General features: G+C 55.0%; 52 protein-coding genes, 1 tRNA gene and 1 other RNA gene (2 of these 54 cut by a window edge). 22 read left to right on the forward strand and 32 right to left on the reverse strand.

Annotated elements, in window-relative coordinates; genetic code table 11:
• The 7 genes in view from ACE1BR_RS15135 to ACE1BR_RS15165 are tightly spaced (at most 18 nt apart) and all read right to left on the reverse strand, a layout consistent with a single transcriptional unit that may run on beyond the window.
• On the reverse strand, positions 1-31 hold the beginning of the coding sequence (locus ACE1BR_RS15135) for a glycoside hydrolase family 88 protein (RefSeq protein WP_374871629.1). It extends 1,127 nt beyond the left edge of the window; the window shows 31 of its 1,158 coding nt (coding positions 1-31); the start codon lies at positions 29-31; its stop codon lies beyond the left edge, outside the window.
• Between the two features lie 11 nt (positions 32-42).
• Entirely contained in the window at positions 43-759 is a 717-nt protein-coding gene (locus ACE1BR_RS15140) for a sugar isomerase domain-containing protein (protein WP_005345238.1), read from the reverse strand.
• Positions 756-1,253 (reverse strand): PTS sugar transporter subunit IIB, encoded by a 498-nt coding sequence (locus tag ACE1BR_RS15145; protein WP_374871632.1) that lies wholly within the window; start codon positions 1,251-1,253, stop codon positions 756-758. Before ACE1BR_RS15145 ends, ACE1BR_RS15140 begins: the two co-directional genes overlap by 4 nt.
• Before the next feature lie 18 nt (positions 1,254-1,271).
• Positions 1,272-2,048: a PTS system mannose/fructose/sorbose family transporter subunit IID gene (locus ACE1BR_RS15150; RefSeq protein ID WP_005345236.1), complete on the reverse strand. Its 777-nt coding sequence runs from the start codon at positions 2,046-2,048 to the stop codon at positions 1,272-1,274.
• On the reverse strand, positions 2,041-2,826 hold the full coding sequence (locus ACE1BR_RS15155; protein ID WP_005345235.1) for a PTS sugar transporter subunit IIC: 786 nt from the start codon (positions 2,824-2,826) through the stop codon (positions 2,041-2,043). Before ACE1BR_RS15155 ends, ACE1BR_RS15150 begins: the two co-directional genes overlap by 8 nt.
• A gap of 1 nt (position 2,827) precedes the next feature.
• On the reverse strand, positions 2,828-3,262 hold the full coding sequence (locus ACE1BR_RS15160; RefSeq protein ID WP_374871635.1) for a PTS sugar transporter subunit IIA: 435 nt from the start codon (positions 3,260-3,262) through the stop codon (positions 2,828-2,830).
• Positions 3,237-3,983: a GntR family transcriptional regulator gene (locus tag ACE1BR_RS15165; RefSeq protein WP_374871637.1), complete on the reverse strand. Its 747-nt coding sequence runs from the start codon at positions 3,981-3,983 to the stop codon at positions 3,237-3,239. The genes ACE1BR_RS15160 and ACE1BR_RS15165 overlap by 26 nt, the downstream gene beginning before the upstream one ends.
• Positions 3,984-4,562: 579 nt before the next feature.
• Here ACE1BR_RS15165 and ACE1BR_RS15170 point away from each other — a divergent pair.
• The 16 genes from ACE1BR_RS15170 to hypA all read left to right on the forward strand — a co-directional run bounded on the left by ACE1BR_RS15170 (position 4,563) and on the right by hypA (position 21,322).
• Positions 4,563-5,228, forward strand: coding sequence for a 4Fe-4S dicluster domain-containing protein (locus tag ACE1BR_RS15170; RefSeq protein WP_374871639.1), 666 nt, complete (start codon positions 4,563-4,565; stop codon positions 5,226-5,228).
• Positions 5,228-7,099: a hydrogenase 4 subunit B gene (hyfB, locus tag ACE1BR_RS15175; protein WP_374871641.1), complete on the forward strand. Its 1,872-nt coding sequence runs from the start codon at positions 5,228-5,230 to the stop codon at positions 7,097-7,099. The genes ACE1BR_RS15170 and hyfB overlap by 1 nt, the downstream gene beginning before the upstream one ends.
• Position 7,100: 1 nt before the next feature.
• Complete coding sequence (locus ACE1BR_RS15180; protein ID WP_374871643.1) at positions 7,101-8,054, forward strand: respiratory chain complex I subunit 1 family protein; 954 nt, start codon at positions 7,101-7,103, stop codon at positions 8,052-8,054.
• A 79-nt stretch (positions 8,055-8,133) separates the two neighbouring features.
• Positions 8,134-9,852, forward strand: a complete 1,719-nt coding sequence (locus ACE1BR_RS15185; RefSeq protein WP_374871645.1) for an NADH-quinone oxidoreductase subunit C — start codon at positions 8,134-8,136, stop codon at positions 9,850-9,852.
• Between the two features lie 9 nt (positions 9,853-9,861).
• Positions 9,862-10,407, forward strand: coding sequence for a formate hydrogenlyase complex iron-sulfur subunit (locus ACE1BR_RS15190; protein WP_374871647.1), 546 nt, complete (start codon positions 9,862-9,864; stop codon positions 10,405-10,407).
• Complete coding sequence (locus ACE1BR_RS15195; RefSeq protein ID WP_005301886.1) at positions 10,407-11,222, forward strand: NADH-quinone oxidoreductase subunit B family protein; 816 nt, start codon at positions 10,407-10,409, stop codon at positions 11,220-11,222. Before ACE1BR_RS15190 ends, ACE1BR_RS15195 begins: the two co-directional genes overlap by 1 nt.
• On the forward strand, positions 11,215-11,628 hold the full coding sequence (locus ACE1BR_RS15200) for a formate hydrogenlyase maturation HycH family protein (RefSeq protein WP_374871649.1): 414 nt from the start codon (positions 11,215-11,217) through the stop codon (positions 11,626-11,628). The genes ACE1BR_RS15195 and ACE1BR_RS15200 overlap by 8 nt, the downstream gene beginning before the upstream one ends.
• On the forward strand, positions 11,628-12,119 hold the full coding sequence (hycI, locus tag ACE1BR_RS15205; protein WP_058051883.1) for a hydrogenase maturation peptidase HycI: 492 nt from the start codon (positions 11,628-11,630) through the stop codon (positions 12,117-12,119). The genes ACE1BR_RS15200 and hycI overlap by 1 nt, the downstream gene beginning before the upstream one ends.
• 213 nt (positions 12,120-12,332) lie before the next feature.
• Positions 12,333-12,424 (forward strand) — tRNA-Sec (locus ACE1BR_RS15210).
• A 315-nt stretch (positions 12,425-12,739) separates the two neighbouring features.
• Complete coding sequence (gene selA, locus ACE1BR_RS15215) at positions 12,740-14,209, forward strand: L-seryl-tRNA(Sec) selenium transferase (protein ID WP_374871651.1); 1,470 nt, start codon at positions 12,740-12,742, stop codon at positions 14,207-14,209.
• A gap of 4 nt (positions 14,210-14,213) precedes the next feature.
• Positions 14,214-16,097 (forward strand): selenocysteine-specific translation elongation factor, encoded by a 1,884-nt coding sequence (gene selB / locus ACE1BR_RS15220; RefSeq protein ID WP_374871653.1) that lies wholly within the window; start codon positions 14,214-14,216, stop codon positions 16,095-16,097.
• Positions 16,094-18,532 (forward strand): carbamoyltransferase HypF, encoded by a 2,439-nt coding sequence (hypF, locus tag ACE1BR_RS15225; RefSeq protein WP_374871655.1) that lies wholly within the window; start codon positions 16,094-16,096, stop codon positions 18,530-18,532. Before selB ends, hypF begins: the two co-directional genes overlap by 4 nt.
• Positions 18,533-18,537: 5 nt before the next feature.
• On the forward strand, positions 18,538-18,789 hold the full coding sequence (locus ACE1BR_RS15230; protein ID WP_040065728.1) for a HypC/HybG/HupF family hydrogenase formation chaperone: 252 nt from the start codon (positions 18,538-18,540) through the stop codon (positions 18,787-18,789).
• A complete protein-coding gene (gene hypD / locus ACE1BR_RS15235) occupies positions 18,783-19,895 on the forward strand; it encodes a hydrogenase formation protein HypD (RefSeq protein WP_374871657.1) in 1,113 nt (370 codons plus the stop codon). Before ACE1BR_RS15230 ends, hypD begins: the two co-directional genes overlap by 7 nt.
• Positions 19,892-20,896 carry a hydrogenase expression/formation protein HypE gene (hypE, locus tag ACE1BR_RS15240; RefSeq protein WP_374871659.1) on the forward strand — a complete coding sequence of 335 codons (1,005 nt, stop codon included), beginning with the start codon at positions 19,892-19,894 and terminating at the stop codon, positions 20,894-20,896. The genes hypD and hypE overlap by 4 nt, the downstream gene beginning before the upstream one ends.
• Before the next feature lie 84 nt (positions 20,897-20,980).
• On the forward strand, positions 20,981-21,322 hold the full coding sequence (gene hypA / locus ACE1BR_RS15245; RefSeq protein WP_042658210.1) for a hydrogenase maturation nickel metallochaperone HypA: 342 nt from the start codon (positions 20,981-20,983) through the stop codon (positions 21,320-21,322).
• Here the strand turns inward: hypA and ACE1BR_RS15250 are convergent.
• Positions 21,300-21,644 carry a hypothetical protein gene (locus ACE1BR_RS15250; protein ID WP_374871662.1) on the reverse strand — a complete coding sequence of 115 codons (345 nt, stop codon included), beginning with the start codon at positions 21,642-21,644 and terminating at the stop codon, positions 21,300-21,302. The two genes, hypA and ACE1BR_RS15250, sit on opposite strands and share 23 nt — an antisense overlap.
• Here ACE1BR_RS15250 and hypB point away from each other — a divergent pair.
• Entirely contained in the window at positions 21,531-22,379 is an 849-nt protein-coding gene (gene hypB / locus ACE1BR_RS15255) for a hydrogenase nickel incorporation protein HypB (RefSeq protein WP_374871752.1), read from the forward strand. The two genes, ACE1BR_RS15250 and hypB, sit on opposite strands and share 114 nt — an antisense overlap.
• A 126-nt stretch (positions 22,380-22,505) precedes the next feature.
• On the opposite strand, the gene ACE1BR_RS15260 is transcribed toward hypB, so the two are convergent.
• The 14 genes from ACE1BR_RS15260 to ACE1BR_RS15325 all read right to left on the reverse strand — a co-directional run bounded on the left by ACE1BR_RS15260 (position 22,506) and on the right by ACE1BR_RS15325 (position 40,161).
• Positions 22,506-22,982: a GNAT family N-acetyltransferase gene (locus ACE1BR_RS15260; protein WP_374871664.1), complete on the reverse strand. Its 477-nt coding sequence runs from the start codon at positions 22,980-22,982 to the stop codon at positions 22,506-22,508.
• A 171-nt stretch (positions 22,983-23,153) separates the two neighbouring features.
• Complete coding sequence (locus ACE1BR_RS15265) at positions 23,154-23,795, reverse strand: ATP-binding cassette domain-containing protein (protein ID WP_374871666.1); 642 nt, start codon at positions 23,793-23,795, stop codon at positions 23,154-23,156.
• Positions 23,788-24,582: an ATP-binding cassette domain-containing protein gene (locus ACE1BR_RS15270; RefSeq protein ID WP_374871668.1), complete on the reverse strand. Its 795-nt coding sequence runs from the start codon at positions 24,580-24,582 to the stop codon at positions 23,788-23,790. The genes ACE1BR_RS15265 and ACE1BR_RS15270 overlap by 8 nt, the downstream gene beginning before the upstream one ends.
• A complete protein-coding gene (locus ACE1BR_RS15275; RefSeq protein WP_374871670.1) occupies positions 24,576-25,388 on the reverse strand; it encodes an ABC transporter permease in 813 nt (270 codons plus the stop codon). Before ACE1BR_RS15275 ends, ACE1BR_RS15270 begins: the two co-directional genes overlap by 7 nt.
• Complete coding sequence (locus tag ACE1BR_RS15280) at positions 25,378-26,382, reverse strand: ABC transporter permease (RefSeq protein ID WP_374871672.1); 1,005 nt, start codon at positions 26,380-26,382, stop codon at positions 25,378-25,380. Before ACE1BR_RS15280 ends, ACE1BR_RS15275 begins: the two co-directional genes overlap by 11 nt.
• Positions 26,367-27,965 (reverse strand): ABC transporter substrate-binding protein, encoded by a 1,599-nt coding sequence (locus tag ACE1BR_RS15285; protein WP_374871674.1) that lies wholly within the window; start codon positions 27,963-27,965, stop codon positions 26,367-26,369. Before ACE1BR_RS15285 ends, ACE1BR_RS15280 begins: the two co-directional genes overlap by 16 nt.
• A 129-nt stretch (positions 27,966-28,094) precedes the next feature.
• Entirely contained in the window at positions 28,095-28,646 is a 552-nt protein-coding gene (gene hybE / locus ACE1BR_RS15290; RefSeq protein WP_374871676.1) for a hydrogenase-2 assembly chaperone, read from the reverse strand.
• The gene (locus tag ACE1BR_RS15295) at positions 28,628-29,158 is read right to left on the reverse strand and encodes a HyaD/HybD family hydrogenase maturation endopeptidase (protein WP_374871678.1); all 531 of its coding nucleotides are present in this window, start codon (positions 29,156-29,158) and stop codon (positions 28,628-28,630) included. Before ACE1BR_RS15295 ends, hybE begins: the two co-directional genes overlap by 19 nt.
• Positions 29,158-30,861 carry a hydrogenase 2 large subunit gene (gene hybC, locus ACE1BR_RS15300; protein ID WP_374871680.1) on the reverse strand — a complete coding sequence of 568 codons (1,704 nt, stop codon included), beginning with the start codon at positions 30,859-30,861 and terminating at the stop codon, positions 29,158-29,160. Before hybC ends, ACE1BR_RS15295 begins: the two co-directional genes overlap by 1 nt.
• Entirely contained in the window at positions 30,858-32,045 is a 1,188-nt protein-coding gene (gene hybB, locus ACE1BR_RS15305) for a Ni/Fe-hydrogenase cytochrome b subunit (RefSeq protein ID WP_374871682.1), read from the reverse strand. Before hybB ends, hybC begins: the two co-directional genes overlap by 4 nt.
• Positions 32,038-33,072, reverse strand: coding sequence for a hydrogenase 2 operon protein HybA (gene hybA, locus ACE1BR_RS15310; RefSeq protein ID WP_374871684.1), 1,035 nt, complete (start codon positions 33,070-33,072; stop codon positions 32,038-32,040). Before hybA ends, hybB begins: the two co-directional genes overlap by 8 nt.
• Positions 33,073-33,074: 2 nt before the next feature.
• On the reverse strand, positions 33,075-34,208 hold the full coding sequence (gene hybO / locus ACE1BR_RS15315) for a hydrogenase 2 small subunit (protein WP_216978671.1): 1,134 nt from the start codon (positions 34,206-34,208) through the stop codon (positions 33,075-33,077).
• A gap of 836 nt (positions 34,209-35,044) precedes the next feature.
• Entirely contained in the window at positions 35,045-39,016 is a 3,972-nt protein-coding gene (locus ACE1BR_RS15320; protein ID WP_374871686.1) for a response regulator, read from the reverse strand.
• A 35-nt stretch (positions 39,017-39,051) separates the two neighbouring features.
• The gene (locus ACE1BR_RS15325; protein WP_374871688.1) at positions 39,052-40,161 is read right to left on the reverse strand and encodes a two-component system response regulator; all 1,110 of its coding nucleotides are present in this window, start codon (positions 40,159-40,161) and stop codon (positions 39,052-39,054) included.
• A gap of 340 nt (positions 40,162-40,501) precedes the next feature.
• Here ACE1BR_RS15325 and ACE1BR_RS15330 point away from each other — a divergent pair, with 340 nt between their 5' ends.
• Together ACE1BR_RS15330 and ACE1BR_RS15335 are read left to right on the forward strand one after the other, a co-directional pair.
• The gene (locus ACE1BR_RS15330) at positions 40,502-42,121 is read left to right on the forward strand and encodes a response regulator (protein ID WP_374871690.1); all 1,620 of its coding nucleotides are present in this window, start codon (positions 40,502-40,504) and stop codon (positions 42,119-42,121) included.
• 189 nt (positions 42,122-42,310) lie between these two features.
• Positions 42,311-45,241, forward strand: a complete 2,931-nt coding sequence (locus tag ACE1BR_RS15335; protein WP_374871692.1) for an HD domain-containing phosphohydrolase — start codon at positions 42,311-42,313, stop codon at positions 45,239-45,241.
• A 274-nt stretch (positions 45,242-45,515) separates the two neighbouring features.
• Here the strand turns inward: ACE1BR_RS15335 and ACE1BR_RS15340 are convergent, their stop codons facing one another.
• Positions 45,516-45,701, reverse strand: coding sequence for a hypothetical protein (locus tag ACE1BR_RS15340; protein WP_374871694.1), 186 nt, complete (start codon positions 45,699-45,701; stop codon positions 45,516-45,518).
• A 281-nt stretch (positions 45,702-45,982) separates the two neighbouring features.
• On the opposite strand from ACE1BR_RS15340, the gene ACE1BR_RS15345 reads away from it, so the two are divergent.
• On the forward strand, positions 45,983-48,364 hold the full coding sequence (locus tag ACE1BR_RS15345) for a PilZ domain-containing protein (protein WP_374871696.1): 2,382 nt from the start codon (positions 45,983-45,985) through the stop codon (positions 48,362-48,364).
• 229 nt (positions 48,365-48,593) lie between these two features.
• Here ACE1BR_RS15345 and ffs read toward each other — a convergent pair.
• Positions 48,594-48,687, reverse strand: an RNA gene (ffs, locus tag ACE1BR_RS15350) — signal recognition particle sRNA small type.
• Between the two features lie 226 nt (positions 48,688-48,913).
• Here ffs and ACE1BR_RS15355 point away from each other — a divergent pair.
• On the forward strand, positions 48,914-49,096 hold the full coding sequence (locus ACE1BR_RS15355) for a hypothetical protein (protein ID WP_021230269.1): 183 nt from the start codon (positions 48,914-48,916) through the stop codon (positions 49,094-49,096).
• A gap of 96 nt (positions 49,097-49,192) precedes the next feature.
• On the opposite strand, the gene ACE1BR_RS15360 is transcribed toward ACE1BR_RS15355, so the two are convergent.
• From ACE1BR_RS15360 to radC, 7 genes are all read right to left on the reverse strand, one after another.
• Positions 49,193-51,838: an alpha-amylase family glycosyl hydrolase gene (locus tag ACE1BR_RS15360; protein ID WP_374871698.1), complete on the reverse strand. Its 2,646-nt coding sequence runs from the start codon at positions 51,836-51,838 to the stop codon at positions 49,193-49,195.
• A gap of 434 nt (positions 51,839-52,272) precedes the next feature.
• Entirely contained in the window at positions 52,273-53,757 is a 1,485-nt protein-coding gene (locus ACE1BR_RS15365) for a helix-turn-helix transcriptional regulator (RefSeq protein WP_374871700.1), read from the reverse strand.
• Between the two features lie 136 nt (positions 53,758-53,893).
• Positions 53,894-54,637, reverse strand: a complete 744-nt coding sequence (locus ACE1BR_RS15370) for a hypothetical protein (RefSeq protein WP_374871702.1) — start codon at positions 54,635-54,637, stop codon at positions 53,894-53,896.
• A 26-nt stretch (positions 54,638-54,663) separates the two neighbouring features.
• Positions 54,664-55,215 carry a recombinase family protein gene (locus tag ACE1BR_RS15375; protein ID WP_016350879.1) on the reverse strand — a complete coding sequence of 184 codons (552 nt, stop codon included), beginning with the start codon at positions 55,213-55,215 and terminating at the stop codon, positions 54,664-54,666.
• Positions 55,216-55,795: 580 nt separating this feature from the next.
• Positions 55,796-55,933 (reverse strand): hypothetical protein, encoded by a 138-nt coding sequence (locus ACE1BR_RS15380; RefSeq protein ID WP_324040465.1) that lies wholly within the window; start codon positions 55,931-55,933, stop codon positions 55,796-55,798.
• 5 nt (positions 55,934-55,938) lie between these two features.
• Positions 55,939-56,307 (reverse strand): DUF2787 family protein, encoded by a 369-nt coding sequence (locus tag ACE1BR_RS15385; protein ID WP_374871705.1) that lies wholly within the window; start codon positions 56,305-56,307, stop codon positions 55,939-55,941.
• Positions 56,304-56,771, reverse strand: coding sequence for a DNA repair protein RadC (gene radC / locus ACE1BR_RS15390; protein WP_374871707.1), 468 nt, complete (start codon positions 56,769-56,771; stop codon positions 56,304-56,306). Before radC ends, ACE1BR_RS15385 begins: the two co-directional genes overlap by 4 nt.
• Positions 56,772-57,043: 272 nt before the next feature.
• On the opposite strand from radC, the gene ACE1BR_RS15395 reads away from it, so the two are divergent.
• On the forward strand, positions 57,044-57,379 hold the full coding sequence (locus ACE1BR_RS15395) for a hypothetical protein (protein WP_374871709.1): 336 nt from the start codon (positions 57,044-57,046) through the stop codon (positions 57,377-57,379).
• Positions 57,380-57,641: 262 nt separating this feature from the next.
• Here the strand turns inward: ACE1BR_RS15395 and ACE1BR_RS15400 are convergent, their stop codons facing one another.
• Positions 57,642-57,671, reverse strand: the 3' portion of a protein-coding gene (locus ACE1BR_RS15400; RefSeq protein WP_374871711.1) for a type I restriction endonuclease subunit R. 3,144 nt of this gene lie beyond the right edge of the window; the window shows 30 of its 3,174 coding nt (coding positions 3,145-3,174); the start codon falls outside the window, past its right edge — the gene reads right to left on this strand; its stop codon occupies positions 57,642-57,644.

Here is a 57,671-nt window from a genome sequence, read left to right on the forward strand (position 1 = left end):
CATCAAACTGAGCACTATTTAGCTTTTTCATTTTGAAAGTCTCTAGATAGTAAACACTCGACTTCTGTATTCACTCAATAGTTCTAAATTATACTCATTGCCACCAGGTTGATTAATAGACCGTAAAATTGGAACAGAAATACCAGCTGCACAAACCAATTCTGTAGCTCGAATTGATATACAGTTTGCTATATATGCGACAGCGAGCGATGAAGTAGGCCCAATTTTTAATTCAGATTCCGGAATTTCAATTGAGCAATCACCTTTAAAACAGCAGTTGTCGATAACTACATCTGCAAGATCAGCAAGCTTCAGACCACTTGAGTGCTTTGCAATGGACTTATCAGCATCTTTCCTGTTAACAATGGCAATTATCTTGATGCCTGCGCTTTTTAGTTTTTGTGCCAATTCAACCTGCAATGCTTTATTGCCAGAGTTAGAAATTATGACAAAGGCATCGTGTTGTTGAAGATCAAGGAGAGAGGCAAAAACATCTCCCACCCCCTCAACATTTTCAAACCAGCCACTATGGCCATAAAAGTTATCCAATGCCCTGGTATTTACAAATCCCCCAGCTCGACCAGCAAACTCTATAGCACCTGCAAATGAGTGGCCGCTACCGATAGCATAAATAATACCTTTATTCTTGACCGTGTTTTTGAAAATTTCAGCAGCACATTCAATTTGCTCAGTTTGGGTCTCACTAATCTTGTCAATGATGCTAAAAATATTATTCTTAAACTCAACAAGATGGCTCATGATGCAGTCCAGAAATTACTAGTAAATGATGTAATAAGTTCTTCACCATCATCAGGAACCATTCTGGCAGTGATCTTGATGCCTCGATTAATCAACTCCAGTATGTCGAGTTTTTCAGCATGGGTGACACTAATGGAACGCTTCACTTGCGTGGTATCGGGACGGTTGGACATGTTCCCAATATTAAACTCTTTAATGTCAAGGCCAGCATCTACTAGCTTTTTTATTACGCCTGGATGCTTAACCAATACCAGCACTTGCTGACCAGCATATTTACCTGCGGAAATATTCTCTATGGCTGTCTGGGTAGAAATGATGGATGTATTAACCCCAGCAGGTGCGGCCATTCTTAATATGTTTTTTTCAACATCATTGCTTGCTACCTGATCATCGATCACCATGATTCTGTTGGCAGAATAATAGCTGACCCAGCGTGTAGCAACTTGACCATGAATCAATCTGTCATCAATGCGGATATGTGCGATGCCTTTCATATTATTACCTGTTTGAGATTAAAAAATGCCAAGATTATAAGTAACGATACCAAAGAACATCAGAATGAAAATCACTTTGGTTGAGTTCATGCCTTTCAGGCCTAATAGCCAATAGGTCAGCAGTACAACAAACAAGGGCATCAAGCCGGGCATCAGTTGATCAGCAATATTTTGCAGTTTCAGTGAAACATCGCCATAACTAAACTCAAAGCTCAACTTGGCTTTCACCACCGTCGGAATAAGAGCACCAACGACAGTTAATCCCAATATATTTGCTGATTTTGTGATTTTATTTAGTTTGGTGCTAAGTTGCCCTACCAGTTTAACCCCTTCGTTATAACCGACTTTGAGGCTATAGCGCATGAACATTAAACGAATCAAACCAAAGGCTGGCCACAGCAACAATCCCAGAGGATTACCTTGTAGTGCCAGATATGATGCAATGGAACCACAAATTGTCGTCGGGATAACAAAAAAGAGGGTATCTCCAATCCCGGCCAGCGGTCCCATCAAACCCATCTTGGTCGATGTAATTGCATCTTTTCCTTCAGTGCCAATATCATTTTCCAGCGCGATATTAACACCCAAAATTGATGCTGCCATCGTGTTATTACAATTAAAAAACTGGACATGATTATCAGCAGCAGAAACCAGTTCTTTTTCGGATTTATACTTATGTTTTAGAAATGGGATAATGCTATAGAGGTACCCCAAGCCTTGCATTGTTTTATAGTTCCAACCAGCCTGACCAAAAAAGAACCAACGCCAAAACACTTTATTTATTATTTTATTCATCACCCATAACCTCATTTTGTACATTAGTGGTTGCTTGAACAACATCATCATTGCTGTTGAAATATGCTATGGCGATAGCCACACCAACTAATGCAACCCCTAATACAGGCACAGACAAATAAGCAGACAAAAAGAAACCAATGATCAAAAAAGACATGTTCTTTTTAATTGGCAAATATCTTAACAGAATGGCAATACCTAACGCAGGCAACATTCCACCGGCTACTTTCAGGCCATTCATAATCGCCTCAGGGATGTAGGAGACGATATCATTAACAAACACCGATCCTAACGACAAAGCCAAGAAAACAGGAATCATACGGGACAGCGATGTGGGAATGATCCCTAGTAAATTCATTTTCGCCGCTTTACATGGCTCGCCATTTGCAATAAGCCGCTCGGCTTTATTCTGAATAAAGGTATTGGTAAAGCGAGCCAAGACATCTAATTGCACCATTAGCAGGCCGATCGGGATTGCAATGGTGGCACCAAACTCAGCGCCTTTACCGCTCATCACAGCAAATGCGGTGCCAAGCAGTGCGCCAGTCATATAATCAGGTATTGATGCTCCACCAAAGTTACCGACACCCAGTACCAGCAGGTTCAATGTACCACCTACCATCAAACCTGTTTGAATATCGCCCATAATGACGCCGGCAAAAAATCCAGCCATGGTCGGTTTAACAAGACCAAAGGTTGTGTTATTTCCATCATAAATAGCCAGGGCAGAATATGCAGTCAATAGCAATATTTGCCACATTTCTATATGTTCAAGCATGTTATTCATCACCTGTAGAGATTGCTGTATTATAATCGCTTGGTTGCATCATAGAAATTCCATCTATGGCCGTACCAATAACGCTATTCAGTTCAATACCAGTCACGCTATTACCATCCAGCATAATGGTTTCCAATACCATATTTAGATTCATGCCTGTGAGCAATGAGACTTTATCAGCCAGATCATTATTAATGATATATGATACAGCAGTATTGTATGGCGACCCATTTTTCAAATCTGAAATGATAATTACGTTCTGACTTTCTGTTGTTTTGCTAGAGAGGTATTGAATTAGTTCAGTAGCAAATCCACCAACACCACCAACTGCGGTTAACTCAATAACATGTAGATTTTCTTGCGGACCTAGAATGAGTTCAGCTGACTTTTTTGCTCCACTCGCGATACCATCATGAGATATCAACAGTATTTCCACTTCCTGCTCCTCTTACCGATTCAAATTTTAAATAGAATGACTCAACTCTTTTAAATGTCTCGATATACTCGATAATTTCACCAGATGTTTTATAGGTAGTTCTTAATATTTTAACTACGGCACTTCCCTCTGGAATGGACAGAGCTTTAGCTATATGAACATCAACGTTACTAACTACCGTCACCTCTTCAGTGAATGGCATCGAGTACATGTCAATTTTATTAAACTCTGCCAGATGCTCGTACAATGATAAATACCCACTTTTTTCAGCCAGTTTCTTTGGGTCTAAATAGTTTTCTGGTATGTACGATGTCTGTACTGCATAGGGAACATCATTATCTGACTTCAATCTTACAATCTTATAAAAATAAGAATCGAATACTCTATTCAATATTTTGTTAATCGACTCAGAAGCCTCTTTCGCAACATCAATCAATGTTACTTGTGATTTGTTCAACTTGACACTCAGATCACTCTCTGAAACCAACACATGCTTGTTTCTTTTAGACTTGGAAATAAAAGTACCTTTTCCTTGCTGTCTAAATAAAAAACCCTCATTGACCAGTTCATGGATGGCTTTTATCACTGTTGCTGAACTGACACCATATTTTAATTTTAATTCTGCTTCGCTATAAAATTTTTGTCCGGGAGTATATTTCCCTTCATTAATTTCTTGTATCAAGTCATTCTTGATAGTCAAATACTTTAAACTGCTAGACATTTACTGACCTCATACAAAGTGACTTCTCATATTTAATAATTTTAAACTATCTGGTTAGGCAAAGAAAAGTCTCGATACCCGACGTGCTGTGCTCAAAACATCCGCTGGATACGAAAAACACCATAAGTGCTAATGAGCTCACAATCTCAGCGTTGAACCGGGTAAAACTATCGGTGCCATATCGTCATGCTGTCAGTCTGTCTCTTCACTATGAACATAGCTTAACAGGTTAACCGGTTAAGTTAATATCTGATCGACTCAGTTTGTGATGAAGCTCTGCATTTTTCTAAAAATTCCTTATAAAACATCAAGTTAATATAAAAATCACTAATAGTCTGAGAATGCTGCCAATCCCGCCTCTCATTCCACATCACTATTCGTGGCATCAGTGTCATGGTTCGTCACAAGTGACGAACGTCACACTTCGACACCGCACAGTCTCGGCGCCACCTCGCGACAAAGAATTTAAAATCATTTAAAAACAGTAAGTTAAAATCAATTTCACACTAACGAACAATCTGGCCCGTATTTTGCCAACCAGCTCCTACTTTCTCCGTTCGCGACACGACAAGGTAGGCTATGAACCGCTTCGTTATCGCTGACCCCAAGCTTTGTATCGGCTGTGGCACCTGTATGGCTGCCTGCAGCGAGGTACACAAGGCGCAAGGTTTGCAACAAGCCCCCCGTTTAACCGTTATGCGACACGAGCAGGCGACCATGCCAGTTCAGTGCCGTCACTGTGACGATGCCCCCTGCAGCAAGGTGTGCCCGGTCGAGGCAATTCGCCAGACCGGCGATTGCGTGCAACTCAACGAGTCGCTCTGCATCGGCTGCAACCTCTGCGCCGTGGCCTGCCCGTTCGGCGCCATCCAGAGCGGCGGCAGCCGTCCGGTGGCCGTGGCCACCAGTTACGACACCTATATCCCCTGCTCCATCCGCTCCAGCAACCCCTCCACCTCTGCCGGCCTGCGCTGCTTTGGCGAGGATCTGCTGAGCTGGGAGCCGGGCGTGCGCAGCATCGCGGTCAAGTGCGACCTGTGCGAATTTCGCGCCGACGGCCCGGCCTGTGTCGATGCCTGTCCCTCCCAGGCGCTGAAGCTGGTCAATGACGGCGACACCGAACGCGCCGCCCGTATCCGTCGCCAGCAAGCGGCCGACACCAACCCGCAAGGGGCCTCCGCCTTCTCGGCGCCCGCCACGGCGATCCCTGCATCCGATTTATCTACCACAGAGGGAGCCCGCTGATGTTGTCCCCCCTTGTAATGGCTACGCTCTTGCTCTTTTTGCTGGGCGCTGCCGCCGGTCTGTTGCTGCAAAAGCAGCCGGCTCTGGCCAACCGCCTCAACAGTGGCTTTGCCCTGCTGGGCTCGCTCGCGGGTCTGGTCGCCGCCATCCAGATCTTTGCCCAAGGCGCGCCCGTCGATGGCCAGCTCTGGCTGCTCGGCTCGGTGCACCTCGATATGCTGGCCGCGCTGATGCTGCTGGTGATTAGCACGGTCGGCGTCGCCGTCGCCCTCTACTCCTTTGCCTATATCCGCGAATATCAGGGCAAGGGCGATGTGGCCATCGGCGCACTTATGAACCTCTTCCTGTTCGCCATGGTGGGCATGGTGCTGGCCGACAACGCACTCGGTTTCTTGCTCTGCTACGAGCTGGTGACCCTCACCACCTACTGGCTGGTCAAGACCAACCCGGATGCCGCCAAACAGAGCCGTCTCTACTTGGTGATGAACCATATCGGCATGGCGCTGGTATTGGTCGCCTTCTGGCTGCTCTGCCGCGAAAGCGGCTCGCTGGAGTTCGCCGCGCTGCGCGAGCACCATCTGGCGGGCGCCCTGGCCTCCCTGGTGTTCCTGCTCAGCTTCTGCGGCTTTGGCCTGCGCGCCGGTTTCGTGCCGCTGCACGGCTGGCTGCCGGTGGCCGAGCCTGTTGCTCCGTCCCATATCTCGGCGCTGATGTCCGGCGTGATGGTGAAGCTGGGTCTCTTTGGCATCTTGCGGGTCAGCATCGATTTTCTCGGCGCCAGCCAGCTCTGGTGGGGCTATGTGGTGCTGATCTTCGGTGCCTGCTCGGCAGTGCTCGGGGTGCTGTTTGCGCTGGCCGAGCACGATCTCAAGCGACTGCTCGCCTACCACACGGTGGAGAACATCGGCATCATCCTGATGGGGATGGGGATCGGCATGATCGGCATCGCCAACCAGCAACCGGCGCTGGTGGTGCTGGGGCTGCTCGGTGCCCTCTATCACCTGCTCAACCACGCCATCTTCAAGAGCCTGCTCTTTATGGGCACCGGCTCGGTGATGTTCCGCCTGCACACCCGTGACATGGACGAGATGGGTGGCCTCGCCAAGCTGATGCCCTGGACCGCGCTGGCGTTCCTCATCGGTGCCATGGCCATCTCGGCGCTGCCGCCGCTCAACGGCTTTGTCAGCGAGTGGTTTATCTATCAATCCCTGCTCTCCATGACCAAACTCGGCACCTCCGTCGTCGCGCCGCTCGCGGTGGTGATGCTGGCGGTGACCGGCGCCATGGCGGTGATGTGTTTCGTCAAGGTGTACGGCATCTGCTTCTGCGGCGCACCGCGCAGCGAGAAGGCGAGCCACGCCCGAGAAGTGCCGGGCGCCATGGTAGCAGGCACCCTGCTGCTGGCCGCCGTCTGTCTGGTGCTGGGTCTGGGCGCCCCCTGGATTGCCCCCCATATCGCCAGCTATGGCCAAGCCTTGGTAAGCGGCCAAATGAACGTGGCCACCGGCGCGACCCTGCTGCCGCTCGATAGCAGCCAGGCGATCCTCTCCCCGCCCGTTATTGCCATCACCTTGCTGGGTCTGTTCCTCATTCCGCTGCTGATCTTGGCCATCTTCAAGGGGCCCAAGCTGGGTCGTCGTCACGCTGGCACCCCGTGGGCCTGTGGTTACGCCTATGAGGAGCGCATGAGCCTCACCTCCGGTGGTGTCACCCACACCTTGCGCCAACTCTGCGCGCCGCTTTATCGCAAGCAGCCGCAGCTCGATCTGGCCACCGCCCTGCACGGGGTGAGCGATACCAGCGGGACAACCGGCTGGCTACTGCACGGCGTGGTGCTGGCGCTCTTTATCCTGATGGCTGTAGGAGTCTGATATGCCTGTTCTTGAAATGCCAAGCTGGGGCATGGTTGCCCTCGCCCTGACCCAGGCCATCGCCATGCTGGCGCTGGCGCCGCTCGCCACCGGATTCAACAGGGTGCTGCGGGCCAAGATGCACTCCCGTCAGGGGCCGGGCCTGCTGCAGGATTACCGGGATATCGCCAAGCTCCTGCGCCGTCAGGAGGTGACCCCCGAGCCTGCCGGCATCATCTTCAACCTGATGCCTGCGCTGCTGATCGCCGCCCTGCTGCTGGTAGCGATGGCGCTGCCAACCCTGACTCGGGAATCCCCCTTCCCCATCGCCGGGGATCTCATCACCGACATCTATCTGTTCGCCATCTTCCGCTTCTTCTTCTCTTTGGCGGGTCTGGATAGCGGCAGCATGTTTGCAGGGATCGGGGCCCGCCGCGAGCTGACCCTCGGCATTCTGGTGGAGCCCATTCTGGTGCTCGCCTGCTTCATCATGGCGATGATGGTGGGCAGCTCGGATCTGGGCAACATCAGCAGCTATGTCGCGACCCAGCCGCTGGCCGCGCCGGTCGCTACCCTGCTGGCTGGCGCCGCCTGTGCCTTTGCGGTGTTTGTCGAGATGGGCAAGCTGCCCTTTGACTGCGCCGAAGCCGAGCAAGAGCTGCAGGAAGGGCCGCTCACCGAGTATTCCGGTGCGGGTCTTGCCCTGCTCAAGCTATCCATCGGCCTCAAGCAACTGGTGGTGGTGCAGCTCTTTCTGGTGATTTTCCTCCCCTTCGGCAAGGCGGCCAACTGGAGTCTGCCCGCGCTGATCGGCGCGGCGCTGATCCTCGCCTGCAAGCTGCTGGTGGCCTTTTTACTGGCTGGCATCATCGAAAACGCCATGGCCCGTACCCAGTTCGTGCGCACCCACAAGCTCACTCGCTATGGCTTGGGGCTGGCCCTGCTGGCGCTGCTCGCCTATCTGGTCGGGATCTGAGCCATGCCCGCCAGCACAGCAACTTTTTCCGATTTCACCTTTTGTGAATGCTCAATCCCGAACATAAAGTGAGAACTGCATGACCATCGCCATTTCGGATCGCATCGGCTGCGACTACATCCAGCAGGTGCGAGCCCAACTGCCCCACGCCATCATCGACGAAGAGTGGCAAACTGCCGATCAGGCCACCATCACCGTCAAACCCACCAGTCTGGTTGAGACGGCCAGTCTGCTCTTCCACCAGCTGGGGGGCTGGCTTCCGCTCTCCTTTGCCAATGACGAGCGCAGCCTCAACGGCCACTTCGCGGTCTACCACGTCTTCTCCATGGAGGGCGACACCAAGTGCTGGATCACCGTCAAAGTGCTGGTGGATGCCGATACCCAGGAGTACCCCTCCATCACCCCGACCATTCCGGCGGCGGTGTGGGGCGAGCGGGAGATCCGCGACATGTACGGCCTGCGCGCCATCGGTCTGCCGGACGAACGTCGTCTGGTGCTGCCTGACGACTGGCCGGAGGATATCCACCCGCTGCGCAAGGACGCCATGGATTATCGCCAGCGCCCGATGCCCACCACAGATACCGAGACCTACCCCTTCGTCAACGAACTGGGTAGTGATGCCAACCGCATCGTGCCGGTCGGCCCGCTGCACATCACCTCGGACGAGCCGGGACACTTCCGCCTGTTCGTCGATGGCGAAGACATCATCGATGCCGACTATCGCCTCTTCTATGTCCATCGCGGCATGGAAAAACTGGCGGAAACCCGCATGGGCTACAACGAAGTGGCGTTTCTGACCGACCGGGTCTGCGGCATCTGCGGTTTTACTCACAGCGTCGCCTACACCACCTCGGTGGAGAACGCCATGGGTATTCCGGTGCCGGAGCGGGCCAAGATGATCCGCGCCGTGCTGCTGGAGGTGGAGCGCCTGCACAGCCATATCCTCAACATCGGCCTGTCGAGCCACTTCACCGGTTTCGACACCGGCTTTATGCAGTTCTTCCGGGTGCGGGAAAAATCCATGACCCTGGCCGAGTTGCTGACCGGTGCCCGCAAGACCTACGGCCTCAACCTGATTGGCGGGGTACGCCGCGACATCTTCAAGGAAGATCGCATCAAGGGTGCCCAGCTGGTACGCGAGCTGCGTGATGAGTTGAAACCGCTGGTGGCCATGCTGCTGGATACCGCCAACATCTCCTCCCGCCTCATCGGGATCGGCAAGCTCGACCCGCAAATTGCCCGCGATTTCAGCTGCGTCGGCCCCATGGTGCGGGCGAGCGGCTTCAAGCGCGACGTGCGCCGGGTCCACGACTTTGCCGGCTACCGCGAGCTGCCGATGGAGATCCAGACCAAGGCGGGTTGCGACGTGCAATCCCGGGTGCTGGTACGCATCCACGAGCTCTACGACTCCCTCGACATGATTGAGTTCGGCCTTGAACACCTGCCGGAGGGGCCGCTGCTGACCGAAGGCTTTACCTACCAGCCGGGCAAGTTTGCACTGGGCTTTACCGAAGCGCCGCGCGGCGAGAACGTCCACTGGAGCATGACCGGGGACAACCAGAAGCTGTTCCGCTGGCGCTGCCGCGCCGCCACCTACGCCAACTGGCCTGCTCTGCGTTACATGCTGCGTGGCAATACCGTCGCTGATGCGCCGCTGATTATCGGCAGTCTGGATCCCTGCTACTCCTGTACCGACCGGGTCACCCTGGTCGACCCCAAGAAGGGCAAATCCACCGTGGTCTCCTACAAGGAGATCGAGCGCTACGGCATCGATCGCAAAAACTCTCCGCTGAAATAAGGGGTCATCATGATCAAGCTGTTCAAGACCATCCTCAAGGCTGGCACCCCGACCGCCAAATACCCCTTCGCCCCTTACGAGGTGAACCGGGATTTTCGCGGCAAACCGAAATATCAGGCGGATCAGTGCATCGCCTGCGCGGCCTGCACCAAAGCCTGCCCGGCCAACGCGCTGGTGATGGAAGTGGACATGGAGACCGGCGAACGGCGCTGGGAGATCTCCATGGCGCGCTGCATCTTCTGCGGCCGCTGCGAAGAGGTCTGCCCGACCCGCGCCATCGCCCTCTCCCCCGAGTTCGAGCTGGCGGTGACCAACAAGGCGGATCTCTATGAGGAGGCCCGCTTCGCGCTGGCCCCCTGCACCCTGTGCGGCACCTACTTTGCCCCGAGCAAGCTGGTGGCACTGGTGGAGGACACCCTCAAACAAGCAGGCACGCTGCTCACTACCCCGGAGCGACTGCACCACTGCCCCGACTGCAAACGAAAACAGAGCATGCTGAGCCAGCCTGACTCGGCCCTGATCACACCGATAGCCACACAACAGGAGTGGATGTGATGAGCAAGATCAAAGGCATAGAACCGGTTGTCGGCCATGCCCATACCCGCGCCGTGCCGCTGGCACAGGATCCCGAGATCACCAAACTCAAGAAGACCCTGCTCAAGGACATTCGCCGCTCGGCCTATGTCTACCGGGTCGATTGCGGCGGCTGCAACGCCTGCGAAATCGAGATCTTCGCCACCATCACCCCGCTGTTCGATGCCGAGCGTTTCGGCATCAAGGTGGTCGCCTCCCCCCGTCACGCCGACATCCTGCTCTTTACCGGCGCGGTGACTCGGGCGATGCGGGTGCCGGCCCTGCGCGCCTACGAGGCGGCGCCCGATCCCAAGATCTGCATCGCCTACGGCGCCTGCGGCTGTGACGGTGGCATCTTCCACGACCTCTACTGCGTCTGGGGCGGCACCGACAAAATCGTGCCGGTAGATGTCTATATCCCGGGTTGCCCCCCCACTCCGGCAGCCACCATCTACGGCTTTGCCGTGGCGCTCGGTCTGCTGGAACAGAAACTCAAAGCCACCAGCCACGAGGTGCAACCGGGTGAGCGGGTCGAACTGCGCCACACCGGCATCCCCAATGAAATCCGGGTGATGATCGAACGCGAAGCGCGCCGCATGGCCGGTTACCGGCAGGGGCGGATCATCGCCGACGAATTCATGGCCCTGCTCGAAGGGGCGACCCAGCAGGATGTGGATCTGCGTATCCAGAGCTACCTCGATCAGCACGACGATCCGCGCCTGGCGGAGATCGTCAACAACCTGGCCAACGCCTGCCTCAACCGAGCGGCAGGCAAGGGAGAGGCGGTACATGGCTGACGAGGTTTTCTTCTATCGCCTGTCGCGCAAGTTCGTCGACGAGCAGTTCGACGTGCCGGAAGAGGCCAAAGAGGTGATGTACTACAGCCTCGCCATCGGCCACCACCTCGGCATCGTCGATTGCCTGCGGGCAGATCTGGTCTGCTCGCTGACGGGTTATCGCGACTGGGTAGCAAAGCTGCCAGAGGGGAGTGAAGCGCGCCGCAAGATGGAGGGGTTTCTCACTTTTGGCGAGATCACCATCTATCGCGAGCACTGCCATATGCTGGCCTGTGCCTTCGACCGGCTGCGCAAAGCCGACAATGTGCTCGATGAGCAGGAGCTGGGCTGGACCAACATTTTTATGGATCAGCTCACCGCCCTCTATAACGACCCCCATATGTACCTGATGGTAAGGAGCCGCTGATGGGCTGCAATCTCGTGTTGACCGTGGGCAATGCCATGATGGGGGACGACGGTGCCGGCCCCTATCTGGCGGAAAAACTGCAAGCCGCCCCCCTGCCCGGCTGGATCCATATCGACGGCGGCATCGCGCCGGAAAATGTGGTCTACAAGGTGCGGGAGCTGCAACCGGAGCGGGTGGTGCTGGTGGATGCCGCCGAGATCGGCGAAAAGGCGGGGACCCTGCAGGTGATCCCCCCCGAGACCATCGCCGAGATGTTTATCTTCTCGACCCACAATATGCCGCTCAATTTCCTGATCGATGAGCTCAAGACCTTTGTTCCCGAGGTGATCTTTGTCGGGGTGCAACCGGCCATCGTCGCCTTCTCCTTCCCGATGACCGAGATGGTGAGCGGGGCCATGGATTATCTCTATGGCCATCTGGAGGATGCCAAAGATAGCAATTTGTTAATAAAACATCTGGCGCAGTGGAATATTGCCAATGCCGAGCGATAATTATTTATCGAGTTGTTAACGACCGTTATTGAACGACGATTTTGACAATGTGTGCAAAGCCCGATGTTAAATTAAAAACATCGGGCTAATCGTTCTGAATTTGATATAAAACAAGGTTCTGCCGATTTTTCAAAAAATCGCTAACTCTCACTTTTTTATGACAAAAAAAGCGTTGCCAGTCACAGAAATTTGCCACAAAATGGCGGCCGTTGCGGAAGTTGATGGGGTCTGGTGGCCTCCTCGGTCTTCAAAACCGATGTGAGCCGAGAAGGCTTTGGCAGGTTCGATTCCTGCCTCTTCCGCCAAATTTATCTATTGAACAAATACTCTCCCGCTGAGTTTATCAGCCTGAATGTTATTTTCATCTCTTGTTCAATATGTTTGAAACAATACCTTAAAAAAAGGCGCTTGCCGCTTGCCAATATAATCCGAAGTCAGGTTATCTCGCTGGCCAAAAATTAATTTATCAGCATCGATGCAGCATTAATTTATACCCGCTCATTTATGCACCCAATTTGCAGTCATACGCAAATCGCCAGCAGTGCCATAACCCGTCAGCTCGGCCTCTCTATCGGCAAACCGGTGCGCATCCCGAACCCACGCACTGCACTGGTAATCCCATGCCGAACTCGTCTCACGCGCCAGCCATCCCCCACCGCCAGCCCACATCAGGTCCGGCTGCCGACGATTCACGGCCAGATTCACAGCAACAGTCCAGCCAGCAACACACGCGTCGCTTGCCACAAGTGGAACAGCTGCTGCAGCAACCCTTTCTCGCTGGGTTTATCGATGCGCTAAGCCGCCCGCTGGTGACCCAGGCGGTGCGCGAGACCCTGAGTGAACTGCGCCAGAGCGAGGCATTTCGCCAGCATGGAGTTGCCCCCGAGCAGATCGAGGTGCTGATTGCCAAGCGTTGCCAACAGCAGTTGCGCCAGCGTCAGACCCGGGTGATCAACGCTACCGGCACCCTAGTGCATACCAATCTGGGGCGCTCGCCATTAAGTCATGAGCTGTGGGACGAGGTGCGAGACCTCAACACCGGCTACAACAATCTGGAGCTGGATCTCGCCACCGGCAAGCGCGGCGGGCGCAAGGGGCTGATCGCCCCCCTGCTCGGCTGCCTCACCCAGGCCGAAGATTCGCTGGTGGTCAACAACAACGCCGCTTCGCTCTTTTTGCTGCTGCAGGAGGTGGCCAAGGGGCGCGAGGTGATCGTCTCGCGCGGCGAGCAGATCCAGATTGGCGGCGGTTTTCGCATTCCCGACATTCTGGCGCTCTCCGGCGCCAAACTGGTAGAGGTGGGCACTACCAATATCACTACCGCCAAAGATTACCTCGATGCCATTACAGAGCAGACCGCGCTGGTGCTGATGGTACACAGATCCAATTTTGCCATTCGCGGCTTTACCGAATCCCCCGATATTGGCGAGGTGGCCCGCGCCCTGCCCGAGCACGTGGTGCTGGCGGTGGATCAGGGGTCGGGCTTGACCACCGAAGAGTTTGCGCCAGACGAAACCTCGGTACGCCAGTACATCAAGGCGGGGGCGGATCTGGTCTGCTACTCCGGCGACAAGCTCTTGGGGGGCCCGCAAGCGGGCATCATCAGCGGCCGCAGCGATCTCATCAAGCGGCTGGAAAAGCACCCCATGATGCGCACCTTCCGCCCGAGCCGCATCGTCTACTCCCTGCTGGAACGCCTGCTCATCCACAAGCTCAACAAATCTCCCGTCGGCGAGGGTATCGCCCAGCGCACCCTGAGCAATCCGGCCGCCATGCAGGCTAGAGCCTCCCAGCTGATGGCAGCCCTGCCCGGCTGCTTTGTGCCGGTCCCCTCCCAGCTGGTGGTGGGCGGCGGCACATTGCCGGACGAGTTCTATCCGGCACCTGCGCTGGAGTGCACCGACCCGCGCCCCGCCCAGCAGCTGCTCGATGATTTGCGCGAACTGCCGGTGCCGGTGATTGCCACCGTGCGCCAGCAGAAGGTGCTGCTCAATATGGCCACCCTGCTACCGACCGAGATGGAGCTGTTGATCGCCCAACTCAAGGCGTTGCTGCTACCCACCCCGATCACTGCGAGCGAGGAGCCCTGATCCCATGACCCCCTATCGCGCCGTTATCGGTCTTGCCGGCCACGTGGATCACGGCAAGACCTTGCTTATCAAGGCCCTCACCGGCATCACCACCGCCCGCGCCCACGAGCAGGCCATCGGCATGACCCAGGATCTCGGCTTTGCCCACTTCGACGACGGTCAGGGCAACACCATAGGCGTCATCGATGTGCCCGGTCACGAGCGCTATATCCGCAACATGGTGGCGGGGCTTTGGAGTCTGGATCTGGTGCTGCTGGTGATTGCCGCCGACGAGGGGTGGATGCCGATGACCGGCGATCACCTGCGCCTGCTCAACGCGATGGGAGTGCCGCGCCTCTTGGTCTGCATCAACAAGTGCGATCTGGTAACGCCCGATGAGCTGGCACTCCTTGAGGAGAGCCTGCTGGAGCGGGTGATGGACGAGAGCGGCATGGTGCCCGACATCGTCAGCGTCAGCGCCAAAACCGGTGCCAATATGGCCGCCCTGCACACCGCCATCGTGCGCCAGCTTGCCGATCTGCCAGCATCGCACGCTGCCCGCGAGCAGAGCGCCCCGCGACTGTATGTAGACAGAGTCTTTACCGCCAACGGCACCGGTACCGTGCTCACCGGCACCTTGCAGCAGGGCAGCCTCAGGGTGGGGGACAAGCTGCGCCTCTACCCCGCCGACCGGGAAGTGCAGGTGCGCTCCCTGCAGGCCTATCACCAGAGCGTCGATGAAATTGGCGCCGTCTGTCGAGTGGCGGTGGGCCTGAAAAAAGTGCCCCACAAGGAGGTGGCCCGCGGTCACTGCTTCACCAGCGCCGCTGGCCAGTGCGAGGCAGCGACTCATCTGATCGTGCGGCTAAATGAGATCGGCGGCAGCATCCGGGAGCAGCGCAACCGCGAAGTAGAGGTGGCCCTCGGCAGCTGGCATGGCCGGGCCCGTTTTGTCCCCATCAAGGACACCCGGCTGGCACGGCTGATCTTTACCAGACCCATCCCCTGCTTCTTCGGCCAGCCACTCGCCATCATTCGCCACGGCAGCAGCGAACTGCTGCACGGCGCTCGCATCGTCTGGTGCGGCGACATCCACCCCGCCAGACGCAAGACCCTGCACGCCCTGCTGGGCGAGCTGCCAGATGAGCTCGAGCACTACAACCCGGCCACCCTGCAGCTGGGGCTCAATGGCTATGTGCTGGCCAGCCGCTTTGACCAGCAGCCCGAGCAGGTCACCCCCCTCGGTGAGTGGCTGCTGAACAACCACTGGCTGGCCCAAAGTCGCGATCAACTGCTCACCACCCTGGCCAGCGAACCGCTCAGCGCTGCGGAACTGGCGACCCGCTTTGGCATCGCCCTGCCGGTCACTCACGCCCTGCTCCAGCAGCTCAAGAGCGAGCAGCTCATTCGCCTGCACCATGACAAGTGGCAACCGGGCAACGGCGAGTCGGAAGATGATTTGGGGGAAGAGGCGCAGCTGGTGCTCAAGGTGGTGCGAGATCAAGGCAAGGAGGGGTACGAGCCCGGTAAACTGGGCCCCGGCGGTGTGGCGCTGGATCCCTTTATCACCCGCAAGCTGCCCGCGGCCCTGCAGCAGGGCTTGCAACAAAAAGGCGCGTTGCAAAAGCAGCTGCGCAATCTGGCGCGACTCAAGTATCTGGTGCAGCTCGATGGCCCCATCTACTACGACGCCGAGCTTTACAACCAGATGGTCGCCGCCGTGCTGGCGGGCCAGCAGGTGGGAGATCTGATCGACATGGCATCCTTCAAGGAGATCACCGGTTTGTCGCGCAAATACGCCATTCCGTTCTGCCTGCGCATGGAGATGGATGGCTGGGTGCGGCGCGAGGAGAACGAGCGTCGGGTGCTGCGTTTGCCAGCCACTCAAGATGAAATGGAGCCGGCATGAGCGCTGCCACCGCCCCCTCTGGCTCTTCCAATCCTGTGGCCAACCGGCTGCGCCGCGAATTTCATATCGACGGTATCGTCCAGGGGGTCGGCTTTCGCCCCTTCGTCTATGGGCTGGCACTGCGCTACGGCCTTGCCGGTTATGTCTTGAACGACGCCAACGGTGTCACCATCGGCGCCGAAGGATCGCCCGAGCAGCTGGCCAGCTTTGCCCGCGAACTGCGGGAACTGGCGCCGCCACTTAGCCGCATCGATCATTTCAGCGAGCGGGAACTGCCCCTCGCTCATGATCCCGACTTTGATGGCCAATTTCATGGCCAGTTTCGAATTAAAGCCAGCCAGCAGCAGAGCGCCGCTACGGTGGCCATCTCGCCAGATCAGGGGATGTGCGAGGCGTGCGCCAACGATGTGGCCAATCCAACAGATCGCCACCACCACTACCCCTTTACCAACTGCACCCACTGCGGCCCGCGCTACACCATCATCCGCCGCCTCCCCTACGACCGCCCCCACACCGCCATGGCCGACTTTGCCATGTGCCCTCGCTGCGCGGCGGCTTATGAAAACCCGCTGGACAGACGCTACCACGCTCAGCCGGTGAGCTGCCCCGAGTGCGGGCCCCATCTCAGCTGGCGCAGCGGCCACGGCGATGCCCTGGCCGAGCGAGAGGATGCCCTGCACGCCGCCGCCAGCGCCCTGCAAGCGGGGGCGCTGATTGCGGTCAAGGGGATGGGGGGTTATCACCTGATATGTGATGCCCGCAATGAACAGAGTGTTGCCAGATTGCGAACACTCAAGCGGCGCGCGCGCAAGCCGCTGGCGGTGATGATGGGCTCCCTTGCCGAGGCCAAACTTCATGTCACCGGCAGCGAAGACGAATGGAAGCTGCTCGCCTCTCAGGCCAGACCCATCACCTTGCTGCGCAAGCGCATTAACGATGATCGGCTCTCAGAAACTGGACAACCAGCCGTGCCGCTGGCCGAGGGGATCGCCCCCGGCATCCCCTACCTCGGCGTCATGCTCCCCTATACCCCGCTCCACCAGCTGCTGCTGGATGCCTGCGCCATGCCGCTGGTAGCCACCAGCGCCAATGGTCGCGGCAGCCCGATCCTTATCGAGTGCGAGGCGGTGGTCAGGGAACTCGGGGGCGAGATTGACGGCATTCTGGATCACAACCGCCCCATCCTGCACCCCTGCGACGACAGTCTGGTGCAGTGGGCGGGCGGGCGGCGCCAGACGTTGCGGCTGGCCCGCGGTTACGCCCCCTGTACTCCCAGCCTGAAAACAGCGATCAACGCCCCCGTGCTGGCAGTCGGCGCGCAGCAGAAGAACCAGCTGGCGCTCGCCTTCGGCCGCCAGCGCATCTACAGCCCCTATATCGGCGATCTGCACAGTTTGCCAATGCAGGGCCACTTCGAGCAGACCCTGGCGACCTTTCGCAATCTCTACGATCTCAAGCCCCAACTGCTGGTCTCGGATCGCCACCCCGGCTACCTCAGCCACCAGTGGGCCAGGGACTATTGCCACGATCAAAATGCCACCCACCTCGAGGTACAGCACCATCACGCCCACCTACTCGGGGTGATGGCGGAGCACGACATCACGGGCCCGGTGCTGGGTGTTGCCTTCGATGGTACCGGCCTTGGCGATGACGGCACCCTCTGGGGTGGCGAGCTGCTGCTGGCCGATGTGAAGGGCTTTTCACGGGTTGCCCACCTCAAACCCTTCAAGCTGATCGGCGGCGAGGCGGCCATTTGCGAGCCGGTACGCCAGCTACTGGGGATGCTGTTTGAATCCTATGGCGTGGATGAGATCTGCGCCCTCGATATTCCGCTGATCAACACGTTGCCGCCTGAGCGGATCCGCAACCTGTACCAGCTCTGGCATCTCGGTCGCAACGCCCCCCATACCAGCTCCATCGGCCGTCTGTTCGATGCGGTCGCGGCGCTGTTGGGGGTGATCGATACCCCGGATTACGAGGGCGAAGCGGGACTCTTGCTGGAGGCAGCCGCCTTGCAGCTGGCCCCCGATGAACAGCCCTTCCCCCTCGCCTTTGGCCTGAGCCAATCAGCGGAGGGACCACTGCAGATCGAGTGGGCCGAGCTGATCCATACCCTTGTCAGCGAGCGGCGCCAAGGCACCCCTACCGCCAGCCTGGCCGCCGGTTTTATCCGCGCCATCAGCAATCTGGTGGTTGCCCTGGCCGAGCGCTTCCCCGGCTATCCGGTGGCGCTCGGGGGCGGCGTCTTTCAAAACCGGGTGCTGATGGACCAGCTTGTGCCCGCTCTCGAAGCGGCCGGCCGGCAGGTATTGACCAGCGAAACCCTGCCGCTCAATGACGGTGGCATCGCCGCCGGTCAGCTCTGGTTTGCCATCCACCATCTTGCCACGCACCAGCCTGTCACAACCGGTTGTGCCACCTTGTCGGAGTCCTGAAATCCATGTGTCTATCCATTCCCTCTCAGGTGGTGCAGCTGCACCCCGAAGATAACTGCGTCACCGTCGATACCCTGGGAGTGCAGCGGCGCGTCAGCTGCATGCTGCTCGAAGAGCCTCTCCAGGTGGGCGACTATGTGCTGCTCCATATCGGCTTTGTGATGAGCAAGATTGACGAAGAGGAGGCGCAGGCCAGCCTCGAGAGCTTCCGCCAGATGGTGGCCCTGATGCCCAAACAGGATATCTTGCCATGCTGACCTTGAATGACCTGTTTCAGGGCTTTCGCCAGCCTGAGGTGATCCGCGCCCTCGCCGCGCAAATTAATGAACTCGCAACAGATCTGCCCGAACCGCTGCGGGTGATGGAAGTGTGCGGCGGCCATACCCACACCATCATGAAGTACGGCCTGCACCAGCTGTTGCCGGCCAGCATTGAGTTCGTTCACGGCCCCGGCTGCCCGGTCTGCATCATGCCCAAAGAGCGCATCGATCAGGCCATCGAGCTGGCGAACCAGCCCAGCGTCATTCTGGTCACCCTGGGGGACATGATCCGGGTGCCGGGCTCCAAGGGCACGCTGGCCCAGCAGCGGGCCAAGGGGAGCGATATCCGCCCTGTCTATGACCCCCTCGATGCCCTGCGCATCGCCAAGGAGAACCCGGACAAAACCGTGGTCTTCTTCGCCATCGGTTTCGAGACCTCCACCCCCATGACCGCGGCGCTGCTGGCTGCCGCTGAAGATCAAGGGGTCGAGAACCTGCTGTTTCATATCAACCATGTGCTGGTGCCGCCCGCCATTCATGCGGTGATGGCCGACGGGGTGGCCAAGGTGAATGCCTTTATCGGCCCCTCTCACGTCAGCGTCATCACCGGCGCCGATATCTACCTGCCCATCGTCGATCGCTATCAGGTGCCGGTGGTGGTGAGCGGCTTCGAGCCGGTGGATGTGATGGAGGCGCTCTTGATGATGGTGCGCCAGAAAGTGGAGGGTCGCTACGCGCTGGAGGTGCAGTACAGCCGCGCCGTCACTGCCAGCGGCAATAAAGCCGCCCAGCGGCTGGTCGAGCGCTTTTTCGAGACCCGCGAGCACTTTCGCTGGCGAGGTCTGGGAGATATCAACGCCTCCGCCCTGCGCCTGCGCGATGCCTTCGCCAAGCGCGATGCGGAGCGTCACTTTGCACTCAATCAGACTCCCATCGATGACCATAAGGCGTGCCAGTGCGCCGATATCCTGCGCGGCTTGGCCAAACCGAACCAGTGCAAAGTCTTTGGCCGGGGCTGCACCCCGACCCAGCCCATGGGCAGCTGCATGGTCAGCTCCGAAGGGGCCTGCAATGCCTACTACCGATATATGGGGATCCAATGAGAGAAATTCAGTTAAGCCACGGCGGCGGCGGCGTCGAGATGAATCAGCTGATCAACCAGCTCTTCTTTCGCCACTTTGGCAACGAGATCCTGCTGCGCGGTGAAGATGCCGCCCTGCTGCCGGTGAACGGTCCCGTCGCCTTCACCACCGACAGCTTTACCGTCTCGCCGCTGTTCTTCGAGGGGGGCGATATCGGCAAGCTGGCCATCGCCGGTACGGTCAACGATCTGGCCATGATGGGGGCCAAGCCCGAGTATCTGAGCTGCAGCTTTATCATCGAGGAGGGCTTCCCCTACGCCGATCTGGCCCGCATCGTCGAGTCGATGGCCGCCGAACTTGCCAACAGCGGTGCCCGCATCGTCTGCGGCGACACCAAGGTGGTGCCCAAGGGGGCGGCCGACAAGATCTTTATCAACACCAGCGGGGTCGGCACTTTCCCGCTGCCCGAACAGAGCCGGGGCATCTCGGTGCGCAACCTCAAGGCCGGTGACGCCATTCTGGTGTCGCGGGATATCGGCAGCCACGGCGCCTGCATCCTGATGGCCCGCGACGCCCTGCAACTGGGCTCTGATCTGAAAAGCGACTGCACCACCCTCTGGCCGCAGGTAGAAGCGCTGCTAAAAGCTGGTATTACCCCGCACGCCCTGCGCGACGCCACCCGCGGTGGCCTTGCGGCCGTGCTCAACGAGTGGAGCAGCGCCTCCGGCGTTGCCATCGAGCTGGAGGAGTCCGCCATTCCGGTGTGCGATCCGGTACGCGGCCTGTGCGAACTCTACGGTTTCGAGCCCCATGATCTCGCCAACGAGGGGACCATGGTGCTGGCCCTGCCTGCCGAACAGGCGCATGACGCACTGGGCATCTTGCGGCAATTCAACACCGCCGCCAGCCAGATCGGCGTGGTGCAGGCGAGCGATCGCCACAAGGTGATCCTCAACAACCCCTGGGGCAGCCGTCGTTATCTGGAGCTACCGCAAGGGGAACTGCTCCCGCGGATCTGCTGATCGGCCATGACGTTAACCCATATGCCGTTTTCCCAATTAGGGGGAGGAGTCACAGCTCTTCCCCATATCGGTTAAGGAGCCACCATGCACGAAATGTCTCTGGCCATGGCTGCCATCGATCTGGCGGCTGAACAGGCCACCCAGCGGGGCTTTAACAAGGTGACCGCCCTCTGGCTCGAGGTCGGCAGCTTCTCCTGCGTCGACCCGGACACCATTGCCTTCTGCTTCGAGGCGGCCGCCAAGGGCACCGCCGTCGAAGGGGCCCAGCTTCACTTTCAGCACCAGGCGGCAGAGGCTTGGTGTTACGACTGCAACCAGACGGTCACCCTCACCGAGCGCGGGCAGGCCTGTCCCGGGTGTGGCGGATACAAATTACGAGTCGCGCAGGGCGATAGCCTGCGCATCACCGACATCGAGGTAAGTTGATATGTGTAGCGTATGCGGATGCGGCCAGGCGCGGATCGCCGGCCATGAGCACGATCATGAGCACGATCATGAGCATCATCACGAACATGCTCATGACGCCCATCACCATCATGACCACGAGCAGAGTGCACCGCGCACCCTGATCATTCACCACCACTACCACCATCAGGGGGATGTCCATCACCACTACCACGGGGTGCGGGCTCCCCTGAGCCATGAAGGGCATGATCACCCAAACGATCACCACCATGATCACCCCCACGACCATCATCATGAACATGGCCACTCTCATGACCACGGCCATTCCCACGCGCATCCCCATGATCACAGCCATGACCATGACCATGACCATCAGCAGGGGGATCTGCACTACGGCAAAGGGGAAGCGGGATTGTCGGTGCCCGGCATGGGGCAGCGCCAGCTGATCGCCATCGAGATGGACGTGCTGGCCAAGAACAACGCGCTGGCCGCCCACAACCGTGAGCACTTCGACGAAGCGGCCCAGCTGGTACTCAATCTGGTGTCGAGCCCGGGTTCAGGCAAGACCTCCCTGCTCTGCGAAACCCTGCGCCAACTGGCCGACAAACGCCCCTGCGCGGTGATCGAAGGAGATCAGCAGACCAGCGCCGATGCGGATCGTATTCGTGCCACGGGTGTACCGGCCGTGCAGATCAACACCGGCAAGGGCTGCCATCTGGACGCAAAAATGGTCCACGATGCCTGCCACCAGTTGCCTGCCAATGAAGGGGGTATCCTCTTTATCGAGAACGTGGGCAATCTGGTCTGTCCCGCCAGCTTCGATCTCGGCGAGAAGTACAAGGTCGCGATCTTGTCCGTCACCGAGGGGGAAGAGAAGCCCCTCAAATATCCGGACATGTTTGCCGCCGCCCAACTGATGGTGATCAACAAGATCGATCTGCTGCCCTACGTCAGTTTTGACGTGGCCCGCTGCATCGAGAATGCGAAACGGGTCAACCCCTATATTCAGGTGATCCAGGTCAGTGCCACCACAGGTGAAGGGATGGATGCCTGGCTGAACTGGCTGGCCACGGCCTGATCTCGAACGTCCGATTACGCTGCGCTAATCGACACCACATCTGCACCACTAATGTGCTGTACATGTTGATGAAAAAGAGGGAGGCATCAGCCTCCCTCTTGGGTTGTAACAAGAATCGCGTTGTCATTAACCCGCAAACCACTTTTCCACGCTGATGTAATAGGTGGTGAAATCACGCCCCGAGAGCGTCGTCTTCTGCACCCTGGTGGATCGCTTGGTGAGCGCCCGATATTCTGGGCGAGTGCTCAGCAGATGGAACATGACCTCCTTATGCCCCATCTGCCTTGCCCATCCCATCATCTCCTTGAAGATGGCAATCCCCGTCCCCCAACCCGCTTTAGCGATCACAACGGCAATCTCGACGCCATCGTCGTCGGGTTGTATCCCGCACCATCCAACCAGAACACCGTCAATGAGCACGGCACGCACCCGGCAACCGGGTAACCTGTCTATTCGCATCTTGTCATCCATCCAGGTGCGTACACTGGCCGCATCGAAGGGGGGATGATCAATCAGATGCTTTCTCACTGTCTGATCGTTGACCACGGACAGAAAATCGCCCACACCCACATCACTGAACAGTTTAAATTCCATACAACTCATAGTGAATAGCGTCCAAAATGGTGGGCTCTGCCATATGATGACTTCCCCGCAAAATGTTTATTGCCCCCCTGATAGGGCGCACAGTCATTATGCCAATCAGACCAAAACATTTGCAAAGGATGCAAGAATAGAGTGAGTACCTGCCGTGATGCTGAAGGGAAACGCCAGCCCTCAGGCTACATTGCAGACCATCAATTCCTGCTCAGCCGTCTCCTCGCCAAAACGCAGCACCCGATGACAGATCTGGCGCAGCAACGCCTGCTGATGGCTAAAAATCACCATGGCGAGACCGCGCTGCTCGCACTCAATCATCAGCTCCCGCCAGATATGACGCTGAATTTGCGGATCCAGCTGGGCGGTCACCTCGTCGGCAATCAGCAGACGGGTGCGGGGATCGAGGGCGCGCAGCAGCGCGATGCGTGCCAGCTCGCCACCAGAGAGCTGACCGGGTTTACGAGCGAGCCACTCGGGCTTGACCATAAAACGGGCCAGCATGGCGTCATCGGGGCGCCACACATCCCACAGCGCCTGCCCGGTGGTGCGATAGGGATTGAAGGTGAGTTCGGGGTGCTGGGGCACCAGCTGGATGGGGTTATAGCCTTTTACCTGTTCAGGCACCGGCTGCCCATCCAGCAGGATCTTCCCGCCAGCTCCAATCGGTTGCCAACCCGCTAATACCCGCCCCAGCGTGGTTTTGCCATGGCCACTAGGCGCAGATATCCCTAGCCGTTTGCCCGCCTTGACCGTCAGGATAAGTCCCTGCCAGAGGGGGCGTTCCCCCTGGGCAATGGTGAGATCCCGGACCTCAAACATCAGCGACCTCCGGTACAGAGAAGAGCGAATTGAACTCCGGCAGCGCCTGCCAGTGGGCGCGGAGCATCTCGCTCCCCTGCCCCTGGCGCAGGTGGTGGCTGCTCAAGGTGTCGCTCACTTGGCCCTGATGCAGCGCCACGATGCGATCGGCAAAACGGGCCGCCAGTGCCAGATCGTGGGTGACCCAGAGGATACCGCTGCCTTGCTCTGCAATCTCGCGCAACTGGGTGAGCAGCTGGCAGGCCAGCCCCTCATCAAGCCAGGCGGTGATCTCGTCCGCCAGAATATAGCGGGCACCGCCAAGTGCCGCGGTACAGGCCAGAATGCGTTTGGCCATGCCGCCAGAGAGCTGGCGCGGATAACAATCCAGCGTGGCGGCAGGCAGTTGGTAGCGCTGCAACTGCTGGCCGAGTCGCTCACGGGAGCCGCTCTGACCACAGAGACAAGCCGCGCGGCCCAGCTGGCGAGCGACAGTCAGCAGCGGGTTAAGGGCGCTCACCCCCTGCGGTACATAACAGAGGGTATGGCCGCGCAAACGGGCACGACTGGCGTCGCACAGGGGGGTACCATCGAGCGAAATAGTGCCGCGCATGCGCAGGTTGTCCGGCAGCAGGGTCAGGGCACTTTGCAGCAGCAGGCTCTTGCCCTCACCACTCCCCCCCACCAGCGCGACGATCTCCCCCGGCGCCAATTGCAGGCTGATATCGGTCAGCAGGGGCTGCCATCGCCGTCGTCCCAACCAGGAGTAGTGGGCCGCCTCAATGGTCACATGGTCGAAGCTCAGCATTGTTCACTCCCAAACCAGAGTTGTTGCAGGGCGCGAGTAGCCTGATCAAACAGTAAAACCAACGTCAGTAGCATCAGGCCGGGGAAGAGGGCCAGCCACCAGCCGCCACCGGCCAGATAACGCAGCGCATCGGCCAGCAGCAGACCCAGCGAGGCCTCGTGGGCCGCCAGACCGAATCCCAGAAAACTGAGCGCTGCGCTATGCAGCACTGCATGGGGAAACATCAGCAGGGTGCCGATAAACCACTGGGGCAACAGCCCCGGCAGCTGATGGGTGCGCCAGCGACGCAGTGCCCCCATCCCCTGACAGCGCGCCAGCACCACATAGTCGCTGCTGGCGATCCGCCGCGCCTCGGCGCAGAGAATGAGCGCCAGCTTGGGCCAGTGAGTCAGCGCCACCGCCAGGATCACCCCGCGCATGCCGCCGCCCACGGTAAAACAGATAAGGATCAGCAGCAACATATGGGGCAACGCCAGCATGGCGTCGATCACCAGCCGCACCGCCATGTCACATCTGGGATGAACCAGCGAGAGGCTGGCCGCCACCATGGCCAGCAGGCCACTACAGAGCGCCGTGCCTAGCCCGAGCTCCAGACTGGTGAGGGTGCCCTGAAAGGCACGCAGCCAGAGATCCCGCCCCATCTGATCGGTACCGAACCAGTGCACCAGCGAGGGTGGCTGCTGGCGGGCCAGCAGATCCATCGGCACATCCTGCGCCGACAAGCTCCAGCCGTAACAGGCCAGTAGCGTCAGGCAGATCAGGGCAAAGCCCAGACGCAGCAGAGCCGGAAGCGGATTAAACAGCATGTCCACCCTCCCAGCCCCGATTGATACGGGCCAGCAGCGCCCGTGCCGCCGTGTTGCCCAAAAAGACCAGCAGGGTGCAGAAGAGCACAATACCCATCAGCAAAGGGATATCCCCCCGCAGCCCCGCATCCACGGTCGCCTGACCGAGACCCGGATAGGAGAAAACCTTCTCCGCCAGCAGGGATCCGCCAATCAACTCCCCCAGCGACGCAAACTGCAGACAGATGGCCGGGGTCAGGGCGTGGCGCAGCACATGAAAACGCAGCATGGGCCAACCGCCATCGCCTTGGGCACGGGCATAGCGGATAAAGTCGCTCTCCAGCACCTCGGCCACCCGTCCCCGGGTATGCAGGGCAATGTTGCCGACTCCGAGCAGCGCCAGGGTAGTCACCGGCAACAGCAAATGACGAGCCCTCATCGCCCAATCCACCTCATCGGCAGCGAGGCCCGGCGTCCAGGCACAACAGACCGGCAACAGTGGCCAGTGCACCGCAAACAGGGCGAGCAGCAACAGACCAACCCAGAAGGTAGGCAAGGAAGCAAGCAGATAGGCAAAGCGACAGATAAGACGATCAGGCCAGCGGTTGAGATAGCGACCGGCGCAGAGTCCAAGCAGGATGCCGAACAAGCCGGAGAGCAGCCAGGCCCCCGCCAGCAGCAGGAAGGAGGCAGCAAAGCGGCTACCGATCACTTGGGCTACCGGCGCATTGTAGAGCATGGAGTAACCCAGATCTCCCTGCAGCACCTGGGTAAACCAGTGCCAGTAGCGCAGCCAGAGCGGCTGATCCAGCCCCCAGCGAGCAGCAATGCGAGCATACTGCTCGGGCGGCACATGGAGCAGATCGTTGCCGATATAGGCCTTGATGGGATCGATGGGGGAGTAGCTGAGCAACACGAAGGTCGCGACCGACACCAAGCATAAAAGCCCTGCCAAACGCAGCAGGGCTTTCAGACTTGTGCTCATCAACGTGGACGAACTTAGCGGCACGTCCACCGCCAATCCTGCAGGTTGTTGAGCAGAGACCAGCTACCGTGGATCTCTGGCGCCCCCTTGCCAAGATCGATGCAACTATTGGCCAGATAGGTGTGCTGCACGTTGAGCAGCCAGGCCCAGGCAGCGTCCCCCTGCACCCCGGCGCCGCTCTTGCCATCCCACTCCACCTGCTGCCAGAACGGCACGGCCGTCTGCCAATCGGGAGCATCCAGCGCCTGCTTGAGGTGACCATCCACTACCGGGTTGCTGTAGTAGCCCGGGTTGTAGAACTCCACGCCACCCGAACCGCTCTGGTAGTGGTGATAGAGCTCCATGGGATCCAGACTCCCCCACCCCATCAGTACCGGATTGGCGTGCATCTCACGCTCAACCTGCTCCCAGCTACCGGACTTGAGGCTCACCTCAAGACCAATGGGCTTGAGCATGGCCCGCACCGCTTCCGCCAGATCGCGACGGGTGCTGTCACCGCTGGTATACCAGAGGGTAAAGGCGGCGCGCAGGGTGCCCTTGTGACGAATGCCGTCACTGCCCATCTTCCAGCCCGCCTTGTCGAGCAAGGTATTGGCATGGGCGACATCGCCATCCTTGAAGGCCGTGGCCTTGTTCAGCCAGGGCAACCCTTCTACCGCACTGTAAGCGGGGATAGCGTGTCCTTCCAGCAGTTGATCGGCCAAAAGCTTGCGATCGATGGCGTAGTTGATGGCGCGGCGCACAGCCACATCGGCAGTCACGTCGTTGCCGATGGGATAACCCTTGGCATCCTTTTGACCGGCGGGAGGAATAGGGAAGACAATGCCACGGTTCTCTACACTCGGGCGTACCCAGAGTTTGAGTGAGGCAGGCACAGTCGGCGCCAGCGAGGGGGGAATACGCACCAGATCGAGCTGGTTGCTCTGGGCGGCGGCATAGGCGCTCTCTTCATCAATAAAGACAAACACCAGCCGTTTAAAGTCATTGTTGCCACCGGCGTAATAAGGGTTCGCCTCCACCACCAGCTGCTGACCGGGCAGGAAGCTCACCAGCCGGTAGGGGCCAGCGCCGACAGGTTGCTGGGCATAGCGCTTGGCATCATAGTCATGGGCCGACACGATACCGAGTGACCCCAATACGTTGACGAACGTGCTCTGGGGGGCGCTCAGGGTAATGGCTACCTCGGTAGGCGAGAGCACTTTGGCCGCGACAAAGTTGCCCATGTCGATCTTGCCGCCGCCCTTGGCTGCGCTGTTGTAGGTAAAGGCCACATCCTCGGCGGTGAGCGGTGCACCGTTGGAGAATTTCAGGTCGGGCTTGAGGGTGATGAGCCACCCCTTGCCATCCTTGCTCGGAGTCACCGCCTGGGTGAGCACATTGTGCCAGCTGAGATCGGCGTTCTGCTTGAGCAGCGGACTGTGCAGCAGCAAGTAGCTACCGTGGCTCCAGCCGAGCAGCGGGTCAAACCCTTCGGTAGGTTCGCTACCGATGGCAAGCTTGAGTTCGGCGGGAACCGGTTGGCCAGCGGCCAGCACGGCATGAGAGCCGGTTCCCAGTAGCAGGGCCAACATCATGGCTACGCGACTGCGAAGGCTATTGCGTGGAATCGTCATGGGGATCCTTTTTATTGTTCCACTCACTCTTTATCTCTGAAAGAAGAGTTCGAATGCCTGCGTGTAAATGCAAGTGAGGGGCCAAAAATGGCCCCTTATTCTAAACTTGATTTCGCATGAAACATAGTATCAGTCGGACACTACAGCTGCCTTTCTTGCCGCACCAAACAACCGTCTACGACCCAGATCAACCCCGGCGCTTGCGCCCTGCTGCACCGGTAAGGAGAGCAACATCTTGAGGGTGCTGCTCACCAGCGAGCGCCCCTCGTCGGCCCCGAGATGGGGATCGAGCGGCGACATCAGGGAGCAGGCCAGCAACTGACCGCTGTCGGGTAGTTCGCCAACCATAAAAGTCATGTTGCCGCAGGGGATCTGCAGAGCGAGCCGATCGCCGCTGCTGCGCACCGGCCAAAGCTGATCCGGCCCCGGCAGCAGCACCACGCTCAGCATCCAGGGGGTGAGCACGCAGCCGAGCCACTGACCTTCAAACAGCACGCACTCCGCCACGATGGGCATGGTGGCGTGGTAGAAGGGCAGCGCCTGCATCTCTTGTTTGGCGATCCGCTCGTACTGGGCCACCAGCAAAGGGGCTGGATTGGTGGCAAAACCGGCAAATTCCTGCGCCGTCTCCGGTACTATTTCCGGCACTCTCTCAACCTCGTTCACAATGGATTGCGCCATGTGCCCTCCCGCTCTCGCGCTGCCTTTTCCTGCTCGGAGAGCGCAATGGCGGGCGCGCCAACAGCGGCCAGCAGGGTCAAAATCCGATCCGTCGCCTCCCCCATCGCTGCTGCCACCACAGGGGTGAGGCCGATGCGGGGTTCAAGGGATTCGGGTTCCACCCCGATCAGGGTGAGCCGCTTGGGCGACTCCCCTGTCATGTGCAGCGCCGAGAGCACATCCGCCAGCCCCAGCTGGTGCGGGGAGATCTTGCGGCCAAACAGGGTCGGGATCTCTTCATCCTTCAGGGTCACCACGGTACCCGGCGGGTTACCGCTGCGCACCGCATCCGCCAGAATGATGTGGTCACGATCGGCCATCGCTTCGAGCAGTTCCATACCGGCAGTACCGCCATCGAGCAACTCGATACCGGTGGCGAAACGGTACTCACGCTCCAGCGCCTCGACAATACGCACTCCGATCGCCTCATCGCTCAAGAGCAGGTTGCCCACGCCCAGGATCAGGGTGTTCATCACAGCACCTTCACCTGAGTCGTTTCACCACTCTGGGTATCCACCACATGGACCGCGCAGGACATGCAAGGGTCGAACGAATGGATGGTGCGAACCACCTCCAGCGGCTTGGCCGGATCGGCCACCGGGGTGCCTACCAGCGATTGCTCGTAGGGGCCGGGCTCGTCGTTGAAATTGCGTGGCCCCGAGTTCCAGGTCGATGGTACCACCGCCTGATAGTTCTCGATCTTGCCGCCCTTGATGACGATCCAGTGGGAAAGCATGCCGCGTGGCGCCTCTTCAAAGCCCACCCCGCGAAACTCTTTATCCGCCGGGATCTCGGTCTTGATGTAGGCAGTGGTATCACCCTTGCCGATGTTGTCGACCAGCGCCTTCCACTGATGCGCCAAGGTATCTTTCAGCACGCAGCAACGCACCGCACGACCGATGATGCGGCCCATGGTGGAGTGCAGCTGTTCAGTCTTGATGGCGGAGCCAGTCAGTGCCTTGTAGAGACCGTTAAGCTGATCAAAATGAGCAACCGTCTCCGGATGTTTGGCGGCCAGTTTCACCAAGAGGTCTGCGAGCGGCCCCACCTCTACCACCTTGCCGTAGAAGGTGGGGGATTTGACCCAGGAGTACTTGCCGTCATCCTGCCAGCCGGTGTAGTTGGGCTCGGTCTTGCCCTCCCAAGGTCTAAGAGGCTCGTCATCCTTGTACCAGGCGTGCTTGTTGCTCTCGGCGATGCCATCCATCAGCCAGGCATCCTGATGGCTCTCGATGGCGCGATACCCCGCCAGATTGCCATTCTCGATATAGCCACCGGGCATCAGGAAGCTGCCGCCATTGGCGTCGGTGGGCAGTTCCGGCACGCTCAGGTAGTGCTTGGCCCCCTGCCCCAGGCTCAGCCACTCGGGATAGTGAGCGGCTATGATGGCGGCATCCACCTTATAGACCTGCTCGATAAACTCGCCGAGCCGATCGATAAAGCTCTTCACATAGAGCAGCCGCTCGAGGTTGAGCACACTCGGCGCATCCAGATTGATGGGGTTGGCCACCCCGCCCACCGCCAGGTTTTGAATGTGCGGCGTCTTGCCACCGAGGATGGCGACAATGCGGTTGGCATCGCGCTGGCACTCCAGCGCCTGCAGGTAGTGGGCCACGGCGATCAGGTTCACCTCCGGGCTCAGCTTCATCTCCTTGTGGCCCCAGTAGCCGTTGGCAAAAATACCGAGCTGGCCACTCGCCACCAACGCGCGAATTTTATCCTGCACCTTGGTCAACTCGTCAGCGCTGTTAAGGGACCAGGTAGAGACCCCCTTGAGGATATCCGCCGCCTTCTGCGGATTGGCCTGCAGCGCCGCCGTGATGTCCACCCAGTCCAGCGCCGAGAGCTGGTAGAAGTGGACGATATGATCGTGGATGTTGTGGGCCGCGATGATGAGGTTACGGATGAACTGGGCATTGACCGGCACCTTGGCACCGATGGCGTTTTCCACTGCCCGCACCGAGGCGATGGCGTGAATGGAAGTACATACCCCGCAGATGCGCTGCACTATCATCCAGGCATCGCGCGGGTCGTTGCCCTTGACGATCTCCTCCATCCCGCGCCACATGGTGCCGGATGACCAGGCTTTGGTCACTTTGCCGCCTTCGATTTCGCAGTCAATACGCAGGTGCCCCTCAATGCGGGTGATGGGGTCTATGGTGATACGTTGGCTCATACGTTGGCTTTCCCTCGGGCCTGATAATCTTGGTGAACACGTTCAAGTGATGGCAGTACCGGCAACAGCCGGATCAACAGCAAATAGGCACACACCTCGATGGCGACGAAGCCAAGGGAGATCAGCACCTCCTCCGCGGAGGGGAAGTAGTGGTAGCCATTGCCGGGGTTGAAGGCGAGCAGGGAGTAATCCAGTCGCCAGAGGGCTGCACCCAGCAGCATGCTGAGGGCCCCCAGGAACAACATGCGCGAATCGCGGCGGCTCTTGTCCCAGTGGAACACCAGCAGCGGGAAGATCATCAGCGCGATCTCGCTCCAGAACATGATGGAGTAACGGCTGATGTGCGCTAGATATTCCACCTTGTCGTGAAACACGATTTCGCCAAAGCGCAGCGCCACAAACAGGATCAGGAAGATATCGATCACCTGAGTCAGCTTGTAGAACAGCGGCTTCTCGTTGGGGCCCCGCCCCGCCAGACCGGCCTGTACCAGAGAACCTTCAAACACCACAATGGAGAAACCCATGATAAAGGCAGTGAGCAAAGAGAAGACCGGCAGCAGCTCATAGCTTTGCCAGAGCGGATGGATCTTCTCCCCCGCCACGATCATCAGGGAGCCCATCGAGGATTGGTGCATGGTGGGCAACAGAGCCCCCAGCGCCAGCACCAAGAACATGATGTTGTTGAGGCGGATGAGAGATGTCTTCCAACCGAGTTTTTCCAACAGCACGGGGGCAAACTCCAGCGCCATCACTCCGATATAGATGGTCATGCAGACCGCCGTCTCGAACAGCACCGAAGAGGTGTTGAAGAAGCCCGGAATGTAGAAGTAGGGCAGGTTCCAGTAACGGCCGACGTCGATGGTGATGGAGAGACCGCCCAGCGAGTAGCCGAACAGACTCGCCAGCAGAGCAGGCCGTACCAGCGGGTGATACTCACCCCGGTTGAATACGTAGACCGCCCAGGCCAGCGCCCAACCGCCACAGGCGAAACCGGTACCGATCAGCAGGTCAAAAGAGATCCACAACCCCCAGGGATACCCCCCGTTCAAGTCGGTAACCGAGCCCAACCCAAAGAAGAGACGTTTCAAAATCAGGATGCCGCAGAGCACGATCAGCGGAGCCAGCACCAGCACCGGCCAACTGACCAGCTTGCCGCCAAGCGGGGATGCTTTGTGATTACTCATGATCCTTGCCTCCCTTGACAGAGCCCTGATCTTTACTCTGATCATGACCATCATCGTGGTGATCATCATGGTCATGCTTGGTATTGCGACGAATGAGCACCGACAGCCCGGTCAGCACTACCAACGGCAGCACCATTCCCTTGTAGAGGGTGTGCTGGATATGCTCGGAGCGAGCACCGGAGGAGAGCTCCGGCAGGTCAGGCATGTCGAGGTTGGTGTAGGGCACACCGGCCAGCACCAGCACCTGGGTGCCGCCCCCCTCCTTCTCGCCATAGACGTAAGGCTGGTAGTTGGGCACCTCGTGCAGATAGGGATCGTTGGCGCTGAAGGTCTGACGCGGGTAGGCGTATTCGCTGCCCGGAGTCGCCAGCAGGCGGCGCTTGGCCTCGGCCATCAGCTCTTCGCGGGTACCGAAAATCACCGCGCCGGTCGGGCAGACCTGTACACAGCCAGGTAACTTGCCCTGATCGATCCGCTCAAGCCCCTTCTGGTTGCAGAGCTCACACTTGTGGATCGCTCCAAGCGGGTTGTCGTAGTCATATTTGGGCACATCGAACGGGCAGCCCACCATGCAGTAACGGCAGCCGGTACAGACGTCCGGATCGTAATGAACAATGCCGGTTTTGGGATCCTTCGTGAGAGCTTGCACCGGACAGACCGAGACGCAATTGGGATCGACGCAGTGCATGCACTGCTTCTTGATGTAGGCGTAGCCATCCACCAGTTGATCCTTGTGCTCGCCGCTACCGCTCTTCCACACCTGAATGATGTTGTTGGTGTAGGGCGTCAGTTTGTCGTTGGTGGACCAGGTATGTGCTCCCTCCGGATTGGCCGGGTTGCCATTGAGGCGCTGACACTCCGCCACACAGGCCTGACAACCGACGCAGAGGGTGGAGTCATACAACATGCCGAGCGCCCCTGGAATAGGCGGCTTGTTCTTGACCTCCGCCATGGCAGTGCCAGGCACAGCGGCCCCAGCCGCCAACGCACTGGCGGAGGCGAATTTAAGGAAGTTACGTCTGTTCACGGTTACTCCTCCCGTGATGGGTGCTGCCCGGCTTCGTGGCGTTTCTGCTGGCGACCAAGTTCACGCACCGTCATCAGACTCACCCCCACCAGCACCCCGAGGGCACCACCGATAAGGCCGGTCGCGGTGGGCGAGGTATAGCCCCCCTCCTGGATCTTCACGTCGGGTTTATCCACCCGCGGAGTCGGGTTCTCTACCTTGGCAAGCTGGAAGATCCCCTTGCTAAAACCGACCCCCTGCTCGTTGCAGCCATAGCAAGGGTGACCAATGCCGACCGGCCAAATACCGCCGCCCACATCGCAAAACTCCAGGGTCGAGCAGTTACCGTAGGTCTCCGGCCCCTTGCAGCCCAGATGGTAGAGGCACCAACCCTGACGGTGGCCTTCGTCACCGAACTCCTTGGCGAAACGACCCGCGTCGAAGTGCGGACGGCGCTCGCAGTTCTCATGGATAAGGCGCTCATAGGCAAACAGCGGACGCTTCTTGCTATCCAGCGCCGGCAGCTTGCCGTAGGTAATGTAGTAAGCGACTGTGGTAAGGAAGTTGTGGGGATTGGGTGGGCAACCTGGGATATTGATGATCGGGGTGCCGATATTGCCAAGGGCCTCTTCCAAGCTGACGGCCCCGGTCGGATTGCCACCGCTGGCAGGCACGCCACCCCAGGCAGCGCAGGAGCCGATGGCGATGACCGCAGCCGCATCGGCGGCAGCACGACGAATATGGTCAACAATGGGCTCACCGGCCACCATGCAGTAGACGCCACCATCCTTGAGCGGAATGGAGCCATCCACCACCAACACGTACTTGCCTTTATAACGCTTGATGGCGTTGTGCTTGTTCTCTTCTGCCTGATGACCAAAAGCCGCCGAGAGCACCTCGTGGTACTCCAGCGAAATGGTATTGAGGATCAGGTTTTCGATGGTGGGGTGCGTGGCGCGCAGCAGCGATTCGGTGCAACCGGTACACTCCTGCGCCCCAATCCAGATCACCGGCGGCCGTTCAGGGCTGGTGAGCGCGGTGGCCATCTTGGCGACGGCATTCTGACTTAATCCCAGGGTTGCGGCCATCCCGGCACACAATTTCATAAAATCACGGCGATTAATCCCATGAGCCGATAAAAAATTATCCTCGACCATTCTACTTATTCCCGTAGTGAGCACTTGTCTGATAAATGCTTAATAGCGGGAATGCTAAGGACTCACCTATTCAGTAGTATTGATCTTCATCAATTTCACTAGGCTTAAGTATATTTGCAAGGGGAGCTATATCACAAACCACATAATTTACCCCTAAAGGGATATTAAGCTTCATAATAAATTTAATGAACTTAAATGGTTATAATATAATTAATCAAACAATACAAACTAGACTCGGTGAAGTGTTGCAATCTTTCATGTACTTCTCAATAAAAGTCAGGAGACGACCAGTTATTTCACATTCAATTCACCTCATAAAATCACCTTAAAATATATCTTTACCCAGCCGGTTTGCATACACACCATCGATTTTCAAGGCCGCCTGTTACCAGGCCAACAACGCCACCACTGGTTGCAAGAGAGCCCTCGCCAGCTACCATATGGCTTACCACATATTCCATCACCTTGCTGTCACTCTCTTCAACATGCATATCAGCAGTATCGAAAACACAACTTACCGCGCACCTGTCTTGTACCAAGAAAACACCCTTTACCAAGGTATGTTTACGCACAACCGCGAATCACCATTCAAATTCACACCGAGAATTAAGTTCAATCCCGTTACGGCCAGTAACCTGATAATTATATTTTTCAGAGTATTATCTGCACACTCTGTTGCAAATGTTACCGCCAATCCGGATGATATTTACCCATACGTCACCTGACTAATTAACCAACGCGTAAACACCAGACATTGCGATGATAATTATTCTTATTTGATTGCGAATAACACTATTTTTACTAACATGTCTGTCAACATAAAAATGTACAGGTTATTAACGCAGCAGTGGTTGAAGCAGTTGCAACGCATGATCAAAATCGAACTCATTAACCGCTCTGCTAATCGCTGAAAACGGCTCTCGCAACGATGATGAGGAACCGGACAGTATGGCTTGGATTTGCTGGCTCAGCTCCAGCGCCTGTGCGTCACTCTGGCCAAGCAGACTACTTAAACGCTGCAACTGTACAGTCAAAGCCTCTTCATCAATCGCTTGAACCATGGAGACCGCTGGGGATGGCTCTTCTTCAACCCCCTCCAAGCCCGCCAGCAGTGGCGTCAATACCGACATGACGTGAGATAACGCCTCATCAACCCTCACTGCATCGCGTAGCTCGCACGCCGACTCAAGTACTGCTGCACAGGTCTCCACCCCGGTTGCCCCTATGGTACCTGCGCTTCCTTTAAGGGTATGAGCAAGACGACGGGCAGTGGTCTTGTCGTCCTCTTCCCAGGCAGCCTGAAATTGTGCTGCGAACCCCTGCTGACTTTGCCTGAAACGCTGCAACATGTTGCGATAGAGCACGCTGTCACCTGCCATTACCGCCATTCCCCTGCGCACATCGAGCCCGGGAGCGGCCGCCCAGAGAGTCCCCTCTCCCACTGGCACTGGATGCGACATGACGCTCAAATTGCCAACAGGTTTGATCCAGTGAGACAAGGTGGTCAGCATCAGCTGCATATTCAGTGGCTTGACGATGTGATCGTCCATACCTGCGGCCAGGGCCTTCTCCTTGTCCCCAGCCATGGAACTGGCTGTCATGGCAATGATGGGGAGCCCGGCCAGGGCAGGATCGGCACGGATCAGACGGGTGGCGGTGTACCCATCCATCACAGGCATCTGGCAATCCATCAAAATACCGTCAAACGCCTTATCCTTAGCCAGAATGGCCAGCGCTTCCTCCCCGTGACAGGCACACACCAGAGTGATCTGTTCCTTGCCAAGCAGGGCCTGCGCCACCTCGCGATTCATGTCATTGTCATCAACCAGCAACAAACGGGCCCCTGCCAACGAATGACCAGGCAGCGCGACCTGGCGCAGCAAGGCAAGATCCGCTCGTTTATCCCCCTCTCCCCGGATTGCATTTTTCAATGACAGGGGCGTAAAAGGGTGAGCCAACAGTGCCGTGGCGGGTAACGCTTGCTCGCGACGGTATGCCTCAAACAGCTCGGGATCTCCCTGCGTGATCACCAATATGGCTGGAGGGTTGGCTCTGCGAGTGACCTCGTTCAGGAGCGAAGCAAACCACTCATCGCCAGCTTGCCACCCCAGGATGAGGAGATCATACGGCTCACCGGCTGCTATCCCCTGGCACAGTGCATCACGCACCTCGGAAAGAGAGTCTGCATAGGTGATTGGTAGCGAGAACGCAGCCAGTTGATGGCTAATCACAGCTCTTGATACGGCATGATTTTCCAGCAGCAAAACACGATGTGGAGCGAGCATTTCCTCATCGCTCAAGCTTGCCCCATCCTTTGCCAAAGCAAGCTGGATCTGGAAGTAAAACGCACTCCCCTCTCCAGGCACGCTCTCCACCCGGATATCGCCTCGCATCTGTCGAACCAAATTATGGCTAATCGCAAGTCCGAGTCCGGTGCCCCCATATTTTCGGGTGGTCGAACTGTCCGCCTGCTCAAACGAAGTAAAGAGGCGCCGACACTGTTCGGCCGTCATACCAATACCACTATCCTGCACACAGCCCTGTAACCGGATTGCACCACTCGTCTCTTCACCTCGGGCCAACCGAACAATCACCGCCCCTCGCTCGGTAAACTTGATTGCATTGCTGGTGAGGTTAAGCAGGATTTGACCCAGCCGCAGGGGATCACCACGCAAACGGGCAGGCAGATCTCCGGCGATATCAAACAGCAGAGACAACCCCTTTTCACGCGCTCGAAACGCTGTCAGATCGGCCAGCCATTCGAACACCTCATGGAGTCCGAATTCCACCTGTTCCAATTGCAATTTCCCTGCTTCCATCTTGGAAAAATCGAGGATGTCGTTCAGGATCCCGAGCAAGTTATTAGCGGCTCTGTCTATCTTGCTCACATAGTTGTGCTGCTGGGGGGAAAGCGGGGTTTGTAGTGCCAGGTGGGCCATGCCGATGATGGCGTTCATTGGGGTTCGGATCTCATGGCTCATATTGGCCAAAAATTCGCTCTTGGTGCGGGTCGCGTCCTCGGCAAGCTGCTTTGCCTCCAGCATGACTGCTTCCGCCGCTTTACGATCGCTGAAATCAAAAATGATCCCGTCCAGATACTCGGCGCGGCCGTGTACATCATAGGTCGCCAGCCCGATAGAGTAGACCCAGCGGATCTGGCCCCAACGATCAAAAATACGGTACTCGTTTATATATTGTCGATGCTCGACAATGGCCTCCGTGGTCTTGCGGTTGCTCATGTCAAGATCGTCAGGATGGATCAAGTCACCAAAATCCCGACGACTTTCATCTCCAACAAAATCATTGGCGGGATAACCTGTCAGCTTCTCGGCTTCTTCGCTGACGAACAACATGGTCCAGGGGTGATGAGGCAGACAGCGATAGACCATGCCCGGCACGTTGCGCACCATGGACTGGATCCGCTGTTCACTCTCATGCAACCGCTGGCGATCGGCCGCAATACGATCGTGTGCCTCTCTCATAGCTTGCTCGGCAGCACGAATTGGGGTGATATCGACCAGACTACCAACCGCCCCGCCACGCTCACTGTTAGTAAGGGCAATGCCGGAGAGAAAATAGAGCATGTCCCGACACTCGCCATTGTGCAGCGCAAGCTGCACCTCATGTTGCTCCCTGACCTGACGACCAGCCACCCTATCCGGTCTGGATATATTGTCTACTCCCATCAAATCTGCCAGTTGCGGCAACTCGTCTACCCTTTTCCCCTCCACAGGCAGTGCGACCCCGAATGCATCGATAAACGCCCGGTTTACCCCAAGCAACCGGGCTTCCGTGTCGGTATAAAACAGCGGATGAGGCAAGGTATCGATCAGGGCTTGTTGAAAGGCAAACTGCTCATCGCGTTCACGAAGGCTCCGCTGGCGCAATACCCGCCCCTGCCACAATAACGCCGAGATCAGACAAAACAGCATGACCGTGGCAAAAAGTGCACCTCGACGCCAGGCTGTTACGGCATTCTCTTCATTGCCGAGCACCAGCAACGTCCACTGACCTTTTCCACCGTGCAAGTCAATCTGCATACGGCTCACCAGATAACTGTCCGGCCCGATGCTCACCCTGCTTGCATCGTTCACTGGCAGGATAACGGGCCGGTTGTCAGGGGCGAAATAGTGACCATATTGGCGGGACAAAAAGAGCTTCTGTTTTCTGGCTGGAGAAAATGGCCCCACGACTCCCATCTGCCATTCACTCTTGTTGCTAGCCATCACGACTCCATCAGGGGAAACCAGCAAGCCGATAGAATCCCCCCACCCGGCTAAAAACGTATCAAGTTTCGACATGTCAAAACGGACAACAACAACCCCCGTAACCTCACTATCTTGAGAACGATCGCGTGATACCGGGGCGGCAACATAGAACATCCGTTTGCCCGTACTGAGACTGACGCCGGCATCAACAGTTTCCCGCCCCTGTATTGCTTGCTTGAAGTAGGAACGAAACGAAATATCCTGCCCAACAACATGCTGGCCGAGCGAATCCCAATCGCGGACAATGATCCCGGCTGCATTGGTCACAAAAGCATGGTTTGCCCCCACACCTTGGGCCAGCACTTGCAGCTCCTCACTCGGCGTCAAATTACCTTGTGTCAACAGCGAAGAGAGCTGTATCTCACGATTAAGTCGCCCGGCAAGCTGTACTGCCCCCATTCCTTTACTGGTAAGGGTTAGCTGCAACAAGTTATCGGCTTCCCGCTGAATACGCATATCAAGCGATTGCTGATAAGCCTGCCGCTCCAGTTGGAGATAAGTACCATCGATAACAGCGGCAACCATCAGGGAAACCAGCAATACAAGAACCACACGCCCAAGAGGTGGCCGCATGGCTAGCTACCAGCCCCGAGATCACTCTTGGCAACAGGTTGCAGTGTTGGCGCCAACAGCAAGAATCCATCCAGCAACGCTGGCTCAAAATGACTACCACGAACGGCTCTCATCATCTCCAGAGCCTGCTCTTGCGTGAACGGCGGACGGTAGGGTCGCGGACTGGTCAAGGCCCCATACACATCCACAATCGCCATCAAACGTGCCGCAAGCGGGATGGCCGCACCCACCAATCTATCCGGATAACCGGAACCATCCCACTTTTCGTGGTGATGACGAGCAAGCACTCTGGCAAGCGCAAAACCGGCGTTTTGCTCACCAAAGGTACTTTCCAACCGGGTTATCGCCTCCTCCCCCCACACAGGGTGACGGGCAACCTGCGCCAGCTCCGCGGCCGTCAAATTCGATGGCTTGCACTGAACAGACTCCGGCACACTCAACATTCCGACATCCCGCAAGAGAGCCGCCTGACAAAACAACTCAAGATCCAGTTCAATCAACTCATTCCGATAATTCGGATGAGTCAGCATCTGGTTCACCAGCGCACGCAAATAGGCTTGAGTACGTAGAGCATAATGAAATTCATCAGGAGTACGCCGCTCAATCACCGCAGCCATTAACAAAGCCATCCCCTGGCTGAGAAGCTGGTTTGCTGCATGGTTGTGCCGGGTTGCGACATCAGCACATAAGCGGGCTTCCCGCAGTTGATCCGCAGCTCGCTTTAACATCAGGTGTGTTTCAATGCGCGCCAGCAGAATGGGAGGGCTAATCGGCTTGGTGATGTAATCGGCTGCACCCAAGGCAAAACCCTGTCGCTCATCCTCCGACTCGGCTCGCGCCGTCAGGAAAATCACTGGTATTTCACACGTATGAGAATCAGCTTTCAACAGACGACACACTTCATGTCCATCCAGATCCGGCATCATGATATCGAGGAGAACAAGGTCGGGGGGAAGCTCTGCACGGGCTATTTCGAGCGCCTTGCGGCCATTGGTTGCCAGTTTTATGCGGTAACGCCCGGTGAGCAGCGCATTCATCAAATTGAGTGTACCGGGATCATCATCCACCACCAGCACCACAGGGCGGGTAGAGTCAAGGGCAAGATGTTCCATCTCTCGTTATTCTCCCTGAGGTTATGAAAGGCGATGACCATCTGAATATCAGACTACACCTCCCTTCACGATAACGGATCACCCTACAGCCAGCAAAGACAAGCTGATCGAATTTGCAACGCAAAGGGCAGAAACCAGTCACATTCACGAATGGAAAATGTGCCGCTACAACGTTTCTCACCCACAAACCATCACGGTCTGACCATTACCCTTTTAGGCCAAACCTTGGTCGATAGAACAACACTCGATCGGAGCAGGCGACGGCACCTGACATGTCCATGTCATCAGTTGACCATGTCTATACTCTCTATATGATCATGTTGATAAATGAGCTGGCAGGATGCAGCAGAAAATGGGCTTGATAGATAGTCATACGGACCTCCCTAAAATAGTCACAGGCCCAACAATTGTGTTGGCGCACGACTCGTTATATCGCGAAACACTCTGCAATCAATTGCACACTATCGGTATTACCAATATTCAAGCACTCGAAAATATTGAGCAACTCGAAGCAGCTCTTGCCGATGAGAATATCGCCATGATCATTTGTAATATTGAACCATGGTCAGAAAAATTGCTCACCGTGTTAAAACATATTCGTACATCCAGTAATAAATCCTGCCCATTTCTAACTTTAACTTCAGGTACTGATCGCCTGCTTATTGAAAAGTTTATTCAGGCTAAGGTATCAGATATTATCTTGACGCCATTCACCGCTGACATATTAAAAAGTAGAATTCTACGCCTTATCACAGCAAAAGACCCTGTCCATCCACACTATGGCCGATTTGATGTTAATCGCTTGCATCGTTTTTCCGACTCAGATCTGGTCGCTAGCAACCAAGATAGTCCGACGATCTTGGTGGTGGATGATGTTCCTGATAATTTGATGCTCATCACTTCGGTTTTTCGTAAAGAATTTCACCTTAAATTGGTTAAAGATGGAGATAAAGCGATCAGAATTTGTCAATCAGACTCGCCACCAGACCTGGTCTTGCTCGATATCATGATGCCAAATCTGAATGGATTTGATGTCGCCAGGATCCTGCGTGAACATCCACACTCTGAGCACATTCCAATCGTATTTATGACCGCACTAGATGACAGCTATTCACGTAAACGGGCAATGAAACTGGGTGCGGTTGATTTTATTACCAAACCAATAGATATCGAGATGTTGCGCTTTCGTATTGCCAATCTGATGCGACTGGTTGATGCCAGGCGAAATCTGCAAAAAGAGTTTGATCAGATGCTGGAGCTCAATACGCTCAAAGAGAGCCTGGAATTCAATATTCGCTATGAAATCAAAGAGCCATTGCTAAATGCTGCCCACCAGCTGCAAGAGTTGATGACTGACCCAACGCTGAATATGACTCAGAAAACACATCTATCGATTGCCAAAAAGTCAGTGGTAGATGCACTGGATCTCACACGACTGGCATCTGAGCTCTACAAGATTGAAACTGGCATCTTTGTGATGAAGGCAGAAAAAGTTAGACTGTTCGATATTTTTAATCGGCTAGCCATCCAGTTCCAGAACGTGTATTCATGGAAAAACATCAGCATCAAATTAAACAAGCCACAAAACTATCTATATGATGAGCTCTTTATTTCTGGTAACGAATTCCTCTGCTACTCATCATTTCAAATCTTGCTGCGCCTCGCCTGCGAACACGCCGAGTCAAACACCACCGTCAACATTATTTGCCAGAGAACGCCTGAGAGCATCACGTTAACGATAAATAGTAAAACCCTACTTAAAAATAGTATGACTTCGGCTCTGTTTGATAAACATGTATTATCTCACAATCAAGACAATACAACTAAAAATGGCTATCACGGCAAAGCCATTCTGGAGGCTCATGGTGCAACCATGGCGTTCGCCTTAGATGAAGAAAATCACCTACTCAGCATCGTTATTGTCTTTCCCCAAAAAGAGGATTTAACCCAATATTCCTGATTGAACTTGTTACAATACTACTCTTGCATCATGCCACATTGGTGATACTTACTCACATCAATAGACAAGTCCGCGAATTAAAGATAGATGATGTATTTTCAATACCTAGAAAAAGGTCAAACATCATGAACCGACTCGTTAACCTGGCAGGCCGTCCTGTTTCATCTTCCATCACATGTAGGTGATAGCATGAATATTTTTCGCCGCGTTATCCCCTTGTATATTCATATTGCTCATCTTTTTCTAGGTTTGCTGCTGATATTCGCCTTGATAACACTTGGCCATCAATATCGGCAAACCAAAATCATGTTGATGAAGGAGGCAGAAGACCGATTCAGCCTGATTGGTCAACTGACCTCTCAAGAGCTGGAAGGGCTGTTTCGACCCGCAGCACTGAGCGTTAATCTGTTGGCACAACAGCACCTGACCAACGCCAGCACGCTGTCCGAACGCATGGCCAATCTCCCCTACATGGTGACCCTGCTAAAAGGGCAACCCTCCGCCAACGGGGTGTATGCTGGCTATGCCAACGGTGACATGTTCTGGCTCCTGCGCTGGCCTGCCGATACCGATGTACAACACCTTTCTCCCCCCGCAAATACACGCTGGATGGTGAAAAGTATCCAGCATCAGGGGAACAGTACCCTCACGGATATCTTTGCCCTGACCGATGCACTCGCCATCATCGAACACAAGCAAGTAACGGGGCAAACCTTGGATGCCAGAACGCGTCCCTGGTTTATTCAAGCCCAGCAGGCTGGGCGCCTGGTGCAAACTCCACCCTACATTTCAATAGACACTCAGGAGATAAATCTCAGCTTTGTCAAACCAATGCCACACGGGACGGGTGTCGTCGGGGTTGACCTGAGCCTGCGTTCCATCGAACGTTTGCTCAAATCAGCCATGCTCACCCCCAATATGCGGTTGGCCATTGTCAATGAACAAGGGGAGCTGATCACCAGCCATAAAGGGGGAATGATCATTAATGATGAGAATGGTCGCTATCACCTGGCCAAGGTCACAGAGGCCCACTTGCCAATGATCCAGCACCTGATGGATGCCAGTAAAACGCAGCATGTCGATCGGTTGACCTTCCAATCTGCAGCACGAGATTGGCAAGGTACGCATATTGCACTTCCACAGGCTGATCAATCGCGGCTATCACTGTGGATAGCGGCACCAGTCGATGAACTACTGGCCAGTGCCATTGTCATTCGCAACCAGACCTTCCTCTTGTCAGGGCTCTTCCTGCTCCTTGCCATCTTTGCCGCCATTTTTCTGGCCAGAACCGCAGCCAGACCCATTGATACCCTGACAGCAGAAGCAAGCAAGATTGCCCACTTCGATTTCAATGAGCCCATCAACGTCGATACCTACATTGCGGAAATCATCGATCTCTCCCATGCCATGGGCAACATGAAATCGACCATTCAACGCTTTTTGCATCTCTCAATCTCCATTTCCAGCGAAAGCAGCTTTCCCCAGTTACTGGCCAGGGTACTCACTGAAATGCAGCAACTCACCGGCGCCACAGGTTGCATGCTCTATCTCTCCGATCACCACAACAAGATGCTGGAACTGGCAGGATTATGCTGGAATGGCGAAGTACAGGAACAGCTGCCGACTCACAATATTGGCATGCTTAACCAGCCAAAACACCCGTTATTCAAGACCTTGCAAGGGTTCGAACTGGACCCTGTCGCATTGGTCACCAGTGAGCTACAGCCCCTCTTTCCCTACCTTGAGGAGACCAACGCCCCGCTCACTTTTTGGCCAATAGCCCTGAAAAATCGCGATGGCCAACTGCTTGGCACCATGGTGTTCCTGATTGATGAACAGAAGAAGGCCCTGACTCCGCAGCGAATGGCGTTTGTCAAAGCCATATCGTCCACGGCTGCCGTCGCGCTGACCACCCAGCGACTGCTGGAAGAGCAGCGCAATCTGCTGGAGGCTTTTATCCAACTGATAGCAGGAGCAATTGATGCGAAAAGTCCCTATACCGGCGGCCACTGTCAACGGGTGCCGGAGCTAACCAAAATGCTGGCAGAGGCCGCGTGTCAGGCTCAGGATGGCCCTTTCAAGCACTTCACGCTTGATGAAAAACAGTGGGAAACCATCCATATCGCGGCCTGGTTGCACGACTGCGGTAAGGTCACTACCCCGGAATTTGTGGTAGACAAAGCAACCAAGCTTGAAACCTTGTACGATCGCATTCACGAAATCCGCATGCGCTTTGAAGTACTGAAACGAGACGCAGAGATCGCCTACTGGCAAGCTCGTTGCCATGGCAGTGATGAACCCGAATTAAACGCTGAACTACAAAAACAGTGGCAACAACTGGATGAGGAATTTGCCTTTATTGCTCGCTGCAATGAGGGAGGCGAATTCATGGCAACAGAGGATATTGCGCGGCTGCAGCAGATTGCTAGCCGGACCTGGCAACGAACCCTGTCCGATCGCCTTGGCATTTCTCAAGATGAACTGGCACGTAAACAGCAGGAAAACGACTCCCCGCTACCGGTGACCGAGCCGCTACTGGCGGATCGACCGGATCACCTCTTCACCCGCAGCGACCGCGAACGCCTTGCCGCCGACAACCCTTGGGGATTTCAAGTCAATACCCCTGAATACCTCTATAACCGGGGTGAACTCTACAACCTCTCTATCCGTAGAGGAACATTGACTGAAGAGGAACGCTACAAGATCAATGAACACATGATCCAGACCATCATTATGCTCAACAAGCTGCCCTTCCCCGCCAACCTGACACAGGTTCCGGAAATTGCCGGGGGACACCACGAGAAAATGGACGGTACCGGTTACCCCAAACGTCTAAAGCGTGATGAGATGAGTATCCCCGCCCGTATGATGGCCATTGCAGATATCTTCGAAGCGCTGACTGCTGGCGACCGACCTTACAAGAAAGCCAAATCTCTCTCGGAGGCAATCCGCATCATGGGGTTCATGCAGCAAGATCATCATATTGATCCCGAACTATTTGCCCTCTTTCTTCGCTCAGGCGTCTACCTGCGTTATGCCGAACAATATATGAACCCGGAGCTTATCGACGAGGTGGATATTGCCCCCTATCTTGCTAGCACCTCATTGAGCGACACGTAACAGCAGACCATACCTAACGAGGCTACCGTTACCTCCTTTTTGCCGTTGAAATACAGCTAACCAACTCTGGTTGGGTACTCATTCATCCATGATGCGGATGACGCTCCTATGGTGCCTGTCACGACTCAACAATGTCATCACCTTGGCTGGTTCAGCCTGAAGGGGTTGATGATCGTCATCGTTTATCGCGCATCCTGATAATGCCAAAGGAAAGGGAGGCCAAGCCTCCCATCATTATTGATTGAATGCAGATCTGCGCCAGCGCGAGCACGGATCACGCTTTTGGGGCAACCTTTGCCACCGGGACATTGGCATGGATCTTGGTTTTATGATGCTGCTTTTTCACTACTTTGGTTTGAGTGACATACGGAGCCGCAGCATTCACCGGAATGGCAGCCATGGTGAAGCCAGAAGTCAGGGCAAAAACAGCAGCAACTGCCAAGGGGATGATTTTTTTCATGGTCACTTTCCTTATTTGAGTGATGGAGTCGCTCTCCATGACTTCATCCTACGACCTGACTCGGCTAACTTCCGTGTGTAGTTGGTGACGATATGTATCCGAATGTATAAATCAAAATGTAAAGTTTATGAGTTGTCGATGATATTGTGTCTGTTAAGGCCTTTTGGCGAGTCGTGAGGAGTCATTGGGATATGCCATACTAACAAACGTGATGGCTCTTGACGGCTATAGCAAAAGAACCAGCGCTTATGCTCATAAAATGACCTTTGTGGTGGGAATTCATGGATCCAGTACAGCAACAAAAGCTGATTGAACAACTCATTCCCCAGCTGCGAAAAAAGAATTTCGCAGATATTTTCGCACAGCTCACTGAGGCCGAGAGCAATAATGGCCGCTTTCTGCTCAAAATGGAGCTACAGCGCAAATGCGCCGCCTCTCGCAGGGTCATCGATATGCGAGACGCCTTGGCAGATGAGTGTCAAGTCTATGAATTTAAAGGCATGATCCACTTCATGCCTGCAGAGGCGATCAGCCTGTTTCAGACTCAATGCTACATTTACCGTGATGCCTACACGATGGGCGTCTACGAGATGCTGCAGCAATGGCAGAAACAGCGGCAACAAGCCAGAGTGAAAGGTAAAAGCACTACACCGCTCAATCCTTTCCAACAATATGAAGTCAAGACGATCGCATTTTCCAGTTATTTTGGCCGACGCCAAGAGCGCATGCATATCAGCTCAGAGGTGGAAGTCAGGCTCAAGGATGGAACCAAGCTCCACGCCAAAACATCAGACCTTTCTCATGAGGGCATTCGTATCTCGGTGCCTTATCTACCGACCTACCAAACGGGTGATCAGGTAGACGTTATCTTTACCGGTCTGGAACAGGACCACGCTAATCCAGTATTACAGCAGCCAGTGCAGTACCAAATCTTGGGTGAAGAGAATAAAGAGGGGCGATTCTGGCTGATCTTGATCCGAACTGGTGATAATCCAACCTTTGATACCTTTATAAAAGAGTTCATTAAGATCAATAAGGGGCATCATCGGATAAGCGTCGATCACCTGCTGTCGGCGGCCATCATTAAAGGGCACGAGCAGTTCTATTTACCACGAATGACTGGCATACCACTCTTTTTTAGTTCAGGTGCAACCCCCAAGCTGGAGATAGCCCTGCGCAGCGAGAACAACCAGCACCTTCTCGAATACTGGCGGGACGAAAAAAACCGTGACGTACTGGCTGGGCTGTTTTCTGTCGAGCGAATGAAACGACTCTGCCCAACACCAGGAACAACCAGAGAAACGCTGATCTACAGCTTTGCCCATACCGTGCAGAATAAAGTCTACTTCTTCTCGGCCACAGCAGAAGAGTTACAGCTAAGTGGTTTGACCAAACTGTTCTTTCAGGTGGGAGCACATCGCCCCAGCTGGCGCGTCTATAAGTTTTCAGTGGAAGCATGTGAACTTGCAGAAGCGGACCTTGGCCAGATTATGGGACTCGAAGGGTCTCAATTACAGGACATCCAGTTACTGGAACGCATCAAACAGATAGGCTATTGCGGTTCATTACAAGAGATCAGCCAAGACTCGCATCGCGAAGAGTTCTGCCAGGAAGGGGGGACAATAAACAATCCCAACGAGCTGCAACGATTTGGCCACGAACAAGAGTGCATGCCCTTCGAGATCGAGGTCTTGCAATACGTTCAGCTACGCAAGGAACAACGTTACATCCACAAAACACAAGTAACTGTCAGCCACAACGGCAAATCCTGGCAAGGCTTAACCCGCGATATCTCCGCCCACGGTATGCAGATTGAGCTGGAGGAAGCCTTTATCGGTGAGAAAAACGATGTGCTTACCCTTGCCCTGCCCCGCCTGCAGGAGCTGGCTAAAACGACGGACTTGCAGCATCTACCCTACCGGCTAGTCAGTCTCAACATGACCCGTACGGTATTGCATCTTTGCATCGAAGGCGATACTGCCCGCCACATTGGCCGACAGTTCTTCAGTCTGCTTATCGAAAATAACCAGAAAAAACTGAAAGCAGCCCCAGAACACCGCCGCTATCGCGGCCTTGCCAGGGCTTTACGCAATATCTACACCTGCCATCTTTTCAACACCCCACTGTATATCAACAAGCTGAATGGGAGCCCAAAGCCAGCCTCTATTGGCAAATCCCTCAAACCACGCCCATTACACAGACTACTCACTGTTTGCACTTCGCATCCGGAGCAAGGCAACCTATACCCACTGTTTCAAGGGGACTTGCTTAAAGAGGTGCTAATGACCCCACTTCGTCACCTGGAACGAGATGACAAACCAAAGCAGGAAGAAGTCTACGTATCGTACGTGCAAACCAATACAGGTTGGCCCCAAATCAGTAGCTGCCTCGCCAACTCGTTCAATCATGTACAAGAAAAGCGTCAATTTATCGAGCAGGCATTACAGCAAGGAGAATTCTATTCAGTACTGGTCGGCATCTCCCGTACAGGTCGACCAGACATCAACTTCGTCGCTAACGAGCTGGATACCATAGCTAAATTTGCTATCCACAAGGCGAAGAAACTGGAGGAAGACCTTTGGAGTGTGATCGGGGTCGGTGAGCTCACCGATACGACTGAAGCAACGCTGTTCCGACTAGGCATCACGCAGCCATTAACCTAGCTGGCAAACCGTTTCGCAACAGCAGCACGGGCTATCAGCTCTATCGGGTATGCAGGGATTTGTTGATCTCTTTACGGCGACCACAGGGGAGCGTAGTGACTTTCCGGTAATACCAGATGCCGTGGGGACTGAGCCAGAGATTCATCAATGAGCTCCTCATCGTCCACATAAAGTGGATGACCAAGGGCGCTTGGAAGGTAACTTATTGAATTGCAGAAACAAGTGGTGGCCCTACCAGCCACATCCCGGCACTCGAGTCCCCCGCCTTGGCTGCTACCTTCCGGTCCTGACCAGGTCGACGGGTTATCAATGCGAGCCCAAATAAATCAGGCACTTGGGGATGGTCTGATTGCCATCACAGTGTTCTGAAACCTCAACAAGCGAGAATCCGCCGCAAGTACGGTCATCCACATCAAGTGGACATGCTTAAATGGGTAACAAACAGGACAATCCTACCCGCCCTCCGGCCATAGCTCAACAATCGACCCAATATTGAGCAAAATAAGATCCAATGATAGCCTTAGGTCTCACTTAAACCCGAGGCGACATATGGCTACGAACACAGGCAAAGGCTATCGACAAGGTTCCGTCAACGACCGTACCCAAGTTCAGAACCCGGTTAATGGGAACTGGACGAAACGCGATACGGATAGCGGCAAGTTTATCGAGCAGAAACAAGGTGGGGAGCCATTCAAAGGGGTAGCCAAAGAAACCGACAACCGCCGTAAGTGAACTAGCTATTAATCAACCAAAACCGTGGAGTCAAAACTCAGGGTTAAATCGGTGCCAGCTCATTTGCTGGCACCTGTTCAGTTTTCTAAATAGATGTCACTCTTGCAGACGAAGTACAGGAAGCTCATCCCAGATCAAAGGGTCTTGCTCGGTTCCGCCCGAAAAATTCCAAAGACCAAAGGTTGGCTGCAAGGGACGATAAGTACTTGATAGACCATCCAAATCCCACGTTGTTACATAGAACGCAATACCATCCAGGGAATCAGGACGCCCCAACGAAGCACTGGGAAAATCCAGGTTTATAGTGCGAGATGCCTTGTCAACCATGATGGTCGGTGCAGGCGTCACTGCATCACCATAACGAGTGGCACTCGCCCCCTTGCTGCTATAGAGACTATTCTGCCAACCGAACACCAACAATTGTCGCTCCCAGGTTTGTCCGCCTGGCATGGTGGCATTGAGCTTCGGTAAAACCTGCAAGCCATCTTTGACACCAGGAAGATGGATGAAAATGCTGAAACCAACATGATCGAATCCCAGTGTAGGCAACCAGGTATCCGTCACACTAGCCATCTGCAGGCTTAGACGAACGTTGCTACCAACCTGGTAAACACTCGCCTTCTCGATCGCCATCTGCGGTGCGGCTTTGTCATAGCTAGCATCACCAGGCAAAGCATATCCCCCGTTCGGACCACCGTTTCCATCCATGGCATCGCCACTGTCATCCAGAGTCTGACTAGGTACTGAAGGGAAGTTGAGAAGGCTCTTGAAATGGATATCGGCGGTCGAGTTACCTGTTCGCTCCTCAAAAAGCGCCAAACGGTGACTTTGCTCACCCACTTGGAAATGACGAACACTCAGCTGCCCTTGCCACTGCCCAGCTTCATCAACTGTGACACGCGACGCAGTATCTAACTGCCCATCAATTACTAGCTGGAGTTGAGTCCCAGGTGTACCTGTCCCGTTCAAAGATAAATCGGCATTCAGCACACTCCCCTCAAGCGGTGTAGTCAATGTCATAACATGCTCCTGAGGAGGAACTGCGGCTGTCCCATCGGCAATGACCATCACAGCAGACTTGGGCGGCAAGGCTTGGGTCAACGTTCCATCTTCAGCGATCACAATTTCATGTTGTTCGGACACATTGAGAGCACTGAGGATACGTAGACGTGTGCCAGCAGGCAGCCCTGTGCTCATTTTGTTGAGAAGAATCTGCTCGGGAGCAGTGTTGAGGATAACGAGTAAATCGCTTCCTTCCATATGACGACGGTACGCAAATGCACCCGATCCGCTTTTCTCCTCAACTAATATGCTTAGGTCACCTCTGGATAAAACCTTGTTCTGTTTACGTAGATTTGTCAGAGTCTGAATAAATCGATACATGTCAGAATCAGGGTTGAATGAATCTATTTGACGGCCATCTTCTCGATATCCCCCCTCAAACATGGCATCACGGTGAGCAGTAAAAGCTTGCTCGGTTCCCTGATAAAGTACGGGAATACCAGGGAGAGTTAACATGGTGAATAGTGCTTGTTTTAGGTCATCCAAATTGCCCTGAGCAAGGAAACGAGCCATATCGTGATTCTCGATAAAATTACCAAGACGATAGGGGTTGGGATACATTTCCATCATTTTACGCAGCCGAAAACCTAGCTCCGCAGTAGGACGACCACCAGCAAATACCTGAGTCATGGTCGCTTGTAACGGAAAGTTGAGCAGTGATTCTAGCTCTGGCTTCTCTTTTGTACCAAGATAGGAGATCAACTTTTCCTCCCCCTCGGTCTTGTAAGGGCTAGAGCTCTCAAAAATCTCACCCAAGCTTAGAAAATCATTACGACCTGTCTCTTTGGCTTGATTCAAGATGCCATCCTGAGCGTGAAAAAAATCATGATAAAAATCATGCTCAACAAATTTGACAGTATCAACTCGAAAAGCATCTACCCCTACCTTGTCAATCCAGTAGCGATAACTTTGCTTGAGGTAATCACGAACTGCAGGGGTAGATGTATTGAGATCATCAAGGTCAGAGAGCTGGTAAGTCAGCTGTTGTTCCTGCTCATTGTGATCGATGATCTGGGGAGTCCAGTGATATATGGCAGCCTGCTGTGCCTCAGAAGAATTGCAGTCATTAAGCGCCAAAGGCGATGGTAGCGATTGCCCCGCAGCTAATGCCCCAGGTATCAGCTCGAAGCCCTCACAAGGTTTAGATGGATCATAAGTTCCTGAGTATGTGAAAAAGTTGCCAACATGATTGACTACTATGTCTTGGATGAGATACATCCCTCGCTTATGAAGATCCTCTGCAAGAGCCTGATAAGTCGCCAAATCGCCGAAGTGCTCATCGATCTTCTGCATATCACGAGCCCAATAGCCATGATAACCCCCGTAATTCTGGGCTGGATCCCACCATTGATTAGCCACCGGAGGTGTCATCCAGACAGCTGTGGCCCCCAGTTCAGATATGTAATCCAACTTCTCACGGACACCACTGATATCACCCCCACTAAACTTCTTATCACTGGTGGGATCAAATTCACCGGTTCCTTGGTCATTGTTAGAGGGATCCCCATCATTAAAACGGTCTATCATTAGAAAATAGACTATTTGATCACGCCAATCCGGTGAAGATACATGACGATATGAAGATGATTCGCTGTTTTCGTTACTGCTGAAGCAACCGGTCATGGCGAAAGAAATCGCCGTAACCAGCAGCCCCAGGCGGGCTTTTTTTATCTTATTCATTTTATTTCTGTTCTCAGTGAAAAACCGTCAGCATTGTTACCAACTCATCCCTGTGTAGAATTATCATTTGGTGCCAAAATCATAGCTCTCCACGCCAAGTTACAATTCTGTGACTAACCTCACGCTCCCAATGCATAGGCCCGGCATCTGCCGGGCTGCGTCTTTATTTTCCTACAGTAGCCATATAAACCTCAGCAAAGCTGATGAGACCAAGATATTTCATCATGCAGTCCAACCTGTCAATAAAACCGATAGAGACAAGAATGTTGCTCGTTTCATCATCCCCCCTCTGTTACATTATTAAAATACTCATCCACAGTTATATACTCTGGGACACTCATTAAATATTTCAGAGTACAAAAAAAGGGGGCTAGCATTACACGCCACAAAACTAGCATGTAATGCCAACCATAAAATTTGTGATATAGATAAAATCACAATCTTTTTGAAAAAAAACCTACTCCAGCATTATCGAATATTAGGCGGTGGCCATTGCTACTTTCGAACTCAAAGCTCATTGGTTTATTCCCATCAGGCCAATTGATAAGTCCTTGCCATTCCCAACCATGAGGATGTTCTAGACCAACTAGAGATTGAGCGGGCAATCCGACGACTCTCACTCGATCCCAACCTGATCGGCTAAACAAACGAACCAAAACACATTCAGCTCCATCCAAAGCCACAACACTAATTAGCTGATGGAACACAACTTGGTGCAAACCGAGTAATATTGGACCATCAAGGCAATAGCCCTTACCGCCGTTGTTATCAACATACGTCTGTCCGTCGACCCGATAACTTATGTAGAAACGAAAAGGATCATGTACTGGCAAGCATGAGGTAGACCATATTTCAAGACCATCCCCTAAGGTTCGTTCGAAGGTCGCTTCATAGGGCCGCCATACCCCATCCTTATCCTCCCCGTGAATGGTTACCAACTTTCCAAAGGCAAGGTTTTTCAGGCAAATCCACACTCTGCTTCCTTGACTATGGTGTTGTACTCTCATGTCTGCATGACTGATTGCGTAGTAAAGGCTAACGGCATGCTGTTCCTGAATTAGGGAGAGCGGCTCATAATAACGCTGACGATAGTGACCCGGAGTAACCCCAAGCCACTTTCGAAACACTCGTTGAAAACTGGGGGCATCCTTATAACCTAAGCGCTGGCTTATTTCGCTCGTAGTAAGTCGCCTGTCCGAGAGCAAGCTCTGAGCTTGGCTACGCCGAACTTCTTCGAGTAACTGATTATAGGTAGTGCCTTGGTCACCCAATTGCCGTTGCAACGTTCGGACTGGGGTTTGACGAACTCTGGCTAACTCGGCAAGAGTAAGAGGATAAGGTAGAGACTGAAGCAGCTGCCTCTTGACCTGCTCTAACATTCCCTGTGGTGAGGTCGTAAAATGTGACAGACGATGAAGCATATATCTCAACGCCCCCTTCATTGCCATTAATGACCCAGAAGGCATGCTATTAAACTGTACCGTATCAATGTGTAATGTAGGAGTTCGGTGATAACGGCAAGAAAGAAGAAACGAAGGAAGTTCTTGGGATATACCACGGACTTTCGGCCAGAGTAAGCGCCACTCAAGATCGGGATAACAATACCGAAGACTCAAATACCATAGCTGGATCAACCACCATAAAGATCCATGATTTGGTTCCTCACTGAGCGGGAGAAAGTTGATCGTAAGCCCGAGGTCAGATACGTGCCACTGAGCACACCAATCTAGTCCCAGCAGTGAAAGGCTTTCCCCCCACAACTGCAGTGATGCACTGCTATCCTCCGCACACAGCGCCGCCCCCTCTACTAGCCTAAGCAAGTCATCACATAACCAGTTGAAATCCCCCAAAGTGATGACATCACTCCCCATAGAGAGAGTCAGTTTCTGTACTACCCAACGCCACTCTTGATCGGCCAACACCATGCCTCCTGTTTAAAAATCGCCAGCGTAGTTGAATCAAGAGAGCAAGTGTTAGTAAAACACGCAAACAGTATCGACTTGTGAGAGTTCAAGCAAAAAAGGAGCCCATTTTGAACTCCTTTAATTCGATGCCTTAGGCCAGAATCGCCACTGCTGGAAACAGCAGAAGCAAATGGAATAGCAACAGGATCTGGGTCGGATAACCCTGCACCTTCCCCATCATCTCTTTTGTTCCTTCTGCTAACGCATCGCTATTACGGTAGCAAGGCAGAACGAAGAGTATGGCAAAACCGAGGTAGACCATACCGGCACCAATCTGGTCCACAGTTTCATACTGTGACATCGCTAAATCAATCAAGGGGTTCCCAGCCATGCCATCACGTTTAAAGCGGATAAACCATCCGAACATGATACCTACTGTTGTCATACCAACTGGCGCCAGGGCAACGACTCGCAGCTTACTCTGAGCCATCCCTATCGCCCTCAGCCGCTTTTCGAGGCAGATGAAGCTGATCAGGGCCCAGTGGAATGACCAAAAGGCCGCGACCAACAGCATGATCAGCAAGCCTGGGAAGCGATTTGACCGAAAGCCCGCCATTCCCAATCCAAAGTAGAACACAATGACTACCACTGCAGTTAACCATATCCTCCACAAGTGAGCCTTCAACATCCCCGAGAGATAAGCGTTGTAACTGCATACGCCTCCCCGCAGGTAGGGATTATTGTTGACCTCACTCGAATCTAGCTCTGGGTCTCTACGCAGCGACTGCTTCAGCCACAGACGATAACGGGCCCATTTACTCGTCATCTGTGTCGAAAACGTCTCCCGCTGCTCGAAGAACCGGCCGGACTCTTGTTTCGTCTTCTCTTGTTCCATGTCGTTTTCCTTGTTGTCAAAATCATTCATTCGCCAGACAGTCCACGCAAGATCCGCTGCACGCTAGAGAGGCTGATCCCCGTTCGACGTGCGATTTCGGCCTTGGCTAATCCCCGTTCAGCGAGTGACAGCACCTCCTCCCCTTTAGCCATGGCGGTCGGCTTGCGACCTTTGTAGACCCCACGCTGTTTTGCCATAGCAATCCCTTCTGCCTGACGCTCCAGCATCAGCTCCCGCTCAAACGTGGCGATGGCTCCGATCATGGTCAGCATCAGTTTTCCGGTCGGTGTCGAGGTATCGATACCCAGATTCAAAATCCTCAGAGCAACCCGCTTAGCGTGCAGGTACTCCGAGATCTCCAACAGGTGGCGAGTGTTGCGAGCCAAGCGATCCAGCTTGGTCACCATCACCACGTCTCCCTCACGAACAAAATCCAGCATCAACGAGAGCTGCGGGCGGTCATCCTTAGCCCCGCTCACCTTCTCCTGAAATATCTTGCTGCACTCGGCCAGAGCCTGAAGCTGGGCATCCAGGCTCTGCCCCACAGTGCTGACACGTGCATATCCCACCAGTGCCATGGTCTCCTCCTGGTCAATAGGGCAAGGTACAATGACGCGGCGGGTCAAAAGGCCGAAAGGAACCCATGTGACCGGCAAAAAGTGCTGTTTTCGCTCGCGTCACACGGGCTTGGTCTATTGACCTGTGCCAGTGATACAAATGAAAACGGGCCGCTCCGTGATGGAGGGCCCGCAGGGGTTTTTAGGTGCCCATAAAGGGCCGAGATATCTGTTTACTACATATGTTAGAGCTACTCGCCGAGGAGCCTAATGACAAAGGGACTCGTTTTTATCTGAATAGTACATATGTACCATGCAGGTAGCGTCACCCCATCCTGACGAATTAACGGACTCGTTATGATCTGAATGGTACATATGTACCATGCAGGTAACGCCACCCCATTCTGTCAGCATGACGGACTCATAATTATCTGAATAGTACATATGTAGGTTGCAGGTTCGACTTAATGATGTGTTGTACTACCAGGCATCCGCAATACCTTAGCCAATTCAGCCTTCTTGACCTTACGTTGCTGGTGAATAAACAGAGTGCCACTGGTCAATACTGCCAAGGCCAAGGAACTCAGGATCATCTTCTTCATTAGTATTCATCTCCATTCATGTTGTAGAAGTGTGGTGGCATATAGCGAGCCATCATCGCGTTGACGATGACCGATGCAAATGCCGTCAATGCCGCTTTCAAGGCATCGAGCAGCAGGGCTTTCGTGAAGTCGTTCATAACAGTCACTCTTGGGAAATATCCAAGTGGTAAACCTCCATCCGGTAATAGGTGAGAAAGTTCCTCTCCCAGAGCCGGTAGAGGTCCATGGTTATGGCCAACGGCCGTTCTCCACACCAGAGCTGGGAGGCCAGCCCGGCGTTGAAGTCAAAATCGAGATCCTTTACCAGCTCGCCACCGAGGTAAGTGAACTCGGTGACGTAGGCCATCCCCCAGCTACCAGCCCGTTTTTCCAGACGGATTTCGACCGGACGGTAACCACCCGTGTCGGCGGAATAATCGGGACTGCGGAAGTTGAGAGTCAGGGCGGTGGCATCGGGGTGGAGGTCGATTAACTTGGCGAACAGAGCCTGTAGCGGTTTGGATGGGGTCATAGCAGCCCCCTGTCGGCAAACGAGACGATGTCATGCTGTCCCACCACAAAGTGGTCAAGCACTCTCACGTCTACCATCTCAAGCAGCTCCTTGAGACGAACTGTGACAGCCTTGTCGGCGTCTGAGGGATCGACCATACCAGAGGGATGGTTATGGGCCAGAATGACCGCTGCGGCGTTTTTGTTGAGAGCCGCCTTGACCACCTCACGGGGGTGAACGGTGCCAGCATTGATAGTGCCGAAGAACAGCTCTTGGTAATCGAGTAGCCGATGCTGATTGTCGAGCAGCATGACGGCGAACACTTCCCGCTCGTATTCACCCATCTTGAGCCGAAGGAAGTCTGCGGCCGCTTTGGGCTGAGTGAAGGCATGGCCCAGATGCCGCTGTCGGCTCTCCAGAATGGCCAAAGCTTGATTAATGATGTGATCGCCCTGTCCGGGGTGATCATCATAGTGGTGTGTCATAACAGTAACCTCGCGTCGTTTGGATACACGAGTTACTTATGCCAAGAACACTCCGCATTATTGATAAATTAAATACTGGACATTCAGGTATAAGCCAAGTGATGACTCACCCAGCACCCTCTTGTCAATATACCTCAAGCAATGTTATTAATTACTTGGGTTGATAATTCCAGGTAAAACAGGGTTCTGTTTAATCCACATGGTGTTTGGCAACACATTCGACTTACGGCAATCGATATAAGCCAAACGAAACCAACCATGAGGAAACACCTATGCGTTATCAACACGAAGTACACAGCAGCTATTTGTTAATGAGTCGCACACTGGCGCAAAGTTTGCTCGGCCAACACAAGCTGAATATTCTTTTTTCAGATTGTGACCATGCTGGCACACAAGCATTGTGGATTGTGCCTTGTGATGAAAATCCGATTCAGGGCCGTCTATTCGGTGAATTAAACGTAACACCGCAGCAGATTGCCAAAATCCATGAAATCATGGACTTTTATGGCGTTGATGGCGGTGTTGCCCAGAATACGATGGCTACCGATATGGCTCCATTACCGGTATTGAGATGCGTTGCAGATACTATCTATCATTGCGTCAGATAACGCCAAATTACTTGAGCTGCTTGCTATAACCACAAGGGGTCCTTCGGGACCCATTGTTCATTCAACAGTTAAGATTACCCAACCGATTGCAACACCAAGCGAGGTAATTAATCTGCCGATTTCTATGCATTAATACGATCTTCTCTATGCTACCGATGATAAGAAAAGTTCATAGATATGCCTCAAAATCGGCAGTTGACCATAATCACCTCTTCCCCCTCCTGTTATTAGGCTGGGGAACAATGATGCCAATTAACCCCACTTAATTCTGATGGCTCAATCCCCCCTGCAA

It is taken from the genome of Aeromonas sp. MdU4, assembly GCF_041929505.1.
In the GTDB taxonomy this organism is placed as follows: Bacteria; Pseudomonadota; Gammaproteobacteria; order Enterobacterales; family Aeromonadaceae; genus Aeromonas.

Coding starts and splice junctions, on each gene's coding strand:
- ACE1BR_RS15325 (WP_374871688.1), bottom strand. CDS start 40,161: ATGGAACATCTTGCCCTTGACTCTACCCGCCCTGTGGTGCTGGTGGTG.
- ACE1BR_RS15380 (WP_324040465.1), bottom strand. CDS start 55,933: ATGAACGACTTCACGAAAGCCCTGCTGCTCGATGCCTTGAAAGCGGCA.
- ACE1BR_RS15375 (WP_016350879.1), bottom strand. CDS start 55,215: ATGGCACTGGTGGGATATGCACGTGTCAGCACTGTGGGGCAGAGCCTG.
- selB (WP_374871653.1), top strand. CDS start 14,214: ATGACCCCCTATCGCGCCGTTATCGGTCTTGCCGGCCACGTGGATCAC.
- hypD (WP_374871657.1), top strand. CDS start 18,783: ATGCTGACCTTGAATGACCTGTTTCAGGGCTTTCGCCAGCCTGAGGTG.
- ACE1BR_RS15360 (WP_374871698.1), bottom strand. CDS start 51,838: ATGAATAAGATAAAAAAAGCCCGCCTGGGGCTGCTGGTTACGGCGATT.
- ACE1BR_RS15150 (WP_005345236.1), bottom strand. CDS start 2,048: ATGAATAAAATAATAAATAAAGTGTTTTGGCGTTGGTTCTTTTTTGGT.
- hybC (WP_374871680.1), bottom strand. CDS start 30,861: ATGAGCCAACGTATCACCATAGACCCCATCACCCGCATTGAGGGGCAC.
- ACE1BR_RS15295 (WP_374871678.1), bottom strand. CDS start 29,158: ATGAACACCCTGATCCTGGGCGTGGGCAACCTGCTCTTGAGCGATGAG.
- ACE1BR_RS15155 (WP_005345235.1), bottom strand. CDS start 2,826: ATGCTTGAACATATAGAAATGTGGCAAATATTGCTATTGACTGCATAT.
- ACE1BR_RS15355 (WP_021230269.1), top strand. CDS start 48,914: ATGGCTACGAACACAGGCAAAGGCTATCGACAAGGTTCCGTCAACGAC.
- hybB (WP_374871682.1), bottom strand. CDS start 32,045: ATGAGTAATCACAAAGCATCCCCGCTTGGCGGCAAGCTGGTCAGTTGG.
- ACE1BR_RS15270 (WP_374871668.1), bottom strand. CDS start 24,582: ATGCTGAGCTTCGACCATGTGACCATTGAGGCGGCCCACTACTCCTGG.
- hybE (WP_374871676.1), bottom strand. CDS start 28,646: ATGGCGCAATCCATTGTGAACGAGGTTGAGAGAGTGCCGGAAATAGTA.
- ACE1BR_RS15335 (WP_374871692.1), top strand. CDS start 42,311: ATGAATATTTTTCGCCGCGTTATCCCCTTGTATATTCATATTGCTCAT.
- ACE1BR_RS15165 (WP_374871637.1), bottom strand. CDS start 3,983: ATGTCTAGCAGTTTAAAGTATTTGACTATCAAGAATGACTTGATACAA.
- radC (WP_374871707.1), bottom strand. CDS start 56,771: ATGACACACCACTATGATGATCACCCCGGACAGGGCGATCACATCATT.
- hyfB (WP_374871641.1), top strand. CDS start 5,228: ATGTTGTCCCCCCTTGTAATGGCTACGCTCTTGCTCTTTTTGCTGGGC.
- ACE1BR_RS15285 (WP_374871674.1), bottom strand. CDS start 27,965: ATGACGATTCCACGCAATAGCCTTCGCAGTCGCGTAGCCATGATGTTG.
- ACE1BR_RS15250 (WP_374871662.1), bottom strand. CDS start 21,644: ATGGGGATGCGCGTGGGAATGGCCGTGGTCATGAGAGTGGCCATGTTC.
- ACE1BR_RS15340 (WP_374871694.1), bottom strand. CDS start 45,701: ATGAAAAAAATCATCCCCTTGGCAGTTGCTGCTGTTTTTGCCCTGACT.
- selA (WP_374871651.1), top strand. CDS start 12,740: ATGCCGAACTCGTCTCACGCGCCAGCCATCCCCCACCGCCAGCCCACA.
- ACE1BR_RS15195 (WP_005301886.1), top strand. CDS start 10,407: ATGAGCAAGATCAAAGGCATAGAACCGGTTGTCGGCCATGCCCATACC.
- ACE1BR_RS15170 (WP_374871639.1), top strand. CDS start 4,563: ATGAACCGCTTCGTTATCGCTGACCCCAAGCTTTGTATCGGCTGTGGC.
- ACE1BR_RS15265 (WP_374871666.1), bottom strand. CDS start 23,795: ATGTTTGAGGTCCGGGATCTCACCATTGCCCAGGGGGAACGCCCCCTC.
- hypF (WP_374871655.1), top strand. CDS start 16,094: ATGAGCGCTGCCACCGCCCCCTCTGGCTCTTCCAATCCTGTGGCCAAC.
- ACE1BR_RS15330 (WP_374871690.1), top strand. CDS start 40,502: ATGCAGCAGAAAATGGGCTTGATAGATAGTCATACGGACCTCCCTAAA.
- ACE1BR_RS15230 (WP_040065728.1), top strand. CDS start 18,538: ATGTGTCTATCCATTCCCTCTCAGGTGGTGCAGCTGCACCCCGAAGAT.
- hypA (WP_042658210.1), top strand. CDS start 20,981: ATGCACGAAATGTCTCTGGCCATGGCTGCCATCGATCTGGCGGCTGAA.
- ACE1BR_RS15275 (WP_374871670.1), bottom strand. CDS start 25,388: ATGCTGTTTAATCCGCTTCCGGCTCTGCTGCGTCTGGGCTTTGCCCTG.
- ACE1BR_RS15260 (WP_374871664.1), bottom strand. CDS start 22,982: ATGAGTTGTATGGAATTTAAACTGTTCAGTGATGTGGGTGTGGGCGAT.
- ACE1BR_RS15345 (WP_374871696.1), top strand. CDS start 45,983: ATGGATCCAGTACAGCAACAAAAGCTGATTGAACAACTCATTCCCCAG.
- ACE1BR_RS15180 (WP_374871643.1), top strand. CDS start 7,101: ATGCCTGTTCTTGAAATGCCAAGCTGGGGCATGGTTGCCCTCGCCCTG.
- hybO (WP_216978671.1), bottom strand. CDS start 34,208: ATGGTCGAGGATAATTTTTTATCGGCTCATGGGATTAATCGCCGTGAT.
- hypE (WP_374871659.1), top strand. CDS start 19,892: ATGAGAGAAATTCAGTTAAGCCACGGCGGCGGCGGCGTCGAGATGAAT.
- ACE1BR_RS15200 (WP_374871649.1), top strand. CDS start 11,215: ATGGCTGACGAGGTTTTCTTCTATCGCCTGTCGCGCAAGTTCGTCGAC.
- ACE1BR_RS15395 (WP_374871709.1), top strand. CDS start 57,044: ATGCGTTATCAACACGAAGTACACAGCAGCTATTTGTTAATGAGTCGC.
- ACE1BR_RS15190 (WP_374871647.1), top strand. CDS start 9,862: ATGATCAAGCTGTTCAAGACCATCCTCAAGGCTGGCACCCCGACCGCC.
- ACE1BR_RS15145 (WP_374871632.1), bottom strand. CDS start 1,253: ATGAAAGGCATCGCACATATCCGCATTGATGACAGATTGATTCATGGT.
- ACE1BR_RS15185 (WP_374871645.1), top strand. CDS start 8,134: ATGACCATCGCCATTTCGGATCGCATCGGCTGCGACTACATCCAGCAG.
- ACE1BR_RS15385 (WP_374871705.1), bottom strand. CDS start 56,307: ATGACCCCATCCAAACCGCTACAGGCTCTGTTCGCCAAGTTAATCGAC.
- ACE1BR_RS15140 (WP_005345238.1), bottom strand. CDS start 759: ATGAGCCATCTTGTTGAGTTTAAGAATAATATTTTTAGCATCATTGAC.
- ACE1BR_RS15370 (WP_374871702.1), bottom strand. CDS start 54,637: ATGGAACAAGAGAAGACGAAACAAGAGTCCGGCCGGTTCTTCGAGCAG.
- hycI (WP_058051883.1), top strand. CDS start 11,628: ATGGGCTGCAATCTCGTGTTGACCGTGGGCAATGCCATGATGGGGGAC.